A 54,875-nucleotide genomic window follows, 5' to 3' on the forward strand; every position below is an offset into this window, starting at 1 on the left:
CTGTCCCGGCGCGCATCCTGATCCCCACCCGGCCCCGGCCGGTTGCTGGCTGCCTTCCCGGCCCGTGTGCTGCGGCGGGCAAAGCGCCTCCGGGCGTGTATTCTGTAGTTACGGTGGTCATGCCGCCACCGCCTTTCCCGCCGCCGGCGCGGGCGGCCCGTCCGTCTGCCACCGGCCTGCCGGCGGGTTCCTTCGCGGGGCGAATCCCCGTACCTTCGCAGCACCCTGCTGCCCGCCGGCTTCCGCCTGAACACCGCCCCGCCCGGGGCCGGAAGCGTTCGCTTCCGCAACCGCTCACGGAGGAGAATCCATGAACGGCGCGTTCCTGCCCCCACTGCTGGCCGATGCCTTGGCCTGGACCGAAGTGCCCGACCCGGTCATCCTGTTCGCCCTGACCCTGGTCTTCGCCGGCCTGGCCGGGGAATTCGTCTTCCGTTGGCTGCGCCTGCCGCGCATCACCGGCTATGCCCTGGTGGGCATCCTGATGGGCACCTCCGGACTGGCCGAGGACAATCCCCTGGACAGCTCCGCCCAGCGCATCGTCACCGACATCGCCCTGGGCATCCTGCTCTTCGAACTGGGTAACCGGGTGCGCCTGGGCTGGCTGTGGGCCAACCCTTGGCTGCTCGCCACCAGCCTGGCCGAGGCCGGGCTGACCGCCCTGGCGGTGCAGGCCGGCCTGGTCTGGCTCGGGGTGCCGCCCCAGGCGGCGGTGGCCGCCGGGCTGATCGCCATGTCCACCTCGCCGGCGGTGGTGATGCAGGTCACCGCCGAGATCCGCTCCCAGGGCCAGGTGACCGAGCGCCTCTACGTGCTGACGGCGCTGAACGCCATCTACGCGGTGCTGGCGATGCAATTCCTGTCCGGCTGGTGGGCCCTGGACACGCCCCAGGAAAGCACGCGGGCCCTGCTCACCACTCTCTACCTGATTTCCGGCTCGGTGCTGATGGCCGCCTTGCTGGCCTGGGCCGTGCACCGCCTGACCCGGGCCCTGGACCTGAGCGAGGAGCCCGGTGCTGCCATCCTCTTCGGCCTCTTGCTGCTGGTCTTCGCCATGCTCCACCTGTTCGGCCTGCCGGCGGTGCTGGCGCCGCTGCTGGCCGGCATCCTGCTCAAGAACGCCGATCCCCGGCCGCGCCTGTGGCCCCGCCACTTCGGCACCGCCGGGGGCGTGCTGGTGCTGCTGCTGTTCGTCCTGGGGGGCGCCAGCCTGCGCTGGCAGGACTTTTTCGCCGGCGGCCTGACCGCTCTGGGGGTGGTCCTGGTGCGGCTGGCGGCCAAGCTGATCGGTGTGGCCCTGTTCGCCCGGCCGAGCGGCCTGGGGCTGCGCCAGTGCCTGGCCTTAGGAGTGGCGCTGAGTCCCTTCTCGGCGGTGGCCCTGGCCCTGGCCCTGGATTTTCGCGTCAGCCACCCCGACCTGGGGGCACACCTGGCGCCCATCCTGCTCACCGCCATGGCGGTGATGGAGCTGGTGGGCCCCATCGCCACCCAGTGGTCCCTGCGCCTGGCCGGCGAAGAGCGGCGCTAGGCCGCGGCCGCCAAGGAGAATCCCATGACCGTCACTCCGGAAGCCGTGCCCGCCCTGGGCGACTTCGCCCAGTCCCGTCCCCTGACCTTGGGGGTGGAGCTGGAATTGCAGATTGTGAACACCCACGACTACGACCTGGCGCCCTGCGCCGGCGACCTGTTGCGGGTGCTCAAGCAGCAGGGGGTTGAGGGCGACATCAAGCCCGAGATCACCGCCAGCATGATCGAGATCGCCACCGGCATCTGCACCGGCCACGGCCAGGTCCTGGCCGAGTTGGGGGGGCTGCGCGACGCCCTCCAGGCGGCGGCGCGCAAGCTCAACGTGGGCCTGTGCGGCGGCGGCACCCATGCCTACCAGCACTGGAGCGAGCGGCGCATCTTCGACACGCCGCGTTTCCACCAGATTTCCGAGCTGTATGGCTACCTGGCCAAGCAGTTCACCGTCTTCGGCCAGCACGTCCATATCGGCTGTCCGGGGCCGGACGAAGCCCTGGTGTTGCTCCACGGACTGTCCCGCTACATTCCCCACTTCATCGCCCTGTCGGCCTCGTCCCCCTTCGTCCAGGGGCACGACACGGGCTTCCAGTCGGCACGGCTCAACTCGGTGTTCGCCTTCCCCTTGAGCGGCCGGGCGCCCTTCGTGCTGACCTGGGAAGAGTTCTCGGCCTTCTTCGCCAAGATGGCCCGGACCAGGGTGGTGACGAGCATGAAGGATTTCTACTGGGACATCCGCCCCAAGCCCGAGTACGGCACCATCGAAGTCCGGGTGATGGACACGCCCCTGTCCATCGAGCGGGCCGCCATGTTGGCCGCCTACATCCAGTGCGTGGCGCGTTACCTGATGATCGAAAAGCCCTTCCGCCCCGCCGAGGACGACTATTTGGTCTACACCTTCAACCGCTTCCAGGCCTGCCGCTTCGGCCTGGAAGGGACCTTCGTGGACCCCAAGAGCGGCGAGCACCGCACCCTGCGCGACGATATCCTGGCCACCCTGGCGGCCCTGGAAAACCACGCCATGGAGCTCAAGGCCGAACAGGCCTGCCGGGAGGTGCGGCAGATGGCCGAAACCGGCGAGAACGACGCCACCTGGCTGCGCCGGGTGTTCGATGGATGTGGCCAACAGCCCGAGATGGTGCGCCAGCAGTGCCTGCGCTGGGGTTGAGGACACGCGGTGAGCCCCATCGCCCCTGACCGTCCGTTGCGCATCGGCCTGTCGGCGCGGCTGATGCACACGCCGCCGGCGGAGCTGGGTTTCCCCGGCAAGACCTTGCAGTACCTGGAGCAGTCCATCGCCCACTGGATCATGTCCCGGGGCGCCATCGCCCTGATGGTGCCGACCCTGGAATCCGGCGGCGGGCTGGAGCGCCGGGGCATCTCGGTGAAGGCCGTGGTGGCGGCCCTGGACGGGCTGGTGCTGCAAGGCGGCACCGACGTCAGCCCCCTGAGCTACGGCGAGGACCCGATCTCGCCCCTGTGGCCCGGCGACCGGGTGCGCGACCTGTACGAGATCGAGCTGCTCTGGGAATTCATCATCCAGGGCAAGCCGGTGCTGGGCATCTGCCGCGGCTGCCAGCTGATCAACGTGGCCATGGGCGGCACCCTCTACCAGGACATCGGCTTGCAGCATCCGGGCGCCCGCTCCCACGTGGATTCGGCCCTCTACGACCGGCTTGCCCACGACCTGGTCATCGAACCCGGCTCGCGCCTGGCCGGCCTCTACGGCGGCACGCTGGCCGGGCGGGTCAACAGCATCCACCACCAGGCGGTCCGCCGCTTGGGCAACGACCTGGTGGCGGAGGCCCGCTGCCCGGACGACGGCATCGTCGAGGCGATCCGCTGGAAAGGAGCGGGCTACGTGGCCGGCTTCCAGTGGCACCCGGAATTCCACATGGGCGCCCCGGACCTGCTCGACAGCGGGCCGATCCTGCTCGATTTTCTCGCCGCCGCGGGCATGCCCATGCCGGAGGATGAGGACGGAAAGGGCTGAGGAGGCGGTGCCCGCAGCGCCAGGCTGGACGCCGCTTTCCGTGGGGCTAAACCGGAAAGCCGCGCCGGATGCGGCGCTTCAGGCGGGATGCCTGGAGATGCCCTACTGGCGCGGGGTTCAGGCGGCCGCCTTGTCCCGGGCACTGCTTGCGGCGGGCGCCGCCGGCAGCAGCACGGTGAAGCGGGCGCCGCCCCCGGGGGCTTCGTCCAGAATCACGTCGCCGCCATGCTGGCGGGCGATTTCCCGGACGATGGCCAGGCCCAGGCCGCAACCGTCGCCCGGGCTGCCGGCGACCCGGTGGAAGCGGTTGAACACCGCCGCCCGGTCCGCCGGGGCCACGCCGGGGCCGTTGTCCTCGACCACCAGGCAGGCCAGGCCGTCCTGGGGGCCGCAACGCACCGTCACGTTGCCGCCGCCGGGGGTGTAGCGGATGGCGTTGTCCACCAGGTTGCCGAGTAGTTCCTGAATGAGCAGGGGCGAGCCGACCACGGTCACCGGCTCCAGTTCGAAGCCCAGGTCGATGCCCTTCTTGAGGGCCGCCGGCAGCCAGATTTCGGCGCACCGGTGGGCGATGTCGGGCAGGGACAGGGGCTCGCTGGTGGACAGACCGCCGGGCTCGGCCCGGGCCAGGGCGAGCAACTGGTGGGCCAGGTGCGACAGGCGGGCGGTGGCGGCGCGGATCTGGTCGAGCTGGTGCCGCCGGGTTTCCGGGTTGGTGTCGTCCAGGGCCACTTCCACCTGGGCCTGCAAGGCGGCGATGGGGGTGCGCAGCTGGTGGGCGGCGTCCGAGACGAAGCTGCGCTGGGACGCTAGCGACAGGTCGAGGCGGGCGAGCAGCTGGTTGATTTCGTTGATCACCGGCTGCAATTCCACCGGCACCCGGGTTTCCACCGGGCGCAGGTCGTGGTGGGAGCGCTGGGCCAGTTCCTCGCGCAGGGCGTCCAGGGGGCGCAGGCCGGCGCGGATGCCGTACCAGACGAAGGCCAGGGTCATCAGCATCAATGCCCCCACCGGCAGCAGCATGCCAAGCAGGATTTCCCGGGCCAGGCTGCCGCGCTTGGTTACCGTTTCGGCCACCAACACCAGCACCGGGATGCCGTCCTTGATCATGGACAGGGCGGCGATGCGCACCGGTTCGCCACTGTAGGTGCCGTCGTAGTAGAGGCGGTCGTCCTCGTCGATCGGCTCGTCGGGCCGGGGCAGGCCCCGGTGGCCGGAGATGAATTCGTCCCCCGGGCCCACCACCTCGTAGAAGACCCGGTCGTAGCGGTCGGTGAGAAGAATCTGCTGGGCCTGGCGGGTCAGGGTGACGTAGGGCTGACCCTCGAAGACCCGGACCTGCTCGGACAAGGCCAGGGCCGTGTCGAGCAGGGCCCGGTCGTAGGCGTGGGAGGCGCTGGTGAAGGCGATGCCGTAGGCGGTGATGGCCGCTGCGCCGGAGAACAGCACGGTCGCCGGCAGCAGCCAGCGCAGCAGCAGCCCCCGCAGGCTGGCCGGGCGCTTCATGGCGCCAGATCGGCGTCCGGGGAGGCGCTGACGCCTTCGCCGTGGTCGGCGTCGGTCGGTTTTTCCAGGTAGTAACCCAGGCCGCGCACAGTGCGGATGGGGATGCCCTCCGGATCGAGCTTGGTGCGCAGACGGGAGATGAACTTTTCCACGGCGTTGGGGGTGATGTCCTCGTCCCAGCCGTAGAGGGACTGCATGATCTGTTCCTTGCTGACGATGCGCCCGGCCCGGCTGGCGAGGAATTCCAGGGCGGCCCATTCCCGGGCGGTCAGTTCCAGGGGGGTGTCGTCCACGAAGGCGCGGCGGCCCACGGTGTCGAGGCGCAGGCGGCCCAGGCGCAGTTCCGGCTCGGGCGCGGCGCGGCCGCGGCGGATCAGGGCGCGGATGCGGGCCACCAGTTCGCTCAGGGCCACCGGCTTGACCAGGTAGTCGTCGGCGCCCAGGTCGAGCATCTTGACCCGTTCTTCCAAGGCTTCCCGGGCCGACAGGATCAGCACCGGGGTGCGCTGCCGGCGTTCGCGCAGGCGCGCCAGCACGGTGGTGCCGTCCAGCCCGGGCAGGCCCAGGTCGAGGATGGCGAGTTCGTATTCCTGGTCGGTCAGCCAGCGGTCGGCGTCCCGGCCGTTCTTGACCCAGTCCACCACGAAACCGGCGGATTTGAGGGCCTGGGTGAGGCCGTCGGCCAACAGGCAGTCGTCTTCTACAAGCAGCAGGCGCATGGCGTGAACGGGCGTGGTGAGCGAACGTGAGAGGGCGAAAATCGCCCGAGCGGGGAAAGACCCCACGGGCAACAGTGTCGCACAGGTTGCCCCGGCGCGGCGGGCGCCGGGCGGTGCGTTCCGGTCAACTTACCACCGTGCCCGGCGCCCTGCCATGGGTTGATGGGCTCTTTCGTGAGCTTTTACGTATTTGAAATTATTTGAAATCGACGGTCATCTGTTCGGCGATGGTGCTGCCCTTGCTGGTGGCCGCGCACAGCCCGGCGTAGGTGTTGAAGCGGGGCGGGGGCGGCATGCCTTCGCCGCGCAGGCGGCTGGCGTCGAACAGCAGGCCCAGCTCGGCGAAGTCGCCGTAGGTGCGGATGGCCCGCAGCATGATGCGCTTGTTGCAGGGGCCGAAGTAATCCTGGAAGCGGGGCGACATGGCCGCCAGGGCGTCGAAGGGCAGGCGCCGGTAGTGGTCGTGGCGCGGCCGGCCGGTGGCCTCGGCGATGGCGGCGTCGATCTCGCGGAACGAGCTGGCGCAGTCGGTACCGGCGGACAGGTGGTACAGGTCGTGGGCCAGTTCGGGCTTGCGGGCGAGCAGCAGCAGGGCGTCGGCGCAGTAGTCCACCGGGATCACGTCGATCTTCTCGTCGAAGTCGCAGGTGAAGCAGCCCATGGCCAGGGCCATGCGGAATACCCAGAAGATGCTGCCGGAGGCCTTGCAGCCCAGGCGGCTGTGGCCGACCACGATGGAGGGCCGGGCCACCACCAGGGGCAGGCCGGGAATGGCGCGCAGGCGGCGTTCCGCCTCGATCTTGCTTTCGGTGTATTCCACCAGGTGGCTGATGTCCTGGCCCGGGTCCACCGCTTCGTGGACCGGCGTGGTGGCCTCGGGGCCGCAGACCATGGCGGTGCCCACGTGCACGAAGCGTTGCAGCTTGGCGCGGCGGTGCAGCAGGGTGGCGAAATTTTCCGTGCCTTCGACGTTGGTGGCCCAGATGAGCGGGTTCTTGCCGAAGGAGGCGATGGCCGCGCAGTTGATCACGTGGGTGACCTTGGCGAGGCGCTCGTCGTTGATGTAGTCGTCCACATTGCCCAGGTCGCCGCAGATCACCTGGGACAGGGAGAAGCGCCACAGCAGGCGCTCGGGCACCTCGAAGCGGCGCAGGACGGCGGTGAGCCGGGCGAGGCCTTCCTCGGGAGTGGCGGCGCGGACGAGAAACAGGGTGTTGTCCCACTGGTCGCCCTCGATCAGCCGCGCCATGATGGCGCCGCCGAGGAAGCCGGTGGCGCCGGTCAGGAGCAGGGTGGCGGGCTGGGCGGACTGGGGAGTGGTGGTCATGTGCGGCTGGGCCATTGGCAAAAAAGAAAAGCGTGGATACACCACGCCGACGATCAAGGCGGAGCATTCTCCCCGGTCTCGCTGACTGGGATATGACAAGCCCCAAAATGGTGCATGGGTGATTGGCGATGCAAACGGCATCCGGCGACGGCCCGGGGCGGGCTTGGGTACTTTTGGTACTATTCGCATCGGGCCGCCGCCGCGTCCGGCGCGGCAACAACAACGACAAGCGGGCCGGCGCCTCCGGCGGCCGCGCCGCGAATCCTCACATTCGGAGTTTGGGCATCATGAGTACGAACAAAGACCGGCTGGTGATCTTCGACACCACCTTGCGCGACGGCGAGCAGAGCCCTGGCGCTTCCATGACCAAGGACGAGAAGCTGCGGGTGGCCCGCCAGCTGGAGCGCATGCGCGTGGACGTGATCGAGGCCGGCTTCGCCGCCGCCTCCCCGGGCGATTTCGACGCCATCCACAGCATCGCCGAGGCCATCAAGGATTCCACCGTCTGTTCCCTGGCCCGGGCCAACGAGAACGACATCCGCCGTGCCGGCGAGGCGATCAAGCCCGCCCAGCGCGGCCGCATCCATACCTTTATCGCCACCAGCCCGATCCATATGGAGAAGAAGCTGCGCATGACCCCGGACCAGGTGGTCGAGCAGGCGGTCAAGGCGGTGGGCTGGGCGCGCCAGCATACCGACGACGTGGAGTTTTCCGCCGAGGACGCCGGCCGGTCCGAGCTGGACTTTCTCTGCCGCATCTTCGAAGAGGTGATCAAGGCCGGCGCCAAGACCATCAACGTGCCCGACACCGTCGGCTACAACCTGCCCAGCCAGTTCGCCGAGACCCTGCGCCAGGTGATCGCCCGGGTGCCCAACTCGGACAAGGTGGTGTGGTCGGTGCACTGCCACAACGACCTGGGTCTGGCCGTGGCCAACTCCCTGGCTGCCGTCCAGGCCGGCGCCCGTCAGGTGGAATGCACCATCAACGGTCTGGGCGAGCGGGCCGGCAACGCTTCCCTCGAAGAGGTGGTGATGGCGGTGCGTACCCGGGGCGACATCTTCCCGGTGGAGACCCGCATCGACACCACCCAGATCGTGCCAGCCTCCAAGCTGATCTCCCAGATCACCGGCTACCCGGTGCAGCCGAACAAGGCCATCGTCGGCGCCAACGCCTTCGCCCACGAATCGGGCATCCACCAGGACGGCGTGCTCAAGCACCGCGAGACCTACGAGATCATGCGCGCCGAGGACGTGGGCTGGACCCAGAACAAGCTGGTGCTGGGCAAGCACTCTGGCCGCAACGCCTTCAAGACCCGGCTGACCGAGCTGGGCATCGTCTTCGACTCCGACGAGGCCCTCAATTCGGCCTTCGCCCGCTTCAAGGAACTGGCCGACAAGAAGCACGAGATTTTCGACGAAGACCTGCAAGCCCTGGTGTCCGACGAGGTGGTGTCCGCCGAGAGCGAGCACTACAAGCTGGTCTATTCCCACGTCTGCTCCGAAACCGGCGAGACTCCGGAATGCAGCCTGACCCTGTCCGTGGGCGGCGCCGAGCGCAAGGCCCAGGCCACGGGCAGCGGCCCGGTGGATGCGGCCTTCTCGGCCATCGAGCAGATCGCCGCGAGCGGTTCCGAGCTGCTGCTGTACTCGGTGAACGCCATCACCACCGGCACCGACGCCCAGGGCGAAGTGACCGTGCGCCTGTCCAAGGGCGGCCGCATCGTCAATGGCCAGGGCGCCGACACCGACATCGTCATCGCCTCGGCCAAGGCCTACCTGAACGCCCTGAACAAGCTGGAATCCTGTCCTGGCAAGGTGAACCCCCAGGGCGACATCTAAGCGTCAAAACGCCGCGCTTGCCGGCGCCGGTCCGTGCTGCTCCGCCTGTCTGCCCGGTCGGTTCCGGAAACGAAAACGCCGCATCCTCGGATGCGGCGTTTTCGTTGCGGCAGAGTTGCGCCGGGCGTCGTTCCGGTTGTGCTTATCGGCTTTTGCTCGAAGCCGGTCCGGCGCCTGCGGTCCGCAGCATAGCAGGCAGTTACTTGAAAAAAATTAATACGTCCGGGTGGGCAAAAAGCCAAAGTCCGCGCCAGTCGCCGAGTTTGACGAGGCGGCCTTCGGGATACATGAAAAAAATTAATATATTGCCGCCCCGGGCGCTTCTACCTTATTTGCCCTGGGCTTTGCCCGATGCCTTCACCGGGCGGGTCAGCCGGGCGTAGGCCACGGCGCCGCCGAAGTACAGGCAGGCGAGCGCCACCTCGCACCAGGCGAAGGCCCGGGAGGCCGGGCTCTGGTCGCTGGTGGCGCGCACCAGGCCTTCCATCAGGTAGAGCAGGGCGAGCAGGGAACTCCACTGGTAGGTGTAGCGCGTGCCGCGCAGGATGCCGAACACGGCGAAGAGGAGGGGCGCGATCTTGAGCACCATCCACGAGCCCCCCGGGTGGATCGGCGCGCCGGCCATCTCCCAGTAGAGGCCGAGAAAGATCAGGCCGATCAGGCCCACGCTGGCGGCCAGGCTGGAGAGCCGCACCGATGCTTGTTGTTGAGGAGTCATGCCTTGAGAGCCAATAGGGATGCGGTGTTTGCCAGGCGCTGGCCCAGGATGAAGGCCAGGCGCGCCTCGTCGGGGTGGAGGGTGGGGTCGCCGCCGCTGCCGGCGACGTGGCTGGCGCCGTAGGGGGTGCCGCCGGCCGGGGTGGCGGACAGTTCCGGGGCGCTGTAGGGCAGGCCGAGCAGCAGCATGCCGTGGTGGAAGAGGGGCAGCATCATCGACAGCAGGGTCGTCTCCTGGCCGCCGTGCTGGCTGCCGGTGGAGGTGAACACCGCCGCCGGCTTGCCTTCCAGGTGGCCCTGGGTCCAGGCCGGGATGGTGCCGTCCCAGAAATACTTCATCGGCGCGGCCATGTTGCCGAAGCGGGTCGGGCTGCCCAGGGCCAGGCCAACGCATTCGGCCAGGTCGGCGGGCTCCACGTAGGGCGGGCCGTCGTCGGGAATGGCCGGGGCGCTGGCTTCGCTCACCGGCGAGACCTTGGGCACGGTGCGCAGCCGGGCGCTCATGCCCGGCACCGATTCGATGCCGCGGGCCACCTGGCGGGCCAGGGCGGCCACCGAGCCGCGGTGGCTGTAATAGAGGACGAGGATGTCGGCCATGGCGAAGGAGGGCGTCGTCTGGTCGGAAGGACGGGAAAAAAGGGGAGGGGCGCCGGCGTGGCGTTTCTGGCCGCCAGAGGCGTGGGCCAAGGATGTGGCTAGGCCGCCCATGACGCCGGCAATGCTGGGGAGTGCGTGGGATTCGCGCGGAGCCCGGTTGGTGTGCCGACTGGCGCCACCGGCCGGCCTCCCCGGGCAATCCGCTATTATAGCGGCCCCATGGCCCGTTCCCGTTTGCACCGTTCCCCTGCCGCCCGTCGCGGCTCTGTCGGCGGCCCGTCCAACCCGTTGCGCTTCGCCGCCCGGGTGGCGCGCCGCTACCGGCAGGAGCACTTCGCCCAGCTGTCTGCCAGCCTGGCCTACACCACCCTGCTGTCCCTGGTGCCCCTGGTGACCATCGCCCTGGTGGTGGTGTCGTCCCTACCCTTTTATTCGACCCTGATGGTCGACGTGCAGAAGGTGCTGTTCGCCAACCTGCTGCCGGACAAGGCCGGGGTGGTGGTGACCAAGTACGCCCTGCTGTTTTCCCAGAAGGCCACCAAGCTCACCCTGGTGGGCCTGGGCTTCCTGCTGCTCACCACCCTGCTGCTGGCGGTGAGCATCGAGCGGGCCTTCAACCACGTTTGGCAGGTCGCCCAGGGGCGCACCCTGGCGGGCCGGGCCAAGCTGTTCGGGGCCATGCTCATCCTGGGGCCGGCGGCCCTGGCGCTGGGTTTCGGCGTGGTCACCTTCGCCCTGTCCCTGTCCCTGGGCTGGTTCAGCGAGGGGCGCTGGCTGCGCCAGTGGCTCTTCAACCTGCTGGCCTGGGCGGCGCCGGTGGGCATGTTCTTCCTGCTCTACTGGCGGGTGCCCAACGCCCCGGTGCGCTGGGGCGACGCCTTGGTGGGGGCGGTGGCCTCCACCGCCGGGCTGGCGCTGTTGCAACGCCTGTTCGCCTGGTACCTGGCCTCGTTTCCGTCCTACACCCTGATCTACGGCGCCTTCGCTGCCGTGCCGATCTTTCTGCTCTGGCTCTACCTGACCTGGAACGTGGTGCTGGTGGGCGCCCTGGTGGCGGCCACCCGGGGCGGCGTGGGGGAGGCGGGGTAGGGTAATCCGGCGGGCTTTCGCCCTGGGGAAGCCTTCAGGGATGTCGGTGCGGGTATGGTGAGCGCCGGTGAGGATTGGCGCCTTCAGTGCGCTGCGGTCATCGTCGCCAGTTGCAGTAGGCAGACGCTGGCGGTGCTCTCAAGGCGCGACGTGGGCTGGGCCTCCAGGGTTTCGGCGGTGGCGCCGTCCCGGCTTTCGATGGTCACGGCCAACCTGGGGGTGTCCTCGTCCACCGTGCCGACGGGGACGATCAGGGCCGGGGCGGGGCGCACTCCGGGCATGCCGGGCAGGAACAGGGCCGGGGTTTCCCCCGCGGGGCCCTGGGCCGGGTCGCCGACCCGGGCGGCCTGGGCCCGGGGGGCGGCGAGCTGGAGCCCCAGTTCCAGATGCTCCGGATTTTCCGAGATCACCCAGCGCACCAGGGCGACGTGCCATTGGGGCGACTTTTCCCCCTGGATCGCCACCACTTCGCCGGGCCGCACCGGGTCGGTGGGGTCGGACAAGTGCATGGCGGCATAGCCGTCGGGGCTTTCGTTGGTCACCATCCAGCGCGAAAAGCGGGTTTCGTCATCCTCGGGCAGGCGGCCGGCCAGGAGCGCCCAGACCGCCGGCAGGCCGATGCACAGGCGCGCCCGGTAGTTCTGGCGGCGGCGGGGGAAGCGGCGCTTGGCCGGTTTTCCCCACAGGCCGGCCAGCTTGTCCAGGGTCGGTTGGTGTTGTTGCAGCAGGGCAACGCCGTGGGCGGCCGGCAGGCCCAGGCGCTCCGCCTGGCCGCTCGCGGCCAGCTGGACCAGGCGCCGGGCAGCCCGGTCGCCGGCTACCCAGCGGGCCGGTGTGTCCGGTGGGGGCGGGCGGCGCGCCAGGGCTACCGGCGGGATGTCGCGGCCGGGTTCGATCCAGAACAGCCCCCGGTGTCCGCCGTCCGGGCCGGGTAGGAATTCCAGCTCCTCGGCCAGAGCTGCACCGATGCGCCGGGCCAGGGCGTAGGCCCCGGCGCCCAGGGCGCCGGCCGGCACCAGTCCGAGCAAAAGGGCGTGGGCGTATTCGAGGCGGGCGCTGCGCTCGCCCCGGGACGGGCTGCCGTCGGCCAGGCCCTCGCGCTCGGCGGCGGCAAAAGTGCCGTGCAGGCCGGACCAGGCATCGGGATGGGGCGGGGTGCCGGCGAGCCCGGCGATTTCCAGGTGCAGGCGGCGCAGCAGCAGGGTGCGGTGGCGGATCTGGGCCCGCTGCGGCGCCAGTTGGCCGGCGGTGCCGGGACTGGCCAGCAGGGCGTCGAAATCGTCCGCCAGGGCGGCGCTGAGGTCGAGCAGGGCCCGGGTCAGGCCACGCAGCTTGCGCGGCAGGGGCAGGGGCTGGTCGCTCAGTTGGGACTGGGCGCCGTTGATGGCCACCATGGTCCGGGCGGCCAGCCGGTTGAGCGCTTGCAGGCGCTCCTGGCCTGTGAGCGCCAAGGGGCGGAGGGCGGCACGTTGCTGGTCGAGGGCCGCCAGATCCGCCGTGGCGTCGGGCAGTGGAGGCAGGCTCAGCCACTCCAGGATGGCGGCGAGGCGCGAAGCGTCGGCGGTTGGATCGGGCATGGGCGGCGGAGCGGGTAGGGGATGTGCCGGAGTGTCGGGAGGGCTTCCGTACCGGCCGCCCGGGTGGGTGTTCGTCGACGTGTTGATTGCTATGTGTGCGGGCGCGGGGCGCGTGCGAGCAGCATAGCGCAAAACGTCCCGGGGCGGCGTGGCGGGGCGCCAGGGCTTCTGGGGCGGGCGGGACGGCAAAAAAAGTCCCGCCGGTCTTGTTTAAGTCCCCGATCTTGTTATAATTTCCGGCTTTTTCCACAATCCTTAACCGGGAAGAACAACGATGGTTGTGATTCGTCTCGCCCGCGGTGGCGCGAAAAAACGTCCTTTCTACACTCTGGTGGTGGCTGATTCCCGTAATCGCCGCGACGGCCGCTTCATTGAGCGCATCGGCTTCTACAACCCCGTGGCTGCCGAGTCCGAGGAAGGCCTGCGCATCGCCATGGACCGTCTGCAATACTGGACCGGCACCGGCGCCCAGCTGTCCCCGACCGTGGCCCGTCTGGCCAAGCAGTACGCTGCCAAAGTCGCTGCCTGAGCCACGCTCGGGGAGTGAGTTTGCCGGATTCGCCCCGTCCCGTAGCCATGGCTGACGCTGCTGCCTCTCACGAGCAAGCGGCTCCGGTCATCGTGCTTGGGCGGATCACGGACGCCTACGGCGTTCGTGGCTGGGTGCGGGTCCATCCCTTCGGCGACGATCCGCTGGAGTGGGGCAAGATGCTCCACTGGTGGGTCGGCTCCGAGGACACCGGCTGGAAGGCATTGCCCCTGGCCGGGTGCAAGTGGCACGGCGACGGTCTGGTGGCTCAATTCACCGGCGTGTCCGACCGGAGCGGTGCCGAAGCGCTCAAAGGCGCCTACATCGGCGCGCCCCGGTCCGAGATGCCCCGGCCCGAGCCGGACGCCTACTACTGGGGCGACCTGATCGGCCTGCCGGTGGAAACCTTGCAGGGCGACGCCCTCGGCACGGTCTACGGCCTGCTGGAAACCGGCGCCAACGATGTGCTGCAAGTCCGCGAGGACGCGGCGGCCCCCGGCGAGAAGAAGCCCCGGGAGCATCTGCTGCCCTTCGTCGAGCAGGTGGTCCGCGAGGTGATCTTGCCGAAGAACGGCGCCCCCGGGGTGATCCGGGTGGACTGGCAGCGGGACTGGTAAACGCGGTGACGCAGCCGGAGCAGGTTTTGCAGGCGCAGCAGCCGGTGTCTGCCCTGGCCTTCGACGTGGTGACCATTTTTCCGGAAATGTTCGCCGCCGTCGGACAATATGGTGTCACCCGCCGCGGCTTGGAAGAGGGCCGCTGGACGCTGAACTGCTGGAACCCGCGCGACTTCACGTCGGATAACTACCGGCGGGTGGACGACCGGCCCTTCGGCGGCGGTCCCGGCATGGTGATGCAGCCGGCGCCCCTGGCGGCAGCGATTGAGGCGGCCAAGGCGCGGCAACGCGCGGCCGGTGCGGCGCGCAGCCGGGTGATCTACCTGTCGCCGCAAGGCGCGCCCCTGACCCACGAGCGGGTCATGGCGCTGAAGGACGAACCCGGGCTGGTGCTGCTGTGCGGGCGCTACGAAGGGGTCGACGAGCGGCTGATCCAGCGCTGCGTCGATGAAGAGATTTCGCTCGGGGATTTCGTCCTTTCAGGGGGCGAGATTCCGGCGATGGCGTTGATTGACGCCGTCGTGCGGCAATTGCCGGGGGTGCTGAACGATGCCGCTTCCGCCGTGGAGGACTCGTTCGTCACGGGGCTGCTCGACTGCCCCCACTACACCCGCCCCGAGGTGTACGAAGGAATGCCGGTGCCGGCCGTGTTACTGTCCGGCAACCACAAGGAAATTCGCCGCTGGCGCCTGAAAATGGCGTTGGCGCGGACCCGGGAACGCCGCCCGGAGCTTCTCGCGAAGCTGAAGGCAAGTCGGCCGTTTACGGCCGAAGAAGCGCATCTGCTCGCGGAAATCGAGCGGGAGGCCGCCCAGGCGGAATCCCCTTCGACCTGAAACGAGCAGCTCTGCGGTCGACATAAACGGGTCGTATCACAGCAGCCTTCCCGTCCAACAAGGAGTTCGACATGAACCTGATCCAGCAACTGGAACAAGAAGAAATCGCCCGCCTGGGCAAGACCCTTCCCGACTACGCCCCCGGCGACACCGTCGTCGTCCAGGTCAAGGTCAAGGAAGGCAACCGCGAGCGTCTGCAGGCCTACGAAGGCGTGGTGATCGCCAAGCGCAACCGCGGCCTCAACTCCTCCGTCATCGTGCGCAAGATCTCCTCCGGCGAAGGCGTGGAGCGGACCTTCCAGGTCTACTCCCCCCTGGTGGCTTCGATCGAAGTGAAGCGCCGCGGCGACGTGCGCCGCGCCAAGCTGTACTACCTGCGCGAGCGTTCCGGCAAGTCCGCCCGGATCAAGGAAAAGCTCGAGCGTCGCCAGGGCTGATGCCCTGCTGCCGGCAGTCCGCCGTTCTGCGGCGGGTTGCCGGTGGCAACGACGCAACGGGGCGCCCGGTTTTCCGGGCGCCCCGTTTTTTTTGTCCTTATTTGTCCTTTTGTCCGGTGGGCGGCAGCACCGGGGTAGGAGGAACGAAAAAGCCCGGCACTCAGGCCGGGCTTTTTTGCGGTCGTGCCGGTCGCGCGGCGCCGGCACGGTGAGGCCGTTTCAGCCCTGGCGCTTATCGCGCTCGATCAGGGCGTAGGCCGAGTGGTTGTGGATCGACTCGAAGTTCTCCGATTCGGCCACGTAGGCCACCACGCGGGGTTCGGCGTTGAGGCGGGCGGCCACGTCGCGGACCATGTCCTCGACGAACTTCGGGTTGTCGTAGGCGCGCTCGGTGACGAACTTCTCGTCCGGGCGCTTCAACAGACCGTACAGCTCGCAGGAGGCTTCGTCCTCCACCAGGCGCACTAGTTCCTCGATCCACAGGTGGCCGTCGAGCTCGGCGGTGATGGTGACGTGGGAACGCTGGTTGTGGGCGCCGTAGTCGGAAATCTTCTTCGAGCAGGGGCACAGGCTGGTCACCGGCACCACCACCCTGAGGGAGAAGGTGACCTGGTTGTTGCGGATGTCGCCGATGAAGGTCACGTCGTAGTCCATCAGGCTCTGCACGCCGGAAACCGGCGCCGTCTTGTTGATGAAGTACGGGAAATTCATCTCGATGTGGCCGGTTTCGGCCTCCAGGCGGAGCACCATGTCGCTGAGCATGGCGGGGAATGATTCCACCGAGATTTCGCGTTCGCGGGAGTTGAGAATCTCCACGAAGCGGGACATGTGGGTGCCCTTGAAGTTGTGCGGCAGGCCCACGTACATGTTGAAGTTGGCCACGGTGTGCTGCACGTCGCCGCTGCGGTCGCTGATCTTGACCGGGTGGCGGATCGACTTGATGCCGACCTTGTTGATCGCCAGTTGGCGGGTGTCCGCACTGGCCTGGACGTCGGGGATGGCGAGGTGTTGGGGGGTAGCAGTCATTGTTTTACCTAACGGCTCGGTTAGGGGTTAGGGGAGGCTAACATGAGCCAGTTTAAATACCTAAGCAAAATACTCAACTATTGCCGCCATGGGGGCTGACTATCGGCGGCTATTGGCACCTGTCGGCCGGAGAACCGCGCCAGGGCTAGTTTCCCCGCACGGCGGCAATGATTCCGGCGGCGTCCAGGCCGACTTCGGCCAGCAGTTGGACCTGGTCGCCGTGGTCGACGAAGCGGTCGGGCAGGCCGAGGCGGATCAGGCGGGGCGTGAGGCCGCGCTCTTCGAGCACCCGGGCCACTTCGCTGCCGGCACCGCCGATGGCGGCGTTCTCCTCGATCACCACCAGGGTGCCGTGGCTGCGTGCCAGCTGCTCCACCAGGTCGGCGTCGAGGGGCTTGATGAAGCGCATGTTGGCCACCGTGGCGTCCAGGGCCTCGGCGGCCTTGAGGGCCGGCGCCACCATGCTGCCGAAGGCCAGCAGGGCCACGTCGTTGCCCTCGCGGCGGATTTCGCCCTTGCCCAGGGGCAGGGGGTCCAGGCTGGCACCCGGGGCCACGCCCAGGCCGCTGCCGCGGGGGTAGCGCACCGCCGCCGGGCCGGGGTAGCGGTAGGCGGTGGACAGTAGGGCGCGGCACTCGGCCTCGTCGGCCGGAGCCATCACCACCATGTTGGGGATGCAGGCCAGGAACGACAGGTCGAAGGCGCCGTGGTGGGTTGCCCCGTCGGCGCCGACCAGGCCGCCCCGGTCGATGGCGAAGGTCACGTCCAGATTTTGCAGCGCCACGTCGTGGACCAGCTGGTCGTAGGCGCGTTGCAGGAAGGTGGAATAGATCGCCACCACCGGCTTGAGGCCCTCGCAGGCCAGGCCGGCGGCGAAGGTGACGGCGTGCTGCTCGGCGATGCCCACGTCGAAGTAGCGCTTGGGGAACTGCTCGGCGAACTTGACCAGGCCGGAGCCCTCGCGCATGGCCGGGGTGATGCCCATCAGCTTGTCGTCGGCGGCGGCCATGTCGCACAGCCAGTCGCCGAAGATGGCGGTATAGGTCGGCTTGCCGCCGCTTTTGCCGCCCTGGATGCCGTTCTCGGTGTCGAACTTGGAGACGCCGTGGTACAGCACCGGGTCGGCCTCGGCCAGCTTGTAGCCCTGGCCCTTCTTGGTCACCACGTGGAGGAAGATCGGCCCGGTGAGGCTCTTCAGGTTCTCCAGGGTGGGGATCAGGGCGTCCAGGTCGTGGCCGTCGATGGGGCCGAAGTAGGTGAAGCCGAATTCCTCGAACAGGGTGCCCGGGTTGATCATGCCCTTCATGTGCTCCTCGGCGCGTCGCGCCAGTTCGAGGAGCGGCGGGGCCACGCCGAGGACCTTCTCGGCGCCGCGCCGGGCAGCGTTGTAGGTGCGGCCGGAGAGCAGGCGCACCAGGTATTTGTTGAGCGCCCCCACCGGCGGCGAGATGGACATCTCGTTGTCGTTGAGGATGACCAGCAGGTTGGCGTCCGAGACCCCGGCGTTGTTGAGGGCCTCGAAGGCCTGGCCGGCGCTCATGGCGCCGTCGCCGATGATTGCCACGGTACGCCGCTCCTCGCCCTTGAGCTTGGCCGCCAGGGCCATGCCCAGGGCGGCGGAGATCGAGGTGGAGGAGTGGCCGACGCCGAAGGTGTCGTACTCGCTCTCGCAGCGCTTGGGAAAGCCCGACAGGCCGTGGTACTGGCGCAGGGTGGCCATGCGCTCGCGGCGGCCGGTGAGGATCTTGTGCGGGTAGGTCTGGTGGCCCACGTCCCACACCAGTCGGTCTTCGGGCGTGTTGAAGACGGTGTGCAGGGCGATGGTCAGTTCCACCGTGCCCAGGTTGGACGACAGGTGGCCGCCGGTGTGCGAGACCGAATCGAGGATGTAGGCGCGCAGTTCGTCAGCCAGGGCCTTGAGCTGTTTGCGGTCGAGCCGGCGCAGATCGGCGGGCTGGTCGATGGTGGCGAGAAGGGGGGAGGTCATGACCGCGGGGCTGCTGCGTGGGAGGTTGGGTGGCGTGTGCTGCCCGCCTCAATAGCGACGGTTGGTGATGAATCCGGTCAGCTGGCGTAGCCGTTCGGCCCGGGGACCGAACGGTTCGAGGGCCGCCAGGGCGTCGCGCTGCAGGGATTCGGCCAAGTCCTGGGCGGCGGTGAGGCCGAGCAGGCTGACGTAGGTGGGCTTGTCGGCGGCGGCGTCCTTGCCGGCGGTCTTGCCCAGGGTGGCGGTGCTGGCGGTGCAGTCGAGAATGTCGTCCACCACCTGGAAGAGCAGGCCGGCGCGCTTGGCGAAGTGGTCGAGGCGCTCCCGTTCGGCGGCGGGCAGGGGCGAGCCGGCCAGGGCGCCGAGCAGCACGGCGGCGCGTATCAGGGCGCCGGTCTTCAGCACGTGCATCAACTCCAGCTCGGGCTGGGTGAGGGGCTTGCCCACCGAGGCCAGGTCGATGGCCTGGCCGCCGGCCATGCCCTGGGAGCCCGAGGCATGGGCGAGCAGGGCGACCATCTCCAGTTGCACCGCCGGGGTGGCGATGGACTCCCGGGCAAGCAGCTCGAAGGCCAGGGTCTGCAGGGCGTCGCCCACCAGCAGGGCGGTGGGCTCGTCGTATTCGACGTGGCAGGTGGGACGGCCGCGGCGCAGCACGTCGTCGTCCATGCACGGCAGGTCGTCGTGCACCAGGGAATAGGCGTGGATCATCTCCACGGCACAGGCCGCCACCTCGACCGCCGCAGGGGCGGCGCCGCTCACGTCGCCAGCGGCGAAGGCGAGCAGGGGGCGCACCCGCTTGCCGCCGCCCAGGGCGGCGTAGCGCATGGCGTCATGGAGCCGGGCGGGCGTCTGGTCGGCGCCGGGCAGCAGGCGGGCCAGGGCGCGCTCGGTGCGCGCCTGGGCGGCTGCCATCCAGTCGGGGAAGGGAGTGCAGGGAGCGTTGGCGTCGTGCAGCGGGGCGGTCATGCCGCGCCTCCGGGGGCGGGCAGGTCGCGCAGGGCGCCGGCTTCGAGCACCTGGATGCGCTGTTCCGCCTCGGCCAGCTGGCCCTGGCAGAGCTTGAGCAGCTCCATGCCGCGGCGATAGGCTTCGAGGGAGGCTTCGAGCGGCAGCTGGCCGCCTTCCATGCCCTGAACCAGGCGTTCCAGCTCGGCCAGGGCGTCCTCGAAGGTGGGCGCGCCGGAGGCGGAAGGCGCCGTGTCGCCGGCCGCTGGCGAGGCTTTCCGGGTGTGGGTGCCGGGTTGATCCATATCAATGGGACAGGGGAAACCGGGAAACGTACCGTAAAAAAAGGCTTTTGGTCAAATTGGAACCCGGCTAAAATCCCGCCTCCCTGTTGTTTTAACAGAATTTTTCGGTGTTTCTTCTTGTTTCCGCCTAGGGCTCTGAATCCGGAGGTCCGGCTATGACCGACATCGCTACCCGCGCACAACTTGCCCCGGCCGTTTCCCAACTGCCGGTGGATTGGTATTTCGACGAGAAGCTTTTCGAACTGGAGAAAAAGCTCATCTTCGATGCCGGTCCCGGGTACGTCGGCCATCAACTGATGGTGCCGGAAGCCGGCAACTACCGTTCCCTGGAATGGGCCGACCACGGCCGCATGCTGGTCAACAACGCCGACCAGGGCACCTGGCTGATGTCCAACATCTGCCGCCATCGCCAGGCGATCATGCTGCAAGGTTCGGGCACCCTCGATTCGACCATCGTCTGCCCGATCCACCGTTGGACCTACGACCGCCAGGGCGAATTGATCGGTGCGCCGCACTTTCCCGAAAACCCCTGCCTGAACCTGAACAAGGTGCGGTTGCAGAACTGGAACGGGCTGCTTTTCCAGGGCTCTCGCGACGTGGGCGCCGACCTGGCGGGCATGAAGGTGGCCGGTGAGTTCGACTTTTCCGGCTACAAGCTCGACCGGGTCGAATTGCACGAGTGCAACTACAACTGGAAGACCTTCATCGAGGTGTATCTGGAGGACTACCACGTGGTCCCCTACCACCCGGGCCTGGGCAACTTCGTCACCTGCGACGACCTGACCTGGCAGTTCGGCGACTGGTACTCGGTGCAGAAGGTGGGCATCACCTCCCTGCTCAAGGAAGGCTCTCCGGTGTACGGCCGCTGGCAGAAGGCGGTGCGCGACTTCTACGCCGGCCGGGGCGAAACCCCGCGCCAGGGCGCGGTGTGGCTGACCTACTTCCCCAACATCATGGTGGAGTGGTACCCCCACGTGCTGGTGGTGTCCCAGCTGATTCCCCAGGACGTGAACAAGACCCTCAACGTGGTGGAGTTCTACTACCCGGAGGAGATCGTCGATTTCGAGCGTGAGTTCATCGAGGCCGAGCAGGCCGCCTACATGGAAACCGCCATCGAGGATGATGACATCGGCGAGCGCATGGACCGGGGCCGCTACGCCCTGATGAAGGAAGGGCGCAACGAAGTCGGCCCCTACCAGAGCCCGATGGAGGACGGCATGCAGCACTTCCACGAGTTCTACCGCCAGCTGATCGTTCCCCACCTGTAAGAGGCGCGGCGTGGCGGCGGCGGTTCGCCGCTTCCGCCCCTTCGCGTTCTTGCCCCCCGGGGCGCCGATGTTCCGGCCGCGCACTGCGATGGCCGTACAATCCGGCGCCCCGTTTCATTTTTGGAGCCCCACCCGTGCAATCCCTGTGGATGTTGGCCGCCAGCCTGCTGTTCGCCTGCATGGGCGTGTGCGTCAAGCTCGCCAGCAGCGCCCACAGCGCTGCCGAGATCGTCTTCTGGCGCTCCCTGCTGTCGTTTCTCTTCATCTACGCCTACGCCCGCAGCCGGGGGCTGCCCCTGACCACGCCCCACTGGCGTTTCCAGTTGCAACGGGGCGTCTCGGGGCTGCTGTCGCTAATGCTCTACTTCTACGGCATCGTGATGCTGCCCCTGGCCACCGCCGTCACCCTCAACTACACCTCGCCCCTGTTCCTCGCCCTGTTCCTGGTGGTGCTGGCCGGACACCGCCCGCCCCTGATGCTGTGGGTGTCCCTGGGGCTGGGGTTCGTCGGCGTGATCTTGCTGCTGCACCCGGTGTTCTCCGGCGAGCACTGGCTGGCCGGCAGCCTGGCCCTGGGCTCCGGCGTGCTGGCCGGGCTGGCCTACTACAACGTCAAGGAACTGGGCGCCCTGGGGGAATCGGAGTGGCGCACCGTGCTGTACTTCTCCGGCCTGTCCACCGTCGGCGCCGCCCTGTGGCTGGTGCTGAGTGGCGAAGGGTTCGGCGCCTTCGCCCTGCGGGACGGCATCGCCACCCTGGAGCTGCTTGGCGTCGGCGGCTTCGCTACCCTGGCCCAACTGGCCATGACCCGGGCCTACAAGCGGGGCCGGACCTTCCTGTCGGCCAGCCTGGCCTACTCCACCGTGGTATTCGCCAGCCTGTTCGGCGCGCTGCTGTGGGGCGAGCGCATCGGCCCGGATGGCTGGCTGGCGATGGCGCTGATCGCCGCCAGCGGGTTGTTGGCAAGCCACTACAGCCGGGCCCCCAGCCGGGGCGGAAAACCCGCCTGAGCGGTGGAGAACAAGTCCCCGCGCCGGTGTTAGACTGAATCAACCCAATCACAACAAGCGGAGGACTCCATGATCGTCACCGACCACCAGAACGGGCGGGTCAGCGTCAACGTCTACGGTGAATTCACCCTGGCCGACTACCGGGAGCTGGAGGAGCTGGTCGATTACAAGGCGAAGTTCGAAGGGCCGATGGACCTGCTGCTCAACCTGGAAGAGATGGGCGGCTTCACCGTGGACGTGGCCTGGGAAGAACTGAAGTTCGCCCGCCAGCACGCCACCGACTTCCGCCGCATCGCCGTGGTGTCCAACAACCAGTGGGTGGCTTGGAGCGCCTGGCTTAACCGCAGCTTTGTCGAGGCCGAGATCGCCGTGTTCGACAGCGCGAAAGACGCCGAAGCCTGGCTCTCCGCCGTCGACGAGGTCTGAGCGTGGCGCTGCCGGTAGCCCCCCTGGTTTCGGTCGCCGACCTGGCGTCTCATCTGGGCGATGCGGCCTGGGTGGCGGTGGATTGCCGCCACGACCTGGCCAAGCCGGATGCCGGCGAGGCCGCCTACGCTGCCGGCCATCTGCCCGGCGCGGTGTTCGCCCACCTGGACCGGGATTTGTCGGGCCCGATGACCGGCCGCAACGGCCGCCATCCCTTGCCCGATGCCGCGACCCTGGCGGCCCGTCTGGGCCGCCTCGGCATTGGCCCGGACACCATGGTGGTGGCCTACGACGACGGCCCCGGCATGTTCGCCGCCCGCCTGTGGTGGCTGCTGCGCTGGCTCGGCCATGAGCGAGTTGCGGTGCTCGACGGCGGCCTGGCGGCCTGGAAGGCGGCGGGCTATCCCCTGGAAACGGCCTGTCCGCAGCCGGCCGCCAAGGTGCTGCCGTGGAAAGCGGCGCTGGACGTGGTTTCCGCCGGGGAGGTGCTGGAAAACATCGAGCGGCGCGGCTTCCAGCTGGTCGATGCCCGGGCGCCGGACCGTTTCCGCGGCGAGAACGAGACCCTGGACCCGGTGGGCGGCCACATCCCCGGGGCGGTGAACCGCTTCTTCCGCGACAATCTGGGGCCGGACGGGCGCTTCAAGCCGCCCGTCCAGTTGCGGGACGAATGGCTGGCCCTGCTCGGCGCTCGCTCGCCTGGGGCCGTGGTGCACCAGTGCGGTTCCGGCGTCACCGCCTGCCACAACCTGCTGGCGATGGAAGTGGCGGGGCTGCCCGGCTCGCGCCTTTATGCCGGTTCCTGGAGCGAATGGGTTGGCGATCCGGCCCGTCCGGTGGCTCGCTGACGATAACCTGACGACATAAAAGTTGATGTTTTGCCGTCAACCGTGGAATATGGCTGTGCGTTGATAACGCTAACCGGCGCGGCGCCGCGCCGGTCCTAAATTTTTTCGCTTGTAAAAAGGATCCGCCATGAAATTCGCCACCATGCTCCTCGCTGCCCTGTTCGCCTCCGCCGCCATCGCGGCCGACGCGCCTGCTCCCGCGGCGGCTCCGGATGCGGCCCCCAAGGCCGAGGCTGCCAAGCCCGCCAAGCATCACGCGAAGAAGAAGGCCAAGAAGGCGCATAAGGCTCACAAGGCCGCCGCCGCTCCCGCTGCTGGCGCCGAAGCTCCGGCCAAGTAAGCCGCTGCCGGTAGGGCCGGGGGGTGGCAGCGCCCCGGACCGCCAAGAAAAAGGGCGATTCCTTCGGGAATCGCCCTTTTTCTTGGATTTGCCGTTGATTGGGAATTGGAGAGGGCGGGGGGCTACGCGTCAGCGGCCGTGGCGGGCCAAGGCCCAGGCCACATGTTCCCGTACCAGATCGGACGGATGGTCGCGCCGGCTTTCCAGGGCTGCTACCACCGCCGGGCTGGTCGGTGCGTTGCCCAGGGCCACGGCGATGTTGCGCAGCCAGCGTTCCCAGCCGATGCGCCGGATCGGGCTGCCGGCCAGGCGCTGCTCGAATTCCTCGGTGCTCCAGGCGAACAGGTCGGCCAGGGCGGCGCCGTCCAGGCCGTTGCGCGGGGCGAAGTCCGGGTCGCCGGCGTGGGCGAAGCGGTTCCATGGACAGGCCAGCTGGCAATCGTCGCAGCCGTAGATGCGGTTGCCCATCAGGGGGCGCAGCTCGGCGGGGATGGGGCCGTGCAACTCGATGGTCAGGTAGGAGATGCAGCGCCGCGCATCCAGTTGGTAAGGGGCGGTGATCGCCCCGGTCGGGCAGGCCGGCAGGCAGCGCTGGCAATCACCGCAGTGGCCGCCGCTGTCCGGGTCGGGCTCAATGGGCAGAGGCAGGTCGGTGAGGATTTCGCCGAGGAAGTGGTAGGAGCCTTGCCGGGTCAGCAACAGGGTGTGCTTGCCGCGCCAGCCCAGGCCGCTCTTGCTCGCCAGCTCCACCTCCATCACCGGCGCCGAGTCGGAAAACACCCGGTAGCCGTGGGGGCCAGCAGCGGCGCCGATGCGGTCGGCCAGCTTCTGCAGCCGGTTGCGCACCACCTTGTGGTAATCCCGCCCCAGGGCGTAGCGCGACAGATAGGCCGTTTCCGGCGAGGTGAGCGCCTGCTCCGCCGGAACGGTGCCGCGCCCCTCGCCCTCGGGCCAGTAGGGCAGCCGCACCGATACCACCGTCAGGGCGCCGGGCACCAGGGCCGCCGGGTCGGCGCGCAGGTCCGCATGGCGCGCCATATAATCCATCTCCCCGTGGCGGCCGGCGGCCAGCCAGGCCGTCAGCTTTTCCCGAGCGGCGGGGGAAATCTCGGCCCGGCCGATGTGGGCCGTGGCAAAACCCAGTTCCTGCGCCCAGGCGCGAATCTGCCCGGGCAGCGCCGTCAGGGCGGCCTGCCGCGCGGCGTCATCCATGTGATCCAGATCCGACGAAGGAAAGTGTTGCCCGTGCATAGCCAAGAGTTTAGCGAGTCCCCACTTACCCTGCACCTCGCCCGGGAAGCGGATACCGAGCGCCTCGGCCAGGCGTTGGCGGGCGCCCTGGCGCCGGGGCTGGTGATCCACCTGGAAGGGGACCTGGGGGCGGGCAAGACCACCCTGACCCGGGCCTTGCTGCGGGCCCTCGGCCATGCCGGCCCGGTGAAAAGCCCTACCTACGCACTGGTTGAAGTTTATAAACTTTTGAATTTATACTTGTATCACTTTGATTTTTATCGCTTCGAACACCCGGAAGAGTTTGTCGATGCGGGGTTGGCCGAATATTTCCGCGACGACAGCGTCTGTGTCGTCGAGTGGCCGGACAAGGCGGCGGGCGTGGCGCCCGCCCCCGACCTGCGCATCGGCCTGCGCCATGAGGGCGCCGGGCGCCGGGCGGAGTTCGTCCCTGCTAGCCAGAAGGGGGCCCTATGTCTGACTCGACTCGATCCCACACTGATCTCCCCCCTCCGGGCGAAGTGACCGCTTCCCCGGCGCGCCGCCGCGTCATCGCCGGCGGCGCCTCCCTGCTGCTGCTCTGCTCGCCCTGGGTGCGTGCCGCCGCCCGCTCCGGCCCGCCGTCGATCCTGGCGGTACGGGTCTGGCCCGCGGCCGACTACACCCGGGTGACCCTGGAGCACGACGCCCCCCTCAAGTATTCCTACTTCGCCGTGAAGAATCCGGATCGGCTGGTGGTGGACATCGAGGGCATCGAACTCAACGCCGTGCTCAAGAGCCTGGCCAACAAGATCGGCGCCGACGACCCGTACATCAAGCTGCTGCGCGCAGGCAACTACAAGCCCGGCGTGGTGCGCCTGGTGATGGACCTGAAGACCGAGGTGGCGCCCCAGGTGTTCGCCCTCAAGCCCGTGGGCGAGTACGGCCACCGGCTGGTGCTCGACATCTACCCGGCGGTGCCGGCGGACCCGTTGATGTCCCTGCTCGACAAGCGCGAAGTCCAGGGCGACCCGATGCAGGCTGCCGCCCGGGGCGACGCGCCGACGGCCCCGGAACCGGCGCCGGCACAAACCCAGGCCCAGGTTCGCGGCGAACCGCGCCGGCCCGTCGAGGCCGCACCCGAGAATCCGCCTCCCCAGCAGCAGGTGGCCCGGGAAGCGCCGCGCAAGGGCGGCAAGCCCATCGTGGACCGCCTGGTGACCGTCACCCTCGACCCCGGCCACGGCGGCGAGGACCCGGGGGCGGTGGGGCAGCGCGGCAGCCAGGAAAAGGTGGTGACCCTGGCCATCGCCCGGCGCCTCAAGGCCAAGCTCGACGCTGAGCCCAACATGCGCGCCGTGCTCACCCGGGATTCCGACTTCTTTGTCCCTCTCGGCACCCGGGTGCAGAAGGCCCGGCGGCTTCAGGCCGACCTGTTCGTGTCGATCCACGCCGACGCCTGGGTCAAACCGGACGCCCGGGGCTCGTCGGTGTTCGTTCTCTCGGAGCGGGGCGCCTCCAGCGCCGCCGCCCGCTACCTGGCGCAGAAGGAAAACGACGCCGACCTGGTGGGCGGGGTGAACTTCGGGGTCAAGGACGCGCATCTGGCCCAGACCCTGCTCGACCTGTCCCAGACCGCCACCAACAACGACAGCCTGAAGCTGGCCAAGGCCGTGCTCAAGGAGATGGGCGGCATCAACACCCTGCACAAGGCCGGGGTGGAGCAGGCCGGCTTCGCCGTGCTGAAGGCCCCGGACATTCCTTCGATCCTGGTGGAGACCGCTTTCATCTCCAACCCGGAAGAAGAACGTCGCCTGGTGGACGAGGGCTACCAGGACCAGGTGGCCGAGGCCATCCTGCGCGGCATCAAGGCCTACTTTTCGAAGAATCCGCCCCTGGCCAAGTCCAAGCTGGCCCGGCTGGACTGAGTCTGAGGGGCTGCGCCGCCTGGTGCGGCGCGATCCCGGGCGCCGCCCCAGGGGCGGCGCTTTCCTTTACAATTCAAGGTTTTTTGCGGCGCGATCCGGTATTCGGCGGTTGTAGTCTGTAGCCTAGGCAAACCTTGCCTGGCCAGCCGGCGCACCGCTGACGGGCCGTTCGGCACCGAAACCTTTCCTTCGCCCTGATTCCTCGTCCATGCTGGTCCTGCGCGGTCTTTCCTGTCCTTCGCCCACGGCAACGGTGCTCACCATCGGCAACTTCGACGGCGTGCACCGGGGCCATCGCGCCCTGCTGGCGCGCCTGCGCGATGCAGCGGACCAGGCCGGGCTGCCGGCGGCGGTGCTCACCTTCGAGCCCCATCCTCGGGAATTCTTTTCCCCCGATTCGGCCCCGGCGCGCCTGTCGACCCTGCGCGAAAAGTTGGAGCTGCTCGCCGATGCCGGAGTGGACGTGGTGGCGGTGTACCGCTTCGACGCCCCCTTTGCCGCCCTCAGCGCCGACCAGTTCATCGAAAAGGTGCTGGTCGAGGGCCTGAAGGCCCGTCACCTGCTGATCGGCGACGATTTCCGCTTCGGCACCAAGCGCGGCGGCGACTTCGCCCTGCTGCAACGGGCCGGCGCCACCTGGGGTTTCGGTGTCGAGGCCATGGGCAGCGTGGTGGAAGGGGGCGAGCGGGTTTCCAGCTCCGCCGTGCGTGCAGCACTGGCCGGGGGCGACATGGACCACGCGGCGCGCCTGTTGAGCCGCCCCTATTCGATCGACGGCCGGGTGGTGCGGGGCCAGCAGTTGGGTCGCCAGCTCGGCTTTCCCACTGCCAACATCCGCATCAAGCACGACCCCCTGCCGCTTTGCGGTGTCTTCGCCGTGGAAGTGGCCGGCCTGGGCGCCCCCGGCCAGCCGCCCATCGCCGGGGTCGCCAACCTGGGCGTGCGTCCCACGGTGGACGGTACCCGCCGGCCGCTGCTGGAAGTGCACCTGTTCGATTTTTCCGGCGACATCTACGGCCGCCACCTGTCGGTGCGCTTCGTCAAGAAGCTGCGCGACGAGATGCGCTTTGCCGGCCTGGACGCCCTCAAGGCCCAGATCGCCCAGGATGCCCTGGACGCCCGCGCCTTCTTCGCCGTCCGGTCTCCGCGCTGATCCGGCCGGCCCCTGCCGCATTCACCTGTTTTGCCGATCCTCAGATTCTCAGATCCCTCGACTCCGCCATGGCTGACTACAAAGACACGCTGAATCTCCCCGACACCCCGTTCCCGATGCGCGGCGACCTGCCCAAGCGGGAGCCGCAATGGGTCAAGCAGTGGCAAGAGAAGAAGCTCTATCAGAAGATCCGCGAGATCTGCGCCGGCCGGCCCAAGTTCATCCTGCACGACGGCCCTCCCTACGCCAACGGCAACCTGCACCTGGGCCACGCCCTGAACAAGATCCTCAAGGACATCATCGTCCGCTCCAAGACCTTGGCTGGCTTCGATGCGCCCTACGTGCCGGGCTGGGACTGCCACGGCCTGCCCATCGAGCACAAGATCGAGGTCACCCACGGCAAGAACCTGCCCGCCGACAAGGTGCGGGAACTGTGCCGCGCCTATGCCGCCGAGCAGGTGGACGTGCAGAAGCAGGAATTCATCCGCCTGGGCGTGCTGGGGGATTGGGACAATCCCTACCTGACCATGAACTTCGCCAACGAGGCCGGCGAGATTCGCGCCCTGGCCGAGATGGTCAAGCAGGGCTACGTCTTCAAGGGCCTGAAGCCGGTGAACTGGTGCTTCGACTGCGGCTCCGCCCTGGCTGAGGCCGAGGTGGAATACGCCGACAAGAAGTCCCCCTCCATCGACGTGGCCTTCCCGGTCAGCGAGGCCGATGCCCCCAAGCTGGCTGCCGCCTTTGGCCTCACTGCCCTGCCCAAGCCCGCCTATGCGGTGATCTGGACCACCACCCCGTGGACCATCCCCGCCAACCAGGCGCTTAACGTCCACCCCGAGCACGAATACGCCCTGGTGGATGCGGGTGACCGCCTGCTGGTGCTTGCCAAGGAGCTGGTGGCCGACTGCCTGAAGCGCTACGGCCGCGACGGTACGGTACTGGCGACGACCCAGGGCAAGGCCCTGGAGCGCCTGGAATTCCGCCACCCCTTCTACGACCGGGTTTCCGTCGTTTATCTGGCCGACTACGTGGGCCTGGATGCGGGCACCGGCATCGTGCACTGCGCCCCCGCCCATGGCGTGGACGACTTCAACGCCTGGCGCCATTACGGCCGCGGCAACGACGAGATCATCTCCATCGTCAAGGGCGACGGCGTCTATGTGGACGACCTGCCCTTCTTTGGCGGCCTCTCCATCTGGAAGGCCAACCAGGCCATCTGCGACAAGCTCACTGAAGTGGGCAACCTGCTCTCCCACGGCAATGTGGTGCACAGCTACATGCACTGCTGGCGCCACAAGACCCCGGTGATCTACCGGGCCACCGCCCAGTGGTTCGTCGGCATGGACCGCCTGCCCACGGACGGCAAGTCCCTGCGCGAAAAGGCCCTGGCCGGTGTCGAGGCCACTGCCTTCTATCCTGCCTGGGGAAAGCCCCGCCTGCAGTCCATGATCGCCAACCGGCCCGATTGGTGCATCTCCCGCCAGCGCAACTGGGGTGTGCCCATTCCCTTCTTCCTGCACAAGGAGACGGGAGAACTGCATCCGCGTACGGTGGAGCTGATGGAAGCCGTGGCCCAGCGGGTGGAACAGGAAGGCATCGAAGCCTGGTTCAAGCTGGATGCTGCCGAGCTGCTGGGCGCCGAAGCCGCCCAGTACGACAAGATCAGCGACACCCTGGACGTCTGGTTCGATTCCGGTACCACCCATTGGCACGTACTGCGCGGCTCCCATCCCATCGGCCATGCCAGCGGTCCCTGTGCCGACCTTTACCTGGAAGGCTCGGACCAGCACCGGGGCTGGTTCCATTCCTCCCTGCTCACCGGCGCCGCCATCGACGGGCACCCGCCCTACAAGGCCCTGCTCACCCACGGTTTCACGGTGGACCAGCAGGGACGCAAGATGAGCAAGTCCCTGGGCAACACCATCCTGCCCCAGGAAGTCTCCGACAAGATGGGCGCCGACATCCTGCGCCTGTGGGTCGCCGCCACGGACTATTCCGGCGAGCTGGCCATGTCCAAGGAGATCCTGGCCCGGGTGGTCGAGTCCTACCGCCGCATCCGCAACACGGTACGCTTCCTGCTCGCCAACACCGCCGACTTCGACATCGCCACCAATGGCGTGGCTCCCGAGCAGCTGTTCGAGATCGACCGCTACGCCCTGGCGTTCACCGCCCAGTTGCAAGCGCTGTGCGAGGCCGAGTACGCAGGTTACGAGTTCCACAAGGTGGTCCAGGCCCTGCAGACCTTCTGCTCCGAGGACCTGGGCGCCTTCTACCTGGACGTGCTCAAGGACCGGCTGTACACCACCGGCGCCGATTCCCTGGCCCGCCGCTCGGCCCAGACCGCCCTGTGGCACATCCTCCAGGCCCTGACCCGGCTGATGGCGCCGATCCTGTCGTTCACCGCCGAGGAAATCTGGGCGGTGGTGAGCGGCAAGCCCGACGACTCGGTGATGTTCACCACCTGGCACCCGCTGCCCGTGGGCGGCGATAGTGAGGCCCTGCTGGCCAAATGGGCGGCCCTGCGCGAGGTGCGCGGCGAGGTGATGAAGGAGCTGGAAGCCCTGCGCGTGGCCGGTTCCATCGGCTCGTCCTTGCAGGCCGAGGTGGAAATCCACTGCGATGGCGAGAAGTACGCGCGCCTGGCTTCCCTCGGCGACGACCTGAAATTCGTCCTCATTTGCTCCAAGGCCACGGTGGTGAAGTCGACTGAAGACAAGCTGGTGGCCACTCCGAGCGGCCACGGCAAGTGCGAGCGCTGCTGGCACGTGCGCGAGGACGTGGGCGCCAACACCGAGCACCCGACCCTGTGCGGCCGCTGCGTCGAAAACCTCTACGGTGCCGGCGAAGCCCGGACCCATGCCTGAGCTGGGCACGGCACGATGAGCGACGCGACGACGGCCCGTCCCGGCGATGCCGCCCCGGCAGCGGTCTGGCTGAAATGGCTGCTGCTGGCCGTGGCGGTGATCCTCTTCGACCAGGCCAGCAAGCTGTGGGTGCTGGACGTATTCACCCTGGGCGAATCCCGGCCGGTGACCGAGTTCTTCAACCTGGTGCTGGTGTACAACCGGGGAGCGGCGTTCAGCTTCTTGGCCTCCGCCGGCGGCTGGCAGCGCTGGTTCTTCGTCGTCCTGGCGGCGGCCGTGTCCCTGTGGATGGGCGCCATGCTGCGCCGCCACGCCGGCCAGCCCGGCCATCGGCCGCTGTGCATCGGGCTCAACCTGGTGATCGGGGGGGCCATCGGCAACGTCATCGACCGCTTCGCTTACGGGGCGGTGGTGGATTTTCTCGACGTGCACGCCTTCGGCTGGCACTGGCCGGCCTTCAATCTGGCCGACTCGGCCATCTGCCTGGGCGTGGCCCTGCTGGCCTGGCACGAGCTGCGCCACGGCGGCGGCAAACAGGGGCCGGGAGAAAACGCGGCGGAACGCGGTCAAACCTGACCCTCGTTTCCGTTTGCCCCGATCTGCCATGAGCGATTCCCGTCCTGCCTACCTGCGTATTCCCCCCGGCCAGCGCCAGGTCCACGACTTTCCCGTTCTCGACCTGGGCATCCGCCCCGGGCTGACCCACGACGACTGGCGCTTGCGCCTGTTCGGCGAGGTGGAGCGGGAAGTGGTGCTCGATTGGCCCCAGTTGCTGGCCCTGCCGCAAACCCGGGTGGTGATCGACTTTCACTGCGTCACCACCTGGACCCGGCTCGACATGCCCTGGGAGGGCGTGCTCGCCCGGGACGTGATCGCCCTGGCCCGGCCCACCCCGGCGGCGCGCCACGTGGTGCTGCACAGCGGTGACGGCTACACCACCAACCTGCCCCTGGCGGCCCTGCTCGACGACGACGTGCTGGTGGCCCATTCGGTGGAGGATGCGCCCCTGTCCGACGACCACGGCGGCCCGGTGCGCCTGCTGGTGCCCAAGCGCTACGGCTGGAAGAGCGCCAAGTGGCTGACCGGCATCGAATTCACCCGGGACGACCACCCCGGCTACTGGGAAGTGCGCGGCTACCATAACGAGGCCGACCCCTGGAAAGAGGAGCGCTACGGCGATTGAGCCGTCGCCGCACGTTCCGATCCGCTCATCCGATCCATCCGCAACCTGCGAACCGAACCGACCATGTCCGCTTCCTCCGCCACCGAACCGGTGGTCACCCCCTCCAGCTTCCTCACCCTGCACTACCGGGTGTCCACCGGCGACGGTACCGAGGTGATCAGCACCTTCGACATGAGCCCGGCCACCCTGCAAATGGGCGGCGGCCAACTGGCCCCGACCCTGGAGAACAAGCTCCTCGGTCTGCCCGCCGGTGCCCGTCAGACTTTCGAGCTGGCCCCGGGCGAAGCCTTCGGCGAGCACAACCCGCGGCTGGTCGAGCGCATCCTGCGCAGCGCCCTGCCAGATGGTCTGGAGCTCAAGGAGAATGCCGTGGTCGAGTTCGCCACCCCGGAAGGGGCCGAGTTCGCCGGCTTCGTGCGCGAGCTTACCGACAGCCACGCCCTGATCGACTTCAACCACCCCCTCGCCGGCAAGTCGGTGCGCTTCGACGTGCACCTGATCGGCGTGCTGTAAGCGGGGGCTGATCCCCGTGGGCTGAAACCCCGCGCCCCGTGGGCATCTCCACGGGGTATGCCCGGAGATGCCCGTCCCTATTGACTCTTGGGCCTGCCTGCCCGGAGCGCCTTATTCCACGCGCCTTTCGAGATACCCCCCCCCATGCAAGTCATCCTCGCCACCCCCCGCGGTTTCTGTGCCGGCGTCGAGCGCGCCATTGCCATCGTCGAGCGCGCCCTGGAACTGTTCGGCGCCCCGATCTACGTGCGCCACGAAGTGGTGCACAACCGCTTCGTGGTGGACGGCCTCAAGGCCAAGGGCGCCGTGTTCGTCGAGGAACTGGACGAGGTGCCGGACGGCGCCACGGTGATCTTCTCCGCCCACGGCGTGGCCAAGGCGGTGCGCAGCGAGGCCGAGGCCCGGGGCCTCAAGGTGTTCGACGCCACCTGCCCCCTGGTGACCAAGGTGCACCTGGAGGTGGCGCGCATGCGCAAGGACGGCCGCGAGATCATCATGATCGGCCACAAGGGCCATCCGGAAGTGGAAGGCACCATGGGCCAGGCCGAGGGCGGCATGCACCTGGTGGAAACCCCGGCCGACGTGGCCGTCCTGGCGGTGCGTGACCCGGCCAAACTCGCCTACGTGACCCAGACCACCCTGTCGGTGGACGATGCGGCGGTGGTGGTGAATGCCCTGCGCGAGCGCTTCCCCGAGATCGTCGGGCCGAAGAAGGACGACATCTGCTACGCCACCCAGAACCGCCAGGACGCGGTGAAGCTGCTGACGCCGGAATGCGACGTGGTGATCGTGGTCGGCTCGCCCAACAGTTCCAACTCCAACCGTCTGCGCGAAGTGGCCCAGTTGCGCGGCGTGCCGGCCTACCTGGTGGACCTGCCCGAACAGATCGACGCTAACTGGCTGGCGGGCAAAGCCCGCATCGGCGTCACGGCCGGCGCCTCCGCCCCCGAAGTCCTGGTGGAACAGGTCATCGCCCGGCTGCGCAGCCTGGGCGCGGGGCAAGTGGCGGTACTCGAAGGCGCCCCGGAAAACGTCACCTTCCCGCTGCCGAAGGAACTGGCGTAGGGGAGGGGACGGTCGCATTGGGATCGTGCTCCAACAGCACTTCCACGCGTAGTTGGCTGGCGACAGGAGTGTCGCCCCACTTCCCTGGCTGAAATTTGGCCTGGGCGAATGCGACCCTGGCGGCTTCTTGGAATGGTGCTGGAAGGTCGCTTTGTTCGACGATGACCCGATCCACCTGGCCATCCTTGCCGATTAGGAGCCGAAGCCCGACGCGGCCGGACAGGGAGGGTTTGTTGGGTTCGGGAAAGGCGGGTTCGATGGGGCCGATCGGGCTTGGACGCTCGGTCAGCTTTCCCGCGGGCAAGTACAGCAGGTCGTTGAGTTGCGGTGCGATCGTTTCCGATGCGCTGCCATCACCAGATTTGGTGCTATGGTTCGGGGGCGCTACATCCGCGTTTTCCAGCGATGTTCCGATGGCCTGCTTAACGGAGTCGCTGGCTGCGCTCGGGTTTTCGCTGCGGCGATTGTTTTGCAGCGTAAGGTTTAACCGAGGTGAAATGTTGCGGAAGCCTCCGGAGGCTTCATTCAGCCCACAACATTCGCCTGTGCCGCCACCTATGGGAACGGCTAGCATCCCGATATGCAGCAGTGCCGATAACGCGACGGCAGACAGTAGGGATGGTGAAAAAACGATACGGCCGATCATGAAACTCCCCCGGCTGGCGCCGGGGGTATGTCCTTACTGCTGAATGATTTCCCGCCAGGAGATGCGCTGGGCGACGCCGGAGCCTGGAGCGACGGGGATATTCTGGGTGACCGTTCCACCGCCGGAAGTGCGGATTGCCGCTTTGCCCTGACCGTTGCCAAGTCGGAAGAGGGTTGCTGTACTGGCGAGGAAATTGCCGAGGCTGATCGATGCCCAGGTGTTACCTGCAACCGCTCCACCTGTTTGGTAGTTGACCGCGTTGAACCAACTGGTACCGCCTGGTGAGCATACGTCGGAACTGGGGATGTTACTGGTGAACACCAGGGTACCTTGAGAAAGCCCAGGGCTGGTGTTAATGCGCTCGCCAGTTGATGGTAGATCGATGTACCACCCTTTTTGGGTAGCGTAATTGGGGGTGATGTTGCTTGAGACGCGCTGCGTTGAATTGCTCGTCGATACTGTCAGTGTTTGCCGTTGCAAGTTACTGCGGAGCGGCGAAATGACAGCATTGGTGCCACTCGGGGTGCTGAGGTCGTCGATCAGGCCGTACATGGACTGGGTGCTGGTCGCAGAAGCATACGCACCGCTGGCTCCAGGGATATCCAGATCGCCTAGGTATTGGCCTGTCCCCACGTAAACGAAGCGTTTGCTGACACCAGCGAGGGTTATTTCCCCAAGCTCAGGTTCGGTTGTTACCGGTTGGGGGTTATTACTATTGTCGACCAGGGTGGCGAGCTTGACCACGCTCCATTGGGAACTGTCCGAATTGGTGAGGTCGAAGCGCCATACGTTGCCCTGTAGGTCGCCGCCGTAGACATACTGAACGGTGTTGTCTACGTCCACGTTTTCCACATAGCCACTGATTTTGGCTAGGCCGCTGGGGGTCGTGCTGCTGCCGACGCCGGTGTCGAGGGCCCGGATCAGATCACCGGTTCTGGCGTTGAGCACGAATAGATACCCATGACCGTCGCCACCCGAGTCGCCTGTCCCGTTGTTGTAACCCGAGGTCACAAGAACGACCCAGCCGGCGGCAGCCGTCTTTGTGATGAGTGGGCGGCCGTAGCTATAACCGACGTTGTTTTTGACGACGGTATTGGTGCTGCTGTTCGGAAACTCCCAAAGCACCTTGCTGGCGGCATCGGCTTCGCTGGTGGCAGTAGGCGTGGTGACGTCCAGGGCAAAGAAACCGCGACCACCCTTGCCCAGGCCGCTAGCGAGGATGGTGTGCCAATCCGGATTGCCGCTTCCCCCGCTGGTGTTGGCGAAGTCCACGTCGCCGACGCTGCCGACGCCATCCACATAGTAGTGGTGGCCGAACCCCGTTTTGAGAGTTAGAAGATTCAGACTGCTCATCACCAAGTTGGGGATGTAGGCCCAGCTTTCAGCGCCGCTCGATGCGGTGAATGCATGCATCATGCCGTCATTGGCACCTTGGAATAGGACTCGCGTCCGATTGGCCTGAGCATTGCGGAAAGATTGGGTGCACTGGCCCGAAACAGTATTGGAGTAGCAGTTGTCAATGTAGTTGGCGATTGGTGGGCGAACCAGCAGGGGCTCCGCATTGATGATGTCACCAAGCAGGTGGGCCCGGGTTCTGTAGCCACCCGTCGTCAGATTCTCCTGAGAACGGTCGCCTCGCAGGTAAGCTACCACCGCAGATCCGTCCGCGGGACCCGGAGGTGTGACTGAGCTGTTGAGTAGGGTCTGTTGAGCACTGCTCAACTTAGTGGTCGTCGAGGCGCTGGTTGGCTGGAACTGGCGGCCTTGCCCCGTCCCACTGCTGCCAGAGTAGGTCACGATGGAGCGGTTCGCCGAAGTTCGAGAGTCCAATTGGGTTTGTGGACTGCTGGTCCAAACTGGCGTGGTCAGAACAAGATTGCCGGTCGTTAGGTCGACAGGGTAGGCAGCGAGATCGCCGGTCCAGTTGCCGGGACTATAGCTCGACTGATAGACAATATTGTCGCCGCTAACGATGTTGGGGTTGGATACTGTCACGGCTGCTGCGGCGCTGGCCCGGTCCACAATGTTATTGAGGACTTTGATGAGCGAGGATTGAATCGTTGCAGGATCGGCGGCACTGAAGTACTGACCATGTCCGTTGACTGCTGTGTGCCAGAGGTCCTCGATGGTTGTTGCAGTATCGGCTACCGGCTTAGGCCAATTGGCTGTGCCTTGGGTCAGGTTGTAATAAAAACCTGAAGTTGCTGTCAGGTAATCGCTTTGGTACGGCTGCGATCCATTGGCGCCTAGGCCGATGGTGAATGTGGTCATATGCTGCCAGCTGGCGGGATCGCTGGTGGTGACTGGGACATTGTTGGTGGCGGTGCTGCCGCTGGTACGCAGGTCGGTGACCCAGTAGTAGGCTGCGACGTCGGCGAGTGTGTCCTTTACGGCGCTTGAGTCGTAGTAAGGGCGTGGCCAGTTCTGCGCAGCGGTAAGGCCAGGGTCGGGGGCCGGATTTAGGGCAGAGGTAGGCAAGGTAGGGACTTTGGCTCCATCAATATCGCCGGTACTGTTGTAGCTCCCATTCCAGTAGCCATCCGTGGAAAGAATCGCGTAGTTTTGTTGGCAGGAATACTGTACGGGGTCTACAGAAGTATCGTATTTCGATGTGTATCCCATTTTCCCGTTTTGATAGTAATTCCCCGCCTTCTGAAGGGCGCTTTGTAGTGGAGTTCCTCCGCCGGGGTCAATGCTGTATAGGGTTGAATACCAAGAATTTTTTTGGGTCTGGTTGAAGTCGCTGATGTTAATGAAATTGGCAGCGTTGCTGTTGGTGTTGCTGCTATTGTCATTGATTGTTGAGAAGCCAACGCGATAGTTGTTATCTAGTGCTGCAAAGACCCGCCCCATGGCAGTCTTCATGGTTTGAATACGGGTACGATAGTAGCTGTACCAGTTGGCGAAGTTCTGAATTTCTTCTGCATAGGTGCATGTAGGTGCATTGGCACAATCCGTGCGATTTGGCCGGCCCGTATAGGATGCGGTTCCAGAATTTATTTCTGTTCTGGTGCAGGTGGAGTAGCTGGTACTGCTGCTAGGTGTTGTTTGGGAACAGGTGTTGTAGAAAGCGTATGCTTTGACGGCGGTGTTGTATGTCGAGTTTGAGCTGGTTCGGCACGATCCAGTTGAACTGGGGGAAATTGGCAATCCAGGAGCAGAGGCGGCCGAACTTTTCATATAGCAAGAAGTTGTTAAATCTAAATTCCCGCTGCCAGAAGTATAGGGGTCGTTCGGTGCGTTGGTAGGTGAAACATTACCCATGGACGTCCCATCTGCATTAACAGGCGGGGGGTATGTTGTGTTTGGGTCGTAATAAAGCCTGTTGATTTTGCTGTAGTAATAATCTATGTAGCTGTTGCTATATTGGGCTGTGGCATCCAATCCTGTAATTGATCCCCAGGACATACTTCCAGAATTGTCCAGGATGAACATAATATTTGGCTTGGCTGCATTTTTTACAGCCATTGGGATGTCGGCAATGCTGAGGTTTGTAGCCATCGATGTGCTGATGGTTTGAGTGATTAACAATACTCCAATATTGAAGGAGTAAATGTTTTTAGAAATTCGCGTTCGTGTGGATGGCAGTTGGGTCATGATCCGCTCTCCGGGTTGCATAGCTTTTTTGAGTAGGCGGTTTTTATTCAGTGACGATGGCTTGTGTCATACTGATCGTATTACGCGGCCCGCTCACTCTAATGGTGATCCGGTAGTAGATCTGTTGTGGATTGGTAAAGCTGGCGCTACCGACTTTTTTTGAGCCACCACCGGCAGATGTCCCGGAATAACAAGTACTGGCAATGTTGGTCGTAGTAGTTACGCCGTTACAGAGCCGATCAATGACGTATTGAGTCACGAAGGCGCCGTTTACTGTTTGGGATGTGGCTACGCTGGCCCAATTGATGGGGGTTGATGTCGCTGTTACATCGAATTGCTCTTGATAGGGTATGCCGTTTGCGTCGGTTTTACGGGTGGTGGCGTAATAGGTGCAATTCGTTGTGCAATTGGCTGGCTGATTGGTGTTCATGTTGCCGATGAAGGTGTTGCCCAGGTCGAGAAAGGCGCGTTCGACCCCGTTGTCTGCCGCGTGGAGCGCCGCCTGTTTGAATGCCAAATTGCCTGCAATGACGTTGGTGGTGCTGACGCCCCGTATTAGTGCTAAACCGGCCATGGTCATGGCAAACAGACCGATCAATGCGATCAGGAGGACGATACCTCGTTCTCTTTTGAAGGGAAGGTGTTTGCCGGCGGTGGTCAGAGATTGGTCCATATGACGTTCCGCAACGGGATGATGGTCTGGTAGGTTCTGTAGCGGTAGCGCTGCCAATCGGCATTTCCCGATAGGTCGATCGCAGGAGCGGGGCTTGTGGCCGAATCGGCTTTCCAGGCGCAAGGACCGTTGTTGATGATGCCGCTATCGGTTGTGCATGTATTGGTGACGTTGGTGGGGGCTATCGCGGTCGTGCGTGTCACAACCACGATGCGCAATGCCTTGATGCGCTTGCGGTCGGTGGAAGATGGGGTTGCCCATGTTGAGCCAGTGGCGTCGACCCATTGAGTGACGTTGGTCGAGCCGGCTGGGGCAATGCCGTATTGGGCTTGAAGGTTGACCACATTTGATACCAGCGGTGTCGTTGTTGAGCTTTGTCCCGCTCCATTCAAAGTGGATTCAACAACCTGAAGATTTCCGTTGTTGACGGAATAGGTGTGTGTTACCAGGCCATTGATGTTGAATACTTTGGCACCGGCTATGTAGTCTGGCCAGCCGTTACTGGTGATATACGCTGAGGCTGGGTTGAGGTTGGGCGAGGATGAGGCTGGCGCATGTGTCAGTGTGGATGCGCTGGAGTCAATAGCGGAAACGTTAAAAAGAGTGCAATTTGCTCCTTGCACGATCAACGCCAGGTTTGAGGTGGAAAAGCCGAAGGTACGGCTTACCGGGAAAGGACTGGCAGCACTTGTGTCGGCAGTCAGAAATGCTGGTAGCGATGAAAGGAAGTTGGTGGTGTAGCGGATGCTGATGGTGTCTGAGGCGCCGGCCCCACCGTCGACAATGGCTACTGGGGCTAAGTTGAAGCCGGTAATTGCGCCGGAGTTTAGATAAGTATAAAAGTTGGTGCAGTCGAACGGAGAGGGTTCGGCAAGGCCGGATCCTGCGTTGTGAATGTCCTGTTCCAGCATGGCGATGGAAACAAGACCGTTTTCCTGTGCCTCTGACCCCGAGTTGGTAGTGCGTTTTTGAGCTTCGAAAAGGGACATGGTTTGGACGATGGCCAATGAGGCCACGAGACCAACAGCGAGGCCGACCATCAGTTCGACCAAACTGAAGCCCTTATGCCGTGGGTGGATAGTGGGGGGCATGGCTGACTCAATTCACCTGGGCGATTGCTGTATGTATGTGTTGGCCACTGTTTGGTTGTTGCCAACATAGGCGGACGGTGACGGTATTGGTCGAGGTGTCCACAATGACGCTCCCCGTCCCCGCTGGCAGGGTATTCGTTACGTCGATCAACCAATTCTGGAGATCGGTATAGGTTGACGCCGTGCCTGTTGGAGCACAGGCCGTGCCGGCGGCAAGGTGCTGATAGCTGGCAATATTGGATCGGTCGGTCCAAATGCGTGAGATGACTTGGTTGGCAAGGTAGGCGGCATCGGCGCGGTATTTTGCGTCGCTACTCGAACTGATGGCTGCGGCCTGCATGCCGACGAGTCCGAGCAGGCCGAGGGAAAAAATGGTAATGGCGACAAGTGCTTCAAGGAGCGAGAAGCCGCGGCAGTTCTGCGGTGCTGGCGTCAAGGGCATTTGCGCGGATCCCCTGCTGTGGTGATGGATGGGTCGCAGAGCAGCCCCCCGCTGGTAACGCCAAAGACCAGGCGGCGTGTCATGGTGCCGTTTGCTGATGAGAAATCGATCTGGGTAATCGAGTTGCTGCCATCGGCGTTGGCCGTAACCCGGCCAAATGAGTTAAAGGTGATAGTGGCTGCTGCTGTGGGGGTGACGGCAATGGTCACGAAGCCCCCCGTGCCTTCACGGGCAGGCTTGGACTCGATGTTGACACCGGTGTCGGTCTGCACGACCCAGGAGGTGTCATTGGAAACGACCAGGCGAACCCTGGCGTTTTGCCGTACGGCTTCCGCTCGCGCTAACTGAAACCCCTGATAGAGGGATTCTGCCGTGCTGCGAACGGCAGTATTGGCGAGAAATGTACGAAACGAGGGGGCGGCGATTCCAAGCAGGACGGCAAGCACTGCTAGCGCGATCAACATTTCGACAAGGGTCACCCCTAGCTGAATTGATCGAGAGCGCAAACCAGGGGGTATCGTCAGCATGAGTCGCCTGCGCGTTGTATCCAGCAGTTTTTCGTCCCAGAGGCGCCGGGGAATGCCGTGGTCTGTTTCGTGTTGCTCTGATCAATAGTGAAGGTGAAGCCATTCATGACGCCAATGCCTTGGGCTTGCGCCGTGTAGGTGTCGGCCGTGAAGGTCGGGCAAGAAAACTGAAAGTATTTGCCCGTGGGGGCAGTGGCTTGGACGCAGGGCGGCGCATTAACGTAGGTTCGGTTGTCTTGGTAATACTGTTCCAACTGGACCCGCATATTAGCCAGCGTAGAAGTGGCTTCGGTAATGTTGCCCCGTTGTATGTAGGCGGTATATGAGGGGTACGCAATCGTAGAAAGCAGGGCGACGATCGCGACCACGATCATCAGTTCGATTAGGGTGAATCCGTGTTGGTTGCGCGGCTGGTTCATGGGGAGGTCCAGGATTGATTTTCCCCATGATAGTAATGGGTTCGAGAGCAGTGGCCGATTTTGCGACAGAATGACGGTCGGGCGCGACGAGTGGCTTGTGGGTAAAGGTGTACACACGGCCTTTTTCGTCTCGGGGCATTGTGGTAAAGTTGCGACCCATTTTGCTGCTGTAGCTCAGTCGGTAGAGCAACTGATTCGTAATCAGTAGGTCACCAGTTCGATTCCGGTCAGCAGCACCAGGACAAACACGAGGCCCCGGGGATTCCCCGGGGCCTCGTCGTTTCTGCTCCGGCACCCGGAGTCCGTTCAAGAGCGGCGGGGCGGTCGGAGGGCGGGGGTGGTATGCTCTGCCCCTTTTACAGAGCCGAGGGTTGTTGCCGTGGGGGATTGCTACCACTGCGGGTTGCCTGTACCTGCCGACGTTCATCTGGCCGTTACGGTCGACGGGGTTGATCGCCAGCTGTGCTGCAATGGCTGCCAGGCCGTTGCCGAGGCCATCGTCGCCAACGGGCTGGAGGACTACTACCGCCACCGTGATGCCCTGCCCGAATCCCCCCGGGAAGCCCTGCCGGCCATCGTCGGCGAACTCAAGCTCTACGATCACGCCGATTTCCAGAAAAGCTTCGTGCGCGCCCTTGGGGACAATGAGCGCGAGGCGTCCCTGATCCTGGAGGGCATCACCTGCGCCGCTTGTGTCTGGCTCAATGAGCAGCACGTGGCTAGGCTGCCCGGGGTGGTGGCCATCGACATCAACTACGCCACTCGCCGCGCCCGGGTGCGCTGGGACGAATCCCGCATCCAGCTTTCCGGCATCCTCGCGGCCATCCAGGCCATCGGCTATCGGGCCCATCCTTACGATGCCGCGCGCCACGAGGAAATCGCCCGCCGCGAGCGCCGCGACATGCTGTGGCGCCTGTGGGTGGCCGGGTTCGGCATGATGCAGGTGATGATGTACGCCATTCCCGTCTATATGGCCGGCGATGGCGAGATGACCCAGGATATCGAGGGATTGATGCGCTGGGCCAGCCTGCTGCTGACCCTGCCGGTGGTGATCTACTCCTCGGCCCCGTTCTTCCGCAACGCCTGGCGCGACTTCCGCTTCCGCCGGGTCGGCATGGACGTGCCGGTGGCCCTGGGTGTCGGGTCGGCCTTTGTCGCCAGCGTCTGGGCAACATTGGTGGGAACCGGCGAGGTGTATTTCGATTCGGTCGCCATGTTCGTCTTTTTCCTGCTCGGCGGGCGCTTCCTCGAAATGGTGGCACGGCAGAAGGCCGTTAGCGTCACCGAGGCTCTGGCCAAGCTAATGCCGGCGTTCGCCTTGCGCCTGCTGCCTGCTGGCGCGGGCGCAACCGAACAGGTGCTGGTGTCGGATTTGCGCCCCGGTGACCGGGTGCTGGTCAAGCCGGGGGAAACCATTCCTGCCGACGGCATTGTGGTGGAAGGGGTGAGCGCCGCGGACGAGGCGCTGCTCAGCGGCGAAAGCCGGCCGGTGGCCAAACGCCCCGGCGATGTGGTGACGGGTGGTGCCCAGAACGTGGAAAGCCCCCTGGTGGTGGAAGTTTCCGCCGTGGGCGAGGGGACCCGCTTGTCCGCCATCGTGCGCCTGATGGAGCGGGCAGCCAGCGAAAAGCCGCAATTGGTGGAAATCGCCAACCGGGCGGCGGGGCGCTTCATCGCCGCCATTCTGCCCATTGCCGCGGCCACGGCCATCGGCTGGGCCTGGTTCGATCCGTCCCAGGCATTGTGGATCACCGTTTCGGTGCTGGTGGTGACCTGCCCCTGCGCCCTGTCCCTGGCGACGCCGATTGCTCTGACCGTGGCCAGCGGCGCCCTGGCCCGGGACGGCGTGCTGGTGACCCGCGGCCATGCCATCGAAACCCTGGCTCGGGCCACCTGTTTCGTCTTCGATAAGACCGGCACCCTGACCATGGGGCAGATGCGGGTCGAGCACATTCATCCTGTTTCGGGGTTTGCAGCGGACGATGCGTTGCAACTGGCGGCCTCGCTGGAGCAGGCCTCGGCCCACCCCATCGCCCGTGCCCTGGCGGGCACGGTGGAACAACGGGGGCGCCCGTTGCTGCCCGTCACCACGGCGGCGGCTGTGGCCGGCCAAGGGGTGAGCGGCTGGATCGATGGCCGGGAATTGCGCTGCGGTCGTCCCGAGTATGTGGCCGACCTGCACGGGCAGCCGCTGCCGCAAGAGCTTCTGAATGCCGCCGAGGCGTCGGCCACCCGGGTCGCCCTGGGCGATGCCCGGGGCTGGTTGGCCTTTTTCGATCTGGACGACGACATCCGGCCCCATGCCGATCAGTTGATCGCCCGCCTGCGCCGCGAAGGGCGCCGGGTAGTACTGCTGTCCGGGGACGCGCCCGCGGCCGTGGCCCGGGTTGCGGCCCAGCTCGGCATCGATGACGTGCGGGCCGGCGTGTCGCCCCAGGGCAAGCACGACGCCGTGGCCGCCTTGCAGGCCGAAGGTGAAGTCGTGGCCATGATCGGCGACGGGGTCAACGATGCGCCGGTCCTGGCCCAGGCCCAGGTTTCCATCGCCATGGGCGGTGGTGCGCCCCTGGCCCGGACCCAGGCGGACCTGGTGCTGCTGTCCGACAACCTGAGTCACCTGACGGGGGCTGTCGTCCTGGTGCGCAAGGCGCTGCGTATCATCCGCGAGAACCTGTGGTGGTCGGTTAGCTACAATGTGGTGGCCATTCCCATGGCTATCGCCGGCTATGTCACCCCCTGGCTGGCGGCCATCGTCATGTCGGGAAGCTCGCTGCTGGTCGTCCTCAATTCCCTGCGCCTGCAGCGTGCTGTGGACACGGAGGCCTGATTCGGAGTCGTCATGGAAAGCCTGTACCTGTTGATCCCCCTCTCCGTGCTCCTGGTGTTCCTCATTGCCCTGATCTTCTGGTGGTCGGTGAAGAGCGGCCAGTTTGAGGACCTGGAAGGGCCGGCCTACCGGATCCTGATGGATAAGGAGCCGGGGGAAGAGAGAGCCGCCAAGCCGGCTGCCGATTCGACATCGCCGCCAAAGGCGTGATCAGGCCCGCAGGAGGTTTAGGGCCATGGATGAGCCGTGCTTTGCCGGGGGCATCGGGGTTTGATCTGGGTCAAAATCGAACTTGGGTACGTCGGACATAATCCGTCCCAGATCGTTGCCTTCGTGGGGCGATCTGATTTGTTTCTCTGTTGGGGTTGGGGTGCGTGGAAACGCACCCTTTTTTTCGTTTACGGCCCCGTGCCGTGCAGCGACCTCAGTTTTTCTCTTCCTAGGCTGCCTGCCTAGCGGAACCCCAATGCTGGCGCGGGGTTTGGCTTCCCCTTAGCACCTGAATTGACCCAGATCAATAGCAGGTTGACCTATGTCAAAAAGCCCCCCGGGACCGTAAAATAGCATGCGCATAGCCGCCAAAAGTGGGGGTGAGTGTCGGTCATGGCATCGGACGAGGCTCATCATCAGGGAGGCGGCGCAAGATTTTTACTTTCTAAAAACTGAGGTGGGTCCATGTCGGAAACGCAAACCACATACAACTATAAGGTTGTACGGCAATTTGCCATCATGGCCGTCATCTGGGGCATCGTTGGTATGGCCGTCGGTGTCTTCATCGCGGCTCAGCTTGTCTGGCCCGATTTGACGTACGGCATTCCTTGGCTGTCCTATGGCCGTCTGCGGCCGCTGCACACCAACGCGGTAATCTTCGCGTTCGGTGGCTCGGCTCTCTTCGCCACGTCTTACTACGTGGTTCAACGCACCAGCCACGTTCGCCTGTTCTCCGACGGCCTGGCCGCCTTCACCTTCTGGGGTTGGCAAGTGGTGATCCTGCTCGCCGCCGTCTCCCTGCCGCTGGGTTTCACCTCCGGTAAGGAATACGCCGAGCTGGAATGGCCGATCGACATCCTGATCACCCTGGTGTGGGTCGCCTACGCAGTGGTGTTCTTCGGCACCATCGCCAAGCGCACCATTTCCCACATCTACGTGGCCAACTGGTTCTACGGCGCCTTCATCATCGCCGTGGCCCTGCTGCACATCGTGAACTCTGCCGAGATTCCGGTGAGCCTGACCAAGTCCTACTCCGCCTACGCTGGCGTGCAGGATGCAATGGTGCAGTGGTGGTACGGCCACAACGCCGTGGGTTTCTTCCTGACCGCCGGTTTCCTGGGCATGATGTACTACTTCGTGCCGAAGCAAGCTGAACGTCCGGTGTATTCCTACCGTCTGTCGGTGGTGCACTTCTGGGCCCTGATCTTCACCTACATGTGGGCGGGTCCCCACCACCTGCACTACACCGCGCTGCCCGACTGGACCCAGTCCGTTGGCATGATCTTCTCGCTGATTCTGCTGGCTCCCTCCTGGGGCGGCATGATCAACGGCATCATGACCCTGTCCGGCGCCTGGCATAAGCTGCGTGACGATCCGATCCTGAAGTTCCTCGTCACCTCCCTGTCCTTCTACGGCATGTCGACCTTCGAAGGCCCGATGATGTCCGTGAAGACGGTGAATGCCCTGTCCCACTACACCGACTGGACCGTCGGCCATGTGCACTCCGGTGCCCTGGGCTGGGTGGCCATGGTGTCCATCGGCTCCATCTACTACCTGATCCCCCGCATGTTCGGCCGCAAGGAAATGTTCAGCATCAAGCTGATCACCGTCCACTTCTGGCTGGCCACCATCGGCGTGGTGCTCTACATCGCTTCCCTGTGGATCTCCGGTGTGATGCAAGGCCTGATGTGGCGTGCGGTCAACGCCGACGGCACCCTGACCTACAGCTTCGTCGAAGCCGTGAAGAGCTCCTATCCGTTCTGGGCCATTCGCTTCATCGGCGGTCTGCTGTTCCTCGGCGGCATGTTCGTCATGCTCTTCAACGTGCTCAAGACGGCATCCGGCAACAAGGCAGTGGAAGCCCCGGTGCTGGCCCCGGCCGCTCACCACGCCTGATCTGAGGGAGGATCACCATGGTTTCTCAAGACAAAGTTGAAAAGAGCGTAGGCTGGCTGATCGTCCTCACCCTGCTGGTGGTGAGCGTCGGCGGCCTGCTGGAAATCGTTCCCCTGTTCTTCCAGAAGTCCACCACGACTCCGGTCGAGGGCGTCAAGCCTTACGATGCGGTGCGCCTGGTCGGTCGGGACATCTACATCCGGGAAGGCTGCTACAACTGCCACTCCCAGATGATCCGTCCCTTCCGCGCCGAGACCGAGCGCTACGGCCACTACTCGGTGGCGGGTGAGTATGTGTACGACCACCCGTTCCAGTGGGGCTCCAAGCGTACCGGTCCCGACCTGCACCGGGTGGGCGGCCGCTATTCCGACGAATGGCACCGTGCTCACCTGAACCAGCCGCGCGACGTGGTTCCCGAGTCCAACATGCCTGCCTACCCCTGGCTGGCTCAGACCAAGGCGCTCGACACTGTCGGCTCCGACGTCGATGCCAAGATGAAGGCGCTGCGCAAGATCGGCGTTCCCTACAGCGATGAAGAAATCGCCGGTGCCAAGCAGGCGCTCGAAGGGAAGACCGAGCAAGACGTCCTGATCGCCTACTTGCAGGGTCTGGGCCTGGCGCTCAAGAACACCAAGTAAGGGGTCCTATGGACATCAACGATCTGCGATCCATCATGACCGTCGTGTCGCTTGCGACTTTCGTCGGGATCATCTGGTGGGCTTTCAGCAAGGGACGCAAGTCTCGGTTCGACGAGGCAGCAAACCTGCCGTTCGCAGATAAGGACGTGGATGAGGCGGAAACCCGCCTCGTCCGTCGGGACTAAAGGAATGGAATCATGAGCGATTTCGTTAGCGAGTTTTGGAATTTTTATGTGGTGGGCATCGTCCTGGCGAGCGTGATCGCCTGCGGCGTTGTCCTGTGGAGCCAGAGCAAGGTCAAAGCTGCTCCGGCTGGCAAGGTCGAGACCACCGGTCACGTGTGGGACGAAACCCTGGAGGAGTACAACAACCCCCTGCCGCGCTGGTGGATGTGGCTGTTTTACATCACCGTGGTGTTCGCCCTGGTGTACCTGGTGCTCTACCCGGGCCTGGGCCGCTTCCAGGGCATCCTGGGCTGGTCGTCGGTGGGTCAGTACAAGACTGAGGTGCAGAAGGCCGATGCCCAGTACGGTCCGATCTACGACAAGTTCGCCAAGATGCCCCTCAATGAAGTGGCTGCCAACAAGGAAGCCATGGAAATGGGCAAGCGCCTGTTCCTGACCTACTGCATGCAGTGCCACGGTTCGGATGCCCGCGGTTCCAAGGGCTTCCCCAACCTGACCGATGCTGATTGGCAGTGGGGCGGCGAGCCGGAAACCATCCAGACCACCATCGCCGAAGGTCGTATGGGCATGATGCCGGCTTACGGCGGTCAGCCCGACGTGATCGGCGGCGAAGCCGGTGCCAAGGAAGTGGCCAACTACGTCCGCTCCCTGTCCGGTCTGTCCCACGACTCCGCCCTGGCAGCCAAGGGCAAGGAGAAGTTTGACAAGGTCTGCGTGGCTTGCCACGGCCCCGAAGGCAAGGGCATGAACGCCCTGGGCGCCCCCAACCTGACCGACAAGGTCTGGCTGTACGGCAGCTCTGAAGCCACCATCGTCGAGACCATCACCAAGGGCCGCGCCAACCGCATGCCCGCCTGGAAGGAATTCCTGGGCGACGCCAAGGTGCACATCCTGGCCGCTTACGTGATGAGCCTCTCCGGCAAGGCTGGCGAGCAGCAGAAGTAAGTCGTAGCAGCAATCGTCCGGTCCCGCTATCTCTGCGGGGCCGGCAAAACCCGGGGCGGCGCGTCCGCTCCGGGCCATAAAAAGAAGCGATACAAGCACCGACTTGTATCAAAATCGCACGGGTGGATTGATCCTTACTGGCAGCTTCGGCGAAGTCCAGTGATGTGTGATTCTGAAACAAGGCAGTGTTCTTAAATGACTTCTCCCCTCGAAAAGGCAGCGGCGCCCGCCGAAGCCAAATCCCCCGCCACTCAGGCAGCTGCGTCTGAAGCACCGCGCAGTCTCTACCAAAAGCACATCAAGATTTACGCCCGGCCGATCGCCGGGAACTTCAATAACCTGCGCTGGCTGCTGGTCTTCCTCACTCAGGCCCTTTTCTACGGTCTGTGCTGGTTCGACTGGAACGGCCGCCAGGCGGTCCTGTTCGACATCCTCCAGCGCAAGTTCTACCTGTTCGGCCTGGTGTTCTGGCCCCAGGACGTGATTTATCTGGCCGGCTTGCTGATCGTCTCGGCCTATGCGCTGTTCCTGTTCACCGCCATCGCCGGGCGCCTGTTCTGCGGCTACGCCTGTCCCCAGACGGTCTACACTGAAATCTTCATGTGGATCGAGAACAAGATCGAGGGGGAGCGCAACGCCCGCATGAAGCTCGACGCCCAGGCGATGAGTGCGCGCAAGCTGCGCATCAAGGCCACCAAGTTTCTGGTCTGGGGCCTTCTCGCCTTCTGGACCGGCCTGACGTTCGTCGGCTACTTCACGCCGGTCAAAGAGCTGACCCACAACCTGGTGACCTGGAACCTGGGTCCCTGGGAAGGGTTCTGGATGTTCTTCTACGCCGGTTTCACCCTGATGCAGGCCGGTTTCCTGCGCGAGCAGGTGTGCAAGTACATGTGCCCCTACGCCCGCTTCCAGGGGGTCATGTTCGATCCCGACACCCTGGTGGTGACCTACGACGAAGAGCGTGGTGAGCCCCGGGGCGGCCGCCGCAAGGGCACGGACTACAAAGGCCAGGGGCTGGGGGACTGCGTCGATTGCGGCGTCTGCGTCCAGGTCTGTCCCACCGGCATCGACATCCGACAGGGGCTCCAGTACGAGTGCATCGGTTGCGGCCTGTGCGTCGATGGCTGCAACCAGATCATGGATAAGATGAATTACCCCCGGGGCCTGATCCGTTATTCCACGGAAAACGCCGTGGCGGCGCACTACAACCGGCGCCAGATGCTGGGCCATGTACTGCGTCCGCGGGTGCTGCTCTACTCCAGCATTCTCGTGATCATCGTCGCCGCCATGGTCTGGTCGATCGCCACCCGCATCCCCCTCAAGGTCGACGTGCTGCGCGACCGCGCGGTGCTGAGCCGGGAAGCGGAGGACGGCAAGATCGAAAACGGCTACATCCTGCGCATCATCAACGCTGCCGAGCAGCCGCGGCACTTCGAGATCAACGTCAGCGGCATCGACGGTGCCGAATTGGCCGGCCGCCACGTGGTGGACATGGAGCCGGCCCAGGTTGCGGAACTGACCGTGACCGTCCAGGTGCCGGCCGAGTCCCTGCGCCAGGGATCGAACAAACTGTTCTTCGACATCAAGGCCCTGGACGACAGTTCGGTGGCCGTCCATGAAAAAACCACTTTCTTGATGCAATAAAGGTAATTCCGTGAGCGAAGCTTCCCTGCGCACTTCCGGCAAGCCCTGGTTCCGCGAACCATGGCCCTGGATTCTCATGGCCGGACCGGCGATGGTCATCGTCGCCGGCGCCATTACCGTTTCCCTGGCCATCAAGTCCGACGATGGCCTGGTCGCCGACGACTACTACAAGCGTGGTCTGGCGGTGAACCAGGACATCGGCCGTGACCGGAAGGCCGCCGAACTGGGGCTGAAGGCTTCGGTGGCCTTCGGCGACGACCGTCAGACCCTGAAGGTGCAGGTGGAGCACAACAGCAGCGCTCCCCTGCCGCCCAGCGTCAACCTGGCCCTGGTCCACCCGACCCGGCGCGGCCAGGACCAGGTAGTGCCCCTCAGCCTCGACGGCAAAGGGACGTACGTGGGAACGCTCAAGGAACCGATAGTCCAGGCCAGCGGTAAGCGCCATCTGGCCCTGGAAGATCCCGAGGCCAGCTGGCGGCTGGTCGGGGAATGGGATACCGATACATTGGCCGCAAATCTGCAGTCCGAGCCGCAAAAATAAAAAGCAGGACGGCACCGGGTTTTCTTCAACGACAGGGAGGTGAGTTATGGCTTGGCAAGTACTGTTCAGTACCGACGTTGGGCTCCTCAGTCTGGCAGTGATCGTCACTGTTATCCTGATGTCCGCGTACTACGCCTGGTATTTCAACAAAAAAATCAATGAAGAATCCCGCAACAAGGGAAACGAGAAGCAAGCAACACCGTAACGAAAAAGGGGCCTTCCGGCCCCTTTTTTCATGGCTGATGCCTTGGTGCCGCCCGATGCCGGGCGGCGGCGATCAGCGGTAGACCAGCACGGGGATGGTCGAGTGGGTCAGGACCTTGTTGGTCTCGCTGCCCAGCAGCAGGCCGGATATGCCCCGGCGGCCATGGGAGGCCATGAAGATCAGGTCGCAGTTGTTGGCCTTGGCCGAGTCGATGATCGCCTCGTAGGGCACGTCGCTGGTCACCGACAGGGTCTTGCAGACCACGCCCTGGTCGCCGCACAGCTTGGCGACCGAGCCGAGGAATTCCTGGGCCTGCTGTTCGGCCAATTCGGCGAATTTCTCTGGTGTGGTGGGGTCGATCAGCGCACCCTCGCCGTAATAGGTGATCGGGTATTCGGGCTTGGCGTAGAACGCGGTCACCTGGGCGCCGATTTCCTTGGCGAAGCCGACGGCCCGCTGGGCCGCTTCCTGGGAAAGCTCGGAACCGTCAGTGGGAACCAGAATATGCTTGAACATGGTGCCTCCGCAAAATGATTCGTTCGGGGTTTCTTCCTGACCTATGGTACGCCGCCCAGGCTGTCGGGAAAAGCGGCGTATGGCCCCGGAAGCGGCGCCGGGCGCGGACTTTGCGCCTGGGGCGCCATGGCCATAACGCTAGCATGGATTTGTGGTATATCCAGAAAAGCGGCCCGGTGCGACGAGTGCCGGGCCCCGTTCGCGTTGGCGCGCGCCTCGCCTTTCCGCAAGGATTCCAATGATGGCTTCGGCAAAGTCCCCCACACACCGTCACTGCACCGTCGACCTACAAGGGCTCAGCCCGCTGGAGGCCCTGGGCGAAAAATTCGCCCAGCAGGTGGACCCTTTCGGCATCGCCACCTCCCTGGCCAATGCCCAGATCGCCTGGTGGCTCCACCCCCAGGAAATGGCCCGAGTGGCGATGGGCCTGTCAGGCGACGCCCTGGCCCTGCAAGCACACATCCTGCGCCGCGCCTGGGGGCTGCCTTCCGAAGATGTGGTCACGCCGGACCCCGGCGATGCCCGGTTCAGTGACCCGGTGTGGGCCGAGGCGCCGACCTGGGACATCCTCAAGGAAACCTACCTGGCGATCACCCACCGGCTCCAGGACATGTATTTCGAAACCCCGGGGCAGTCCGACAAGGAACGCCGCCGGGCCGCTTTCTGGCTACGCAAGTGGTTGAACGCAATGGCGCCGACCAACTTCTTCTGGACCAACCCGGTGGCCATGCGCAAGTTTGCCGCCAGCCACGGCGACAGCCTCGCCCAGGGCTGTCGCAACTTCCTGGCGGACCTGCGGGCAGGCAATATCCGCATGGTGGACGAGGATGCCTTCACCGTCGGCAAGGACCTGGCCACCACGGCCGGCCAGGTGGTGTTCCGCAACCGCCTGGTGGAGGTGATCCAGTATTCCCCCCGCACCGACCAGGTCCGGGCCATGCCGCTGGTGATCTTCCCGCCCTGGATCAACAAGTTCTACATCCTCGACCTGAACGCCAAGAAGAGCCTGGTGAAATACCTGGTGGACCAGGGCTTCACCGTTTTCCTGGCGAGCTGGAAGAACCCGACGCCGGATATGGCCGACGTCACCTTCGACAACTACCTCGAAGAGGGCTACCAGAAGGTCATCGAAGCGGCGACGGCGATCGCCAAGGTGCCCCAGGTCCATGCCGTGGGCTATTGCATCGGCGGCACGGGGCTGACCGCCTACCTGGCCTGGGCCAACCGCCGCTACGGCGACCCGGCCAAGGTGCCGGTGGCCCACTGGAGCACCTTCACCACCTTGACCGACTTCGCCCACCCGGGCGATATCGAGGTGTTCCTCGACGAGGGGGCGGTGGAGTGGCTGGAAAAGAAGATGTCCCAGCAGGGCTACCTGGATGGCAAGGACATGGCCTCCTCGTTCCGTATGCTGCGCTCCAACAGCCTGATCTGGCACTACTGGGTGCACAGCTACCTGTACGGCGAGCCCCTGCCGCCCTTCGACGTGCTGTTCTGGAACAGCGACACCACGCGCATGCCCATGGCCATGCACAGCTACTACCTGCGCGAGATGTACCTGAAGAACAACCTGGTCAAAAAGGACGCCATCACCCTGGCCGGCGAGTCCATCGACATGGAGTGCATCGTCCAGCCCCTGTTCGCCGTCACCGCCGAGGACGACCACATCGCGCCGTGGAAGCAATGCTTCCACATCCGCCGCCACATTCCGGCGCCGATGCGTTTCGTGCTGTCCACCTCCGGCCACATCCTGGGCATCATCAATCCCCCGGTGGATCCGCCCAAGCGGGCCTACTGGATGGCCGACGCCAGCCGCGGCGAGGGCAGCGACAGCTGGAAGGAGAGGGCGCCGCGCCATGCCGGCAGCTGGTGGCCGGCATGGATCGAATGGCTGGACGAACGGTGCGGCGAACAGGTGGCGCCGCCCAAATCCCACCGCAGCTATCCGGCCCTGGAAAAAGCCCCCGGCACCTACGTGCTGGAGCACTGAGCACGCTGCCTGAAGGATGGCTAAATCCCTGGCGCAAAAGGAATTGCGCCAGGGTTAACCTACGTCAAAGGCGCCCCGGAGGGCTGTGCTATCGTCGCCGCCACTTCAACGGCGGTGCCCCCATGTCCTTCCAGCTTCCTTCCCTCAAGATCCGCGGCAAGTCGCTCCTCCCCATCGTCCAGGGAGGGATGGGGGTCGGGGTGTCCGCCCACCGCCTGGCCGGCGCCGTGGCCCGGGAGAACGCCGTGGGCACCATCGCCAGCGTGGATCTGCGCCGCCACCATCCGGACTTGATGGAAGAAACCGGCCGCTGCCGGGACAAGGCGCGCATCGACGCGGCCAACCTGGTGGCCCTGGACCGGGAAATTCAGGCCACCAAGGCCATGGCCCGGGGCCTGGGGCTGGTGGCGGTCAATGTCATGCGCGCCGGTCCGAATACGCCGCCTGCATCCGCCAGTCCTGCGAATCCGGCGCCGAGGCCATCGTCATGGGGGCTGGCCTGCCCCTGGAACTGCCCGAACTGACCCGGGACCATCCCCACGTGGCTCTGGTGCCCATCCTTTCCGACGTGCGCGGGGTGACCGTGGTGCTCAAGAAATGGATGCGCAAGAACGTCCTGCCCGACGCCATCGTGATCGAACATCCGGCCCACGCCGCCGGCCACCTGGGGGCGGCGCGCAAGGACGACCTGTCCGATCCGCGCTTTGCCTTCGCGAACGTCATCCCCGGCGTACTGCAAGCCTACAAGGACCTGGGCATCGAATCGGAGAACATCCCGGTGATTCCCGCCGGTGGCATCAACAGCCACGAGAAGGTGCGCGAGCTGATCGGCCTGGGCGCCTCGGGCGTTCAGCTCGGCTCGGCCTTCGCCGTCACCGAGGAAGGGGACGCGGATCTGGCCTTCAAGCAGATTCTGGCCGGTGCCGCCCCCGACGATGTGGTGGAGTTCATGAGCTGCGCCGGGCTGCCCGCCCGGGCGGTGCGCACCCCCTGGCTGGAAAAGTACCTGAAGCGCGAAGACAAGCTCCAGGCCGCCGCCAGCGGCGAGCATAAGTGCACCCTGGCCTGGGATTGCCTGGTCCAGTGCGGCCTGCGCGACGGCATCGCCAAGTTCGGCCAGTTCTGCATCGACAGCCAGCTGGCAGCCGCCTTGCGCGGCGACGTGCAGAAGGGCCTATTCTTCCGCGGGGCGGACAGCCTGCCCTTCGGCGACAAGATCCGGCCGGTGAAGGAACTAATCCACTACCTGATGACAGGCCAGCGCCCGGTGCTGGCCTGAGCCATCCCAGACCAGCCGCCGTCGGTGCGGCTGGCCGGTTTTTGCCACGGTCCAGGCCGTGGCTGGCCGAGTGCCAAGCCGCTCCTTTGGGCGGCCCCGACGCCGGGGAGGGGCGCGGGGTTGCGCCGCCGAACGTGTTGAAGATCGTTCGGCCGTGCCCTGAAAGTCCGCGCCAGATGCGGACTTTCAGCCAGAGGGGCGGAAGCCCGAGGGCGGGTGCGGGGCTTCGCGGGGGAGGCGCGGAGAAGCCCGCCCCGCCTGGGGTTTGACGAGACAGGGGAGTGCGGCAGGCGCATTTTGACAGCCATCAAGGCGCCTTGCGGGGGGGCTGTCGAGAATCGGCCCACGATTTTCAGATTCCCAGACAGGGTGCCCCGATGACTGCCTCCCCGACATCCGCTTCTGCCGCGACGACCCTGTCCGGCCTGTTCTCCCAGCACCATCGCCACTGCGACGAGGCTTTCGCCGCCGCGGAAAAAGCCGTATCCGGCGGCGACTGGGCTGTGGCCGAGACCGCCTTTGATACGTTTTCCACCGACCTGCTGGCCCACTTCGCCGCCGAGGAGGAGCAGCTCTTCCCCGCCTTCGAAGCCGCCTCCGGCATGACCGGCGGGCCCACCTCGGTGATGCGCCACGAACACGTGCAGATGCGTGGCCTGCTGGCCAATGCCCGCCAGGCCCTGGCCGACCGGGATGCGGACGCCTTCCTCGGCGAGACCGACACCCTGCTGATCCTCATGGAGCAGCACAACCTCAAGGAAGAAGGCGTCCTCTACCCCATGTGCGACGCCCACTTGGCGCCCCGGGCGGCCGAACTGCTGGAGCGCTGCGCCGCCGCGCTGGGAACGATGTGACGTCAAGAACGGTCGCATAATTCACCGTTCAGTCAATTCAACGCCCCGTCCGGGGAGATTCGTCATGCCACTCAATTTCGCCAATTTCGACGGCCCCGTCATCGATGCCCGGGAGCTGGAGCCCCCCGAACCCTTCGTCCGCACCATGGCGGCCCTGGATGACGTGGGGCCGGGCCAGTCCCTCTACCTGGTCCTGCCCCGGGAGCCCTTTCCCCTCTACAACGCCCTGGCGATGAACGGCTTCACCCACGACACCACCTACAGCGACGACGGCCTGGTGGTGGTGCGCATCTTCCGACCATGAAGGACTGACCCGGGTGGCCCGCTCCCCAGCCAGCGCCCTGTCCTACGACCAGGCACCGCCGCTGCACCTG

At 65.5% G+C, this 54,875-nt stretch carries 56 protein-coding genes and 1 tRNA gene (1 of these 57 cut by a window edge); 38 read left to right on the forward strand and 19 right to left on the reverse strand.

Going from position 1 to position 54,875, the window contains the following annotated elements:
* Positions 1–310 precede the first annotated feature (310 nt).
* The 3 genes from LWW89_RS00760 to LWW89_RS00770 are packed head-to-tail and all read left to right on the forward strand — an operon-like array spanning position 311 to position 3,514.
* Positions 311–1,528 (forward strand): cation:proton antiporter, encoded by a 1,218-nt coding sequence (locus LWW89_RS00760; protein WP_293259631.1) that lies wholly within the window; start codon positions 311–313, stop codon positions 1,526–1,528.
* A gap of 24 nt (positions 1,529–1,552) precedes the next feature.
* Positions 1,553–2,689 (forward strand): YbdK family carboxylate-amine ligase, encoded by a 1,137-nt coding sequence (locus LWW89_RS00765; protein ID WP_293259634.1) that lies wholly within the window; start codon positions 1,553–1,555, stop codon positions 2,687–2,689.
* Positions 2,690–2,698: 9 nt separating this feature from the next.
* Positions 2,699–3,514: a gamma-glutamyl-gamma-aminobutyrate hydrolase family protein gene (locus tag LWW89_RS00770; RefSeq protein ID WP_293259637.1), complete on the forward strand. Its 816-nt coding sequence runs from the start codon at positions 2,699–2,701 to the stop codon at positions 3,512–3,514.
* Between the two features lie 117 nt (positions 3,515–3,631).
* On the opposite strand, the gene LWW89_RS00775 is transcribed toward LWW89_RS00770, so the two are convergent.
* From LWW89_RS00775 to LWW89_RS00785, 3 genes are all read right to left on the reverse strand, one after another.
* Positions 3,632–5,020, reverse strand: coding sequence for a sensor histidine kinase (locus tag LWW89_RS00775; protein WP_293259640.1), 1,389 nt, complete (start codon positions 5,018–5,020; stop codon positions 3,632–3,634).
* Entirely contained in the window at positions 5,017–5,739 is a 723-nt protein-coding gene (locus LWW89_RS00780) for a response regulator transcription factor (RefSeq protein WP_293259643.1), read from the reverse strand. Before LWW89_RS00780 ends, LWW89_RS00775 begins: the two co-directional genes overlap by 4 nt.
* 196 nt (positions 5,740–5,935) lie before the next feature.
* Positions 5,936–7,066: an SDR family oxidoreductase gene (locus LWW89_RS00785; RefSeq protein ID WP_293259646.1), complete on the reverse strand. Its 1,131-nt coding sequence runs from the start codon at positions 7,064–7,066 to the stop codon at positions 5,936–5,938.
* Between the two features lie 287 nt (positions 7,067–7,353).
* Here LWW89_RS00785 and LWW89_RS00790 point away from each other — a divergent pair, with 287 nt between their 5' ends.
* The gene (locus LWW89_RS00790) at positions 7,354–8,904 is read left to right on the forward strand and encodes a 2-isopropylmalate synthase (protein ID WP_293259649.1); all 1,551 of its coding nucleotides are present in this window, start codon (positions 7,354–7,356) and stop codon (positions 8,902–8,904) included.
* Positions 8,905–9,232: 328 nt separating this feature from the next.
* Here LWW89_RS00790 and LWW89_RS00795 read toward each other — a convergent pair whose 3' ends face one another.
* Both LWW89_RS00795 and wrbA read right to left on the reverse strand, forming a co-directional pair.
* A complete protein-coding gene (locus tag LWW89_RS00795; RefSeq protein WP_293259652.1) occupies positions 9,233–9,622 on the reverse strand; it encodes a DUF2069 domain-containing protein in 390 nt (129 codons plus the stop codon).
* The gene (gene wrbA / locus LWW89_RS00800; RefSeq protein ID WP_293260306.1) at positions 9,619–10,218 is read right to left on the reverse strand and encodes an NAD(P)H:quinone oxidoreductase; all 600 of its coding nucleotides are present in this window, start codon (positions 10,216–10,218) and stop codon (positions 9,619–9,621) included. Before wrbA ends, LWW89_RS00795 begins: the two co-directional genes overlap by 4 nt.
* Positions 10,219–10,437: 219 nt before the next feature.
* Here wrbA and LWW89_RS00805 point away from each other — a divergent pair, with 219 nt between their 5' ends.
* On the forward strand, positions 10,438–11,307 hold the full coding sequence (locus LWW89_RS00805) for a YihY family inner membrane protein (RefSeq protein ID WP_293259655.1): 870 nt from the start codon (positions 10,438–10,440) through the stop codon (positions 11,305–11,307).
* A gap of 83 nt (positions 11,308–11,390) precedes the next feature.
* Here the strand turns inward: LWW89_RS00805 and LWW89_RS00810 are convergent, their stop codons facing one another.
* Positions 11,391–12,884: a hypothetical protein gene (locus tag LWW89_RS00810; RefSeq protein WP_293259658.1), complete on the reverse strand. Its 1,494-nt coding sequence runs from the start codon at positions 12,882–12,884 to the stop codon at positions 11,391–11,393.
* A 274-nt stretch (positions 12,885–13,158) separates the two neighbouring features.
* On the opposite strand from LWW89_RS00810, the gene rpsP reads away from it, so the two are divergent.
* The 4 genes from rpsP (at position 13,159) to rplS (ending at position 15,303) form a co-directional block, all read left to right on the forward strand.
* Positions 13,159–13,413 carry a 30S ribosomal protein S16 gene (gene rpsP, locus LWW89_RS00815; protein ID WP_293259661.1) on the forward strand — a complete coding sequence of 85 codons (255 nt, stop codon included), beginning with the start codon at positions 13,159–13,161 and terminating at the stop codon, positions 13,411–13,413.
* A gap of 47 nt (positions 13,414–13,460) precedes the next feature.
* On the forward strand, positions 13,461–14,030 hold the full coding sequence (rimM, locus tag LWW89_RS00820) for a ribosome maturation factor RimM (protein ID WP_293259664.1): 570 nt from the start codon (positions 13,461–13,463) through the stop codon (positions 14,028–14,030).
* A gap of 5 nt (positions 14,031–14,035) precedes the next feature.
* Entirely contained in the window at positions 14,036–14,866 is an 831-nt protein-coding gene (gene trmD / locus LWW89_RS00825) for a tRNA (guanosine(37)-N1)-methyltransferase TrmD (RefSeq protein WP_334156799.1), read from the forward strand.
* 71 nt (positions 14,867–14,937) lie between these two features.
* Positions 14,938–15,303, forward strand: a complete 366-nt coding sequence (gene rplS / locus LWW89_RS00830; RefSeq protein WP_293259667.1) for a 50S ribosomal protein L19 — start codon at positions 14,938–14,940, stop codon at positions 15,301–15,303.
* Positions 15,304–15,522: 219 nt separating this feature from the next.
* On the opposite strand, the gene folE2 is transcribed toward rplS, so the two are convergent.
* From folE2 to LWW89_RS00850, 4 genes are all read right to left on the reverse strand, one after another.
* Complete coding sequence (gene folE2 / locus LWW89_RS00835) at positions 15,523–16,329, reverse strand: GTP cyclohydrolase FolE2 (protein WP_293259669.1); 807 nt, start codon at positions 16,327–16,329, stop codon at positions 15,523–15,525.
* 145 nt (positions 16,330–16,474) lie between these two features.
* Positions 16,475–18,316, reverse strand: coding sequence for a 1-deoxy-D-xylulose-5-phosphate synthase (gene dxs / locus LWW89_RS00840; protein WP_293259671.1), 1,842 nt, complete (start codon positions 18,314–18,316; stop codon positions 16,475–16,477).
* A gap of 48 nt (positions 18,317–18,364) precedes the next feature.
* The gene (locus LWW89_RS00845) at positions 18,365–19,285 is read right to left on the reverse strand and encodes a polyprenyl synthetase family protein (RefSeq protein ID WP_293259674.1); all 921 of its coding nucleotides are present in this window, start codon (positions 19,283–19,285) and stop codon (positions 18,365–18,367) included.
* Positions 19,282–19,569 (reverse strand): exodeoxyribonuclease VII small subunit, encoded by a 288-nt coding sequence (locus LWW89_RS00850; protein ID WP_293259677.1) that lies wholly within the window; start codon positions 19,567–19,569, stop codon positions 19,282–19,284. The genes LWW89_RS00845 and LWW89_RS00850 overlap by 4 nt, the downstream gene beginning before the upstream one ends.
* Positions 19,570–19,724: 155 nt before the next feature.
* Between LWW89_RS00850 and LWW89_RS00855 the strand changes: the two genes are divergently transcribed.
* The 5 genes from LWW89_RS00855 (at position 19,725) to LWW89_RS00875 (ending at position 23,461) form a co-directional block, all read left to right on the forward strand.
* Complete coding sequence (locus LWW89_RS00855; protein WP_293259680.1) at positions 19,725–20,837, forward strand: aromatic ring-hydroxylating dioxygenase subunit alpha; 1,113 nt, start codon at positions 19,725–19,727, stop codon at positions 20,835–20,837.
* Between the two features lie 134 nt (positions 20,838–20,971).
* A complete protein-coding gene (locus tag LWW89_RS00860; RefSeq protein ID WP_293259682.1) occupies positions 20,972–21,847 on the forward strand; it encodes a DMT family transporter in 876 nt (291 codons plus the stop codon).
* 69 nt (positions 21,848–21,916) lie between these two features.
* Positions 21,917–22,273, forward strand: coding sequence for an STAS/SEC14 domain-containing protein (locus LWW89_RS00865; RefSeq protein ID WP_293259685.1), 357 nt, complete (start codon positions 21,917–21,919; stop codon positions 22,271–22,273).
* 2 nt (positions 22,274–22,275) lie between these two features.
* Complete coding sequence (locus tag LWW89_RS00870) at positions 22,276–23,121, forward strand: sulfurtransferase (protein WP_293259688.1); 846 nt, start codon at positions 22,276–22,278, stop codon at positions 23,119–23,121.
* Between the two features lie 127 nt (positions 23,122–23,248).
* Positions 23,249–23,461, forward strand: coding sequence for a hypothetical protein (locus tag LWW89_RS00875; RefSeq protein ID WP_293259691.1), 213 nt, complete (start codon positions 23,249–23,251; stop codon positions 23,459–23,461).
* A gap of 129 nt (positions 23,462–23,590) precedes the next feature.
* Here LWW89_RS00875 and queG read toward each other — a convergent pair whose 3' ends face one another.
* Entirely contained in the window at positions 23,591–24,673 is a 1,083-nt protein-coding gene (gene queG / locus LWW89_RS00880) for a tRNA epoxyqueuosine(34) reductase QueG (RefSeq protein WP_293259694.1), read from the reverse strand.
* A gap of 27 nt (positions 24,674–24,700) precedes the next feature.
* Here queG and tsaE point away from each other — a divergent pair, with 27 nt between their 5' ends.
* From tsaE to ispH, 8 genes are all read left to right on the forward strand, one after another.
* On the forward strand, positions 24,701–25,216 hold the full coding sequence (gene tsaE, locus LWW89_RS00885; protein ID WP_293260312.1) for a tRNA (adenosine(37)-N6)-threonylcarbamoyltransferase complex ATPase subunit type 1 TsaE: 516 nt from the start codon (positions 24,701–24,703) through the stop codon (positions 25,214–25,216).
* Positions 25,213–26,598 (forward strand): N-acetylmuramoyl-L-alanine amidase, encoded by a 1,386-nt coding sequence (locus LWW89_RS00890; protein ID WP_293259697.1) that lies wholly within the window; start codon positions 25,213–25,215, stop codon positions 26,596–26,598. Before tsaE ends, LWW89_RS00890 begins: the two co-directional genes overlap by 4 nt.
* 208 nt (positions 26,599–26,806) lie before the next feature.
* Positions 26,807–27,751 (forward strand): bifunctional riboflavin kinase/FAD synthetase, encoded by a 945-nt coding sequence (locus tag LWW89_RS00895; RefSeq protein ID WP_293259700.1) that lies wholly within the window; start codon positions 26,807–26,809, stop codon positions 27,749–27,751.
* A gap of 68 nt (positions 27,752–27,819) precedes the next feature.
* On the forward strand, positions 27,820–30,615 hold the full coding sequence (ileS, locus tag LWW89_RS00900) for an isoleucine--tRNA ligase (RefSeq protein ID WP_293259703.1): 2,796 nt from the start codon (positions 27,820–27,822) through the stop codon (positions 30,613–30,615).
* 15 nt (positions 30,616–30,630) lie between these two features.
* Positions 30,631–31,191 carry a signal peptidase II gene (lspA, locus tag LWW89_RS00905; protein ID WP_293259706.1) on the forward strand — a complete coding sequence of 187 codons (561 nt, stop codon included), beginning with the start codon at positions 30,631–30,633 and terminating at the stop codon, positions 31,189–31,191.
* A 28-nt stretch (positions 31,192–31,219) separates the two neighbouring features.
* On the forward strand, positions 31,220–31,798 hold the full coding sequence (locus LWW89_RS00910) for a sulfite oxidase-like oxidoreductase (protein ID WP_293259709.1): 579 nt from the start codon (positions 31,220–31,222) through the stop codon (positions 31,796–31,798).
* Between the two features lie 63 nt (positions 31,799–31,861).
* Positions 31,862–32,311: an FKBP-type peptidyl-prolyl cis-trans isomerase gene (locus tag LWW89_RS00915; protein ID WP_293259711.1), complete on the forward strand. Its 450-nt coding sequence runs from the start codon at positions 31,862–31,864 to the stop codon at positions 32,309–32,311.
* Positions 32,312–32,455: 144 nt separating this feature from the next.
* Complete coding sequence (ispH, locus tag LWW89_RS00920) at positions 32,456–33,376, forward strand: 4-hydroxy-3-methylbut-2-enyl diphosphate reductase (RefSeq protein ID WP_293259714.1); 921 nt, start codon at positions 32,456–32,458, stop codon at positions 33,374–33,376.
* Here ispH and LWW89_RS00925 read toward each other — a convergent pair.
* The 7 genes from LWW89_RS00925 to LWW89_RS00955 are packed head-to-tail and all read right to left on the reverse strand — an operon-like array spanning position 33,345 to position 40,771.
* A complete protein-coding gene (locus tag LWW89_RS00925) occupies positions 33,345–34,022 on the reverse strand; it encodes a TonB family protein (RefSeq protein WP_293259717.1) in 678 nt (225 codons plus the stop codon). The genes ispH and LWW89_RS00925 overlap by 32 nt on opposite strands.
* A gap of 33 nt (positions 34,023–34,055) precedes the next feature.
* A complete protein-coding gene (locus tag LWW89_RS00930; RefSeq protein ID WP_293259720.1) occupies positions 34,056–37,619 on the reverse strand; it encodes a PilC/PilY family type IV pilus protein in 3,564 nt (1,187 codons plus the stop codon).
* A gap of 43 nt (positions 37,620–37,662) precedes the next feature.
* Positions 37,663–38,292: a hypothetical protein gene (locus LWW89_RS00935; RefSeq protein ID WP_293259723.1), complete on the reverse strand. Its 630-nt coding sequence runs from the start codon at positions 38,290–38,292 to the stop codon at positions 37,663–37,665.
* A complete protein-coding gene (locus LWW89_RS00940) occupies positions 38,277–39,383 on the reverse strand; it encodes a PilW family protein (protein ID WP_293259726.1) in 1,107 nt (368 codons plus the stop codon). Before LWW89_RS00940 ends, LWW89_RS00935 begins: the two co-directional genes overlap by 16 nt.
* 7 nt (positions 39,384–39,390) lie before the next feature.
* The gene (gene pilV, locus LWW89_RS00945) at positions 39,391–39,825 is read right to left on the reverse strand and encodes a type IV pilus modification protein PilV (RefSeq protein WP_293259729.1); all 435 of its coding nucleotides are present in this window, start codon (positions 39,823–39,825) and stop codon (positions 39,391–39,393) included.
* A complete protein-coding gene (locus LWW89_RS00950) occupies positions 39,816–40,352 on the reverse strand; it encodes a GspH/FimT family pseudopilin (RefSeq protein ID WP_365780792.1) in 537 nt (178 codons plus the stop codon). The genes pilV and LWW89_RS00950 overlap by 10 nt, the downstream gene beginning before the upstream one ends.
* A complete protein-coding gene (locus LWW89_RS00955) occupies positions 40,346–40,771 on the reverse strand; it encodes a type IV pilin protein (protein ID WP_293259735.1) in 426 nt (141 codons plus the stop codon). The genes LWW89_RS00950 and LWW89_RS00955 overlap by 7 nt, the downstream gene beginning before the upstream one ends.
* Before the next feature lie 163 nt (positions 40,772–40,934).
* Between LWW89_RS00955 and LWW89_RS00960 the strand changes: the two genes are divergently transcribed.
* The 10 genes from LWW89_RS00960 (at position 40,935) to LWW89_RS01005 (ending at position 49,862) form a co-directional block, all read left to right on the forward strand.
* Positions 40,935–41,010 (forward strand) — tRNA-Thr (locus LWW89_RS00960).
* A 98-nt stretch (positions 41,011–41,108) separates the two neighbouring features.
* Positions 41,109–43,598 (forward strand): heavy metal translocating P-type ATPase, encoded by a 2,490-nt coding sequence (locus tag LWW89_RS00965; RefSeq protein ID WP_293259738.1) that lies wholly within the window; start codon positions 41,109–41,111, stop codon positions 43,596–43,598.
* A gap of 12 nt (positions 43,599–43,610) precedes the next feature.
* Entirely contained in the window at positions 43,611–43,808 is a 198-nt protein-coding gene (gene ccoS / locus LWW89_RS00970) for a cbb3-type cytochrome oxidase assembly protein CcoS (RefSeq protein WP_293259741.1), read from the forward strand.
* Between the two features lie 465 nt (positions 43,809–44,273).
* Positions 44,274–45,704, forward strand: coding sequence for a cytochrome-c oxidase, cbb3-type subunit I (ccoN, locus tag LWW89_RS00975; RefSeq protein ID WP_293259744.1), 1,431 nt, complete (start codon positions 44,274–44,276; stop codon positions 45,702–45,704).
* 17 nt (positions 45,705–45,721) lie between these two features.
* Complete coding sequence (gene ccoO / locus LWW89_RS00980) at positions 45,722–46,342, forward strand: cytochrome-c oxidase, cbb3-type subunit II (RefSeq protein ID WP_293259747.1); 621 nt, start codon at positions 45,722–45,724, stop codon at positions 46,340–46,342.
* A gap of 8 nt (positions 46,343–46,350) precedes the next feature.
* Positions 46,351–46,527: a cbb3-type cytochrome c oxidase subunit 3 gene (locus tag LWW89_RS00985; protein ID WP_293259750.1), complete on the forward strand. Its 177-nt coding sequence runs from the start codon at positions 46,351–46,353 to the stop codon at positions 46,525–46,527.
* Between the two features lie 12 nt (positions 46,528–46,539).
* Positions 46,540–47,472, forward strand: a complete 933-nt coding sequence (ccoP, locus tag LWW89_RS00990) for a cytochrome-c oxidase, cbb3-type subunit III (RefSeq protein WP_293259753.1) — start codon at positions 46,540–46,542, stop codon at positions 47,470–47,472.
* A gap of 195 nt (positions 47,473–47,667) precedes the next feature.
* On the forward strand, positions 47,668–49,116 hold the full coding sequence (gene ccoG, locus LWW89_RS00995) for a cytochrome c oxidase accessory protein CcoG (protein ID WP_293259756.1): 1,449 nt from the start codon (positions 47,668–47,670) through the stop codon (positions 49,114–49,116).
* Positions 49,117–49,126: 10 nt separating this feature from the next.
* Positions 49,127–49,657 carry a FixH family protein gene (locus LWW89_RS01000; RefSeq protein WP_293259759.1) on the forward strand — a complete coding sequence of 177 codons (531 nt, stop codon included), beginning with the start codon at positions 49,127–49,129 and terminating at the stop codon, positions 49,655–49,657.
* 46 nt (positions 49,658–49,703) lie between these two features.
* Complete coding sequence (locus tag LWW89_RS01005) at positions 49,704–49,862, forward strand: DUF3149 domain-containing protein (protein WP_293259762.1); 159 nt, start codon at positions 49,704–49,706, stop codon at positions 49,860–49,862.
* A gap of 72 nt (positions 49,863–49,934) precedes the next feature.
* Here the strand turns inward: LWW89_RS01005 and LWW89_RS01010 are convergent, their stop codons facing one another.
* Positions 49,935–50,378, reverse strand: coding sequence for a universal stress protein (locus tag LWW89_RS01010; RefSeq protein WP_293259765.1), 444 nt, complete (start codon positions 50,376–50,378; stop codon positions 49,935–49,937).
* A gap of 241 nt (positions 50,379–50,619) precedes the next feature.
* On the opposite strand from LWW89_RS01010, the gene LWW89_RS01015 reads away from it, so the two are divergent.
* From LWW89_RS01015 to LWW89_RS01040, 6 genes are all read left to right on the forward strand, one after another.
* Entirely contained in the window at positions 50,620–52,368 is a 1,749-nt protein-coding gene (locus LWW89_RS01015; RefSeq protein WP_365780797.1) for an alpha/beta fold hydrolase, read from the forward strand.
* Positions 52,369–52,490: 122 nt separating this feature from the next.
* Complete coding sequence (locus tag LWW89_RS01020) at positions 52,491–52,892, forward strand: hypothetical protein (protein ID WP_293259771.1); 402 nt, start codon at positions 52,491–52,493, stop codon at positions 52,890–52,892.
* Complete coding sequence (locus tag LWW89_RS01025; protein WP_293259774.1) at positions 52,856–53,647, forward strand: nitronate monooxygenase; 792 nt, start codon at positions 52,856–52,858, stop codon at positions 53,645–53,647. Before LWW89_RS01020 ends, LWW89_RS01025 begins: the two co-directional genes overlap by 37 nt.
* 377 nt (positions 53,648–54,024) lie before the next feature.
* The gene (locus tag LWW89_RS01030; protein ID WP_293259777.1) at positions 54,025–54,501 is read left to right on the forward strand and encodes a hemerythrin domain-containing protein; all 477 of its coding nucleotides are present in this window, start codon (positions 54,025–54,027) and stop codon (positions 54,499–54,501) included.
* Positions 54,502–54,565: 64 nt separating this feature from the next.
* Complete coding sequence (locus LWW89_RS01035) at positions 54,566–54,805, forward strand: DUF2249 domain-containing protein (RefSeq protein ID WP_293259780.1); 240 nt, start codon at positions 54,566–54,568, stop codon at positions 54,803–54,805.
* A 13-nt stretch (positions 54,806–54,818) separates the two neighbouring features.
* Positions 54,819–54,875 carry the 5' end (the start) of a hypothetical protein gene (locus LWW89_RS01040; protein WP_293259783.1) on the forward strand. It continues 1,272 nt past the right edge of the window, so only the first 57 of its 1,329 coding nucleotides appear in the window; the start codon lies at positions 54,819–54,821; the stop codon falls past the right edge of the window.

This window comes from Oryzomicrobium sp. (assembly GCF_021287045.1).
In the GTDB taxonomy this organism is placed as follows: Bacteria; Pseudomonadota; Gammaproteobacteria; order Burkholderiales; family Rhodocyclaceae; genus Oryzomicrobium.

Coding starts and splice junctions, on each gene's coding strand:
- LWW89_RS00760 (WP_293259631.1), top strand. CDS start 311: ATGAACGGCGCGTTCCTGCCCCCACTGCTGGCCGATGCCTTGGCCTGG.
- LWW89_RS00765 (WP_293259634.1), top strand. CDS start 1,553: ATGACCGTCACTCCGGAAGCCGTGCCCGCCCTGGGCGACTTCGCCCAG.
- LWW89_RS00775 (WP_293259640.1), bottom strand. CDS start 5,020: ATGAAGCGCCCGGCCAGCCTGCGGGGGCTGCTGCTGCGCTGGCTGCTG.
- LWW89_RS00780 (WP_293259643.1), bottom strand. CDS start 5,739: ATGCGCCTGCTGCTTGTAGAAGACGACTGCCTGTTGGCCGACGGCCTC.
- LWW89_RS00785 (WP_293259646.1), bottom strand. CDS start 7,066: ATGACCACCACTCCCCAGTCCGCCCAGCCCGCCACCCTGCTCCTGACC.
- LWW89_RS00790 (WP_293259649.1), top strand. CDS start 7,354: ATGAGTACGAACAAAGACCGGCTGGTGATCTTCGACACCACCTTGCGC.
- LWW89_RS00795 (WP_293259652.1), bottom strand. CDS start 9,622: ATGACTCCTCAACAACAAGCATCGGTGCGGCTCTCCAGCCTGGCCGCC.
- wrbA (WP_293260306.1), bottom strand. CDS start 10,218: ATGGCCGACATCCTCGTCCTCTATTACAGCCACCGCGGCTCGGTGGCC.
- LWW89_RS00805 (WP_293259655.1), top strand. CDS start 10,438: ATGGCCCGTTCCCGTTTGCACCGTTCCCCTGCCGCCCGTCGCGGCTCT.
- LWW89_RS00810 (WP_293259658.1), bottom strand. CDS start 12,884: ATGCCCGATCCAACCGCCGACGCTTCGCGCCTCGCCGCCATCCTGGAG.
- rpsP (WP_293259661.1), top strand. CDS start 13,159: ATGGTTGTGATTCGTCTCGCCCGCGGTGGCGCGAAAAAACGTCCTTTC.
- rimM (WP_293259664.1), top strand. CDS start 13,461: ATGGCTGACGCTGCTGCCTCTCACGAGCAAGCGGCTCCGGTCATCGTG.
- rplS (WP_293259667.1), top strand. CDS start 14,938: ATGAACCTGATCCAGCAACTGGAACAAGAAGAAATCGCCCGCCTGGGC.
- folE2 (WP_293259669.1), bottom strand. CDS start 16,329: ATGACTGCTACCCCCCAACACCTCGCCATCCCCGACGTCCAGGCCAGT.
- dxs (WP_293259671.1), bottom strand. CDS start 18,316: ATGACCTCCCCCCTTCTCGCCACCATCGACCAGCCCGCCGATCTGCGC.
- LWW89_RS00845 (WP_293259674.1), bottom strand. CDS start 19,285: ATGACCGCCCCGCTGCACGACGCCAACGCTCCCTGCACTCCCTTCCCC.
- LWW89_RS00850 (WP_293259677.1), bottom strand. CDS start 19,569: ATGGATCAACCCGGCACCCACACCCGGAAAGCCTCGCCAGCGGCCGGC.
- LWW89_RS00855 (WP_293259680.1), top strand. CDS start 19,725: ATGACCGACATCGCTACCCGCGCACAACTTGCCCCGGCCGTTTCCCAA.
- LWW89_RS00865 (WP_293259685.1), top strand. CDS start 21,917: ATGATCGTCACCGACCACCAGAACGGGCGGGTCAGCGTCAACGTCTAC.
- LWW89_RS00875 (WP_293259691.1), top strand. CDS start 23,249: ATGAAATTCGCCACCATGCTCCTCGCTGCCCTGTTCGCCTCCGCCGCC.
- queG (WP_293259694.1), bottom strand. CDS start 24,673: ATGGATGACGCCGCGCGGCAGGCCGCCCTGACGGCGCTGCCCGGGCAG.
- LWW89_RS00895 (WP_293259700.1), top strand. CDS start 26,807: ATGCTGGTCCTGCGCGGTCTTTCCTGTCCTTCGCCCACGGCAACGGTG.
- ileS (WP_293259703.1), top strand. CDS start 27,820: ATGGCTGACTACAAAGACACGCTGAATCTCCCCGACACCCCGTTCCCG.
- lspA (WP_293259706.1), top strand. CDS start 30,631: ATGAGCGACGCGACGACGGCCCGTCCCGGCGATGCCGCCCCGGCAGCG.
- LWW89_RS00910 (WP_293259709.1), top strand. CDS start 31,220: ATGAGCGATTCCCGTCCTGCCTACCTGCGTATTCCCCCCGGCCAGCGC.
- LWW89_RS00915 (WP_293259711.1), top strand. CDS start 31,862: ATGTCCGCTTCCTCCGCCACCGAACCGGTGGTCACCCCCTCCAGCTTC.
- ispH (WP_293259714.1), top strand. CDS start 32,456: ATGCAAGTCATCCTCGCCACCCCCCGCGGTTTCTGTGCCGGCGTCGAG.
- LWW89_RS00925 (WP_293259717.1), bottom strand. CDS start 34,022: ATGATCGGCCGTATCGTTTTTTCACCATCCCTACTGTCTGCCGTCGCG.
- LWW89_RS00930 (WP_293259720.1), bottom strand. CDS start 37,619: ATGACCCAACTGCCATCCACACGAACGCGAATTTCTAAAAACATTTAC.
- LWW89_RS00935 (WP_293259723.1), bottom strand. CDS start 38,292: ATGGACCAATCTCTGACCACCGCCGGCAAACACCTTCCCTTCAAAAGA.
- LWW89_RS00940 (WP_293259726.1), bottom strand. CDS start 39,383: ATGCCCCCCACTATCCACCCACGGCATAAGGGCTTCAGTTTGGTCGAA.
- pilV (WP_293259729.1), bottom strand. CDS start 39,825: ATGCCCTTGACGCCAGCACCGCAGAACTGCCGCGGCTTCTCGCTCCTT.
- LWW89_RS00950 (WP_365780792.1), bottom strand. CDS start 40,352: ATGCTGACGATACCCCCTGGTTTGCGCTCTCGATCAATTCAGCTAGGG.
- LWW89_RS00955 (WP_293259735.1), bottom strand. CDS start 40,771: ATGAACCAGCCGCGCAACCAACACGGATTCACCCTAATCGAACTGATG.
- ccoS (WP_293259741.1), top strand. CDS start 43,611: ATGGAAAGCCTGTACCTGTTGATCCCCCTCTCCGTGCTCCTGGTGTTC.
- ccoN (WP_293259744.1), top strand. CDS start 44,274: ATGTCGGAAACGCAAACCACATACAACTATAAGGTTGTACGGCAATTT.
- ccoO (WP_293259747.1), top strand. CDS start 45,722: ATGGTTTCTCAAGACAAAGTTGAAAAGAGCGTAGGCTGGCTGATCGTC.
- LWW89_RS00985 (WP_293259750.1), top strand. CDS start 46,351: ATGGACATCAACGATCTGCGATCCATCATGACCGTCGTGTCGCTTGCG.
- ccoP (WP_293259753.1), top strand. CDS start 46,540: ATGAGCGATTTCGTTAGCGAGTTTTGGAATTTTTATGTGGTGGGCATC.
- ccoG (WP_293259756.1), top strand. CDS start 47,668: ATGACTTCTCCCCTCGAAAAGGCAGCGGCGCCCGCCGAAGCCAAATCC.
- LWW89_RS01005 (WP_293259762.1), top strand. CDS start 49,704: ATGGCTTGGCAAGTACTGTTCAGTACCGACGTTGGGCTCCTCAGTCTG.
- LWW89_RS01010 (WP_293259765.1), bottom strand. CDS start 50,378: ATGTTCAAGCATATTCTGGTTCCCACTGACGGTTCCGAGCTTTCCCAG.
- LWW89_RS01015 (WP_365780797.1), top strand. CDS start 50,620: ATGGCTTCGGCAAAGTCCCCCACACACCGTCACTGCACCGTCGACCTA.
- LWW89_RS01020 (WP_293259771.1), top strand. CDS start 52,491: ATGTCCTTCCAGCTTCCTTCCCTCAAGATCCGCGGCAAGTCGCTCCTC.
- LWW89_RS01025 (WP_293259774.1), top strand. CDS start 52,856: ATGGGGGCTGGCCTGCCCCTGGAACTGCCCGAACTGACCCGGGACCAT.
- LWW89_RS01030 (WP_293259777.1), top strand. CDS start 54,025: ATGACTGCCTCCCCGACATCCGCTTCTGCCGCGACGACCCTGTCCGGC.
- LWW89_RS01035 (WP_293259780.1), top strand. CDS start 54,566: ATGCCACTCAATTTCGCCAATTTCGACGGCCCCGTCATCGATGCCCGG.